This window comes from Planctomicrobium aquicomposti, assembly GCF_051466325.1.
Taxonomy (GTDB): domain Bacteria; phylum Planctomycetota; class Planctomycetia; order Planctomycetales; family Planctomycetaceae; genus Planctomicrobium.
Genome location: NZ_CP195792.1, coordinates 1,426,372 through 1,467,500 on the forward strand (window position 1 = coordinate 1,426,372; position 41,129 = coordinate 1,467,500).

The following is a 41,129-nucleotide window of genomic DNA, read 5'->3' on the forward strand; positions in this document are numbered from 1 at the left end:
GACCATCGATTGTCGCATAGGCTCCCGCGTGTCGTCCCCAGTCATCGGCAAAGACGAAAACGATGTTGGGACGCTGATCGGCAAAGGCCGAGCCAGCATGGCTGACGAAGAGTCCCGCCAGAATCAGCAGCCAGGAAATTCGACTCATGAATAAGTCCTTTTGAGCTGTGGAATCGCTGATCAGCTATCCATCGCGGTTCTGACGACTTGGCCTTTGGAATCCAGATTGAAGTCTGCCACATTCTCTTTGCCATCTTCAACGGTGAAGGTCAAGTTCGACGTCGAATTGTATTTGGCGGGGAGTCGTTCGCCGGTTCCCGGATGAACCTTGCCATCGCGGTCTTTCCACGGGTCACGTTTGGTCGTGATGATCACGCGGTGCGTGCCGGGAGTGGCCCCCTTGCGACCTGCTGTAAAGTTGAGGACGTAGTGCCCGTTTTCATCGGTTGTCGCCCCGGCGGGACGTCCATTTTCGGAGTTGAAGACGACCGCTGCATACGGAAGCGGCTTGCCATCGAGAGTGACGGTCCCCTGAACAGTTGCGATTTTCGGGCCATTCTGGCCGCAGCCGACCAGAGTCACGCTGACCAATGTCAGCAACACTGCTCCGGCGAGGTGGCGTGATGATCGAAGTTTAACGGAACGTGAAGTCATCTCGTGATCCTTTCAATCACAGTCTGTTTCAATTGGCGGACGTGAATCGGATTCCTCTGGACGAGGGCCGTTGCGGGAATACTTCCTGATGCCCGGAATCCAGGCCGCGACAGACGGCGGTCTGACCGGTCGAAGAGACCGGCGGGCTGCCGGGAGAGCATGGGAGGACTCGATCCCGGCAGCACCGTCGACACTCCAGTACGGCAATGGTGATGAGCGTCACTCTGAACTGGTTGGACCTTCGCAAGTCACGACAGATCGCGACGGCTCAGAGCAGATTAAAAAGTGTGGCTGCCTCTCACTGTCACGCGAAGGCGTGCTCCCCATCGTCTGAGGCACGACCTCCGCCGTGACAGGCAAGAGCAAGCTGCTTTAGAATTCACCCGTGGGGAGGCCATCGTTGATGGAAAACAGCCGCTGGTAGAGGCCGTAATTCGCTCCGTTGTTGGTGCGGTCGAAGGGGTCCGCCGCGTTCCACGCCCGGGAAGTGTGATGGATGTGCTCACTCACAAAGCGGACCGATCCATCGGCCAGAGCGAAGTGGGCCCCTCCTTCGTGGGCACTCCCGGCAGTCCGGTGCGGCTGGGGATTCCCCTCCTCTGCGGTCCAGTTCATGGCCCACTGGCCGTTGTCCATCAGCGCGTTGGTGGCTCCCTTGGCTCCATCTGCGGATCCGGGGGTGCCGTCGATGGCGGCGTACCAGCGGGACCGGTTTTCGCCGGTGGAATCAAAGCCGGCAAAGCGGGTTTCGTTGATCATGAAATTGTTGGATGTTCCATCGGTGATGTCGCGAATTTTGCGGGCTCCGCTGTTGGACCGTCCGAAAACTCCATTCCAACGATCCAGCAGAGGCGCGCTGCCTGGGACATCGCCCGACCAGCCATCGAACGAGGCGGAGCAGCCCTGATAGCTGCTGGTTGCACCCTGGGGAATGGCACCGTCGTCCGTGTCCGTGGTTTCCCCCAGAACCCGACCCTGAGCCGGCTTGGCGTCAGAAGGGCAGCTGATGACGGAGATGACCGTCTGGCAGAGGACCGCATTGGAAACATTCCCCCCGGCAGTCGTGGGAGCGACTTCTGCAGCTTGCTGTGAGGGGTTGAACAGGTTGAACAGTGGTGCCTGATCGATAAAGGGAAGAATCGACCAGCCCCATCCGAAGCCACTGCCGCCGCGATTGTTGGAAAGGTCTTTGTCGAATCCCCCGACAAACTGGTGGCCCATGGGGAAGAATTGGTAAGTGTCGTGATAGTTGTGCAGCGCCAGTGCCAGTTGCTTGAGATTGTTTTTGCACTGCGAACGACGGGCGGCTTCACGAGCCTGTTGAACCGCTGGCAACAGGAGGGCGATCAGCACCGCGATGATGGCGATCACCACGAGCAGCTCGATCAGTGTAAAACCGGGGCGTCGACGTCGCAGCGGCGAATCAGCTCGAACGATGGTCGGGGCTGAGGTCGATGTGGACAACAGGTGGATCAGTGGGGTCTTCAAGTTCATGTCTCGATCTCCGATAAAGCAGCCGCTGAGAAAATCCATTACGGCCAGAAGGGCAGTGAGGACCGCGAGGATGTGCAAGCAACACCTCGCGGGAATGATGTTCAGAGCTTCGAGTCAACACGCTGCCCGAGCGGAGCGAGCGTGGAAGCGTTGCAGAAACCAGTCTCTGCTGCGTTGGTCATCGGTCCGCAGCACTTGGACCGACATGTCCGCATGGACTGGGTTGTGGGCGACCGTTGGTAAAGGTCGAATTGCTGGTGGCATGTGGAAGCACCTGTGGAAACGTTGGTGCCTCTGGTTCACCAGTCAGCAAGTAATACCAATTTGATCGTGTTTTAATAGTATCGGGCGATCCAGTCAAGAGCGATGACTCAAATCTTGCCGATTTTCGGGATTGGGTTTCAAAGCCGGATGGCGAGGGATTTCCCGCAACCTTCATTGCAGAAAGCCCTTCGGGCTTGGCCGAAGGGGCGCGGTCGACGGGAGGCAGTGAATTCGACAGCGACGGTGAGAAGCATCAGCTCCCGAGGAGTAACTCAACGGCCTCGCGAAATTGCAGGGGAGAGAGCGTATCCGGCAGAACGGAAGTCGCTCCCAGTTCCCGGGCCAGCCACTCCCAGTGAGTCGCTTCCGGTTCACTTGTAAGGCAGAGGAGTCTTGTCGGTCGTCCGGTCCGCAGCAGATTACGCAGCTGCTGCAGGGCCTGGTCGTCAGGCGCGCAAACCACATAGACGATCAGCCGGGGGGATTGCTCATGGAGGTCTGTCAGCAGGTCGGCGAAGTGGGGACGCCAGCGAACGGTGTCTCCCCGGCCCGCCAGCATTTTTTCGAGCTCTGCTGTCCAACGCGAGGTCGGTTCGTAAACGAGGATGCGATTCATAGACCCCTCACCGTGGCGGCAGATCGAGTTGGCCGCTGCGTGTCTCTCCCCGCTCGTTGGCTTGCCAGTAGGTCAAGGTCTCCACGTCGAGGCAGGTCAGCCATCCCCCGCCGTAGCACCAGGTGTCGATACAGATGGCACCTGGGGCAACTTTGGGGAGTCCGGACTTCTGCGCGGTGTGACCGCAGATCACCAGCTTGCCGGAATCATGCGGCTTCTGGGTTTCAAAGCGGTCCCAGTAGAGCGATTCTTCGGACTGTTCATTCAGCGGCAGATGCGGTGCGGCCGTGGCATGGACGAAGATGAAGCGTTCTGTTTCGTGATACGGCAACAGCCGGTCGTGGAGAAAGGTCAGGTGCTCCAGCGGGATTCCATGGAGCGCACCGGGGCCGCCGCGATGCTGGTACGATGCCAGAGTGTCGCTTCCACCAAACTGCAGCCAGGGAACCATCGGCATCTGCCCCTGAAGCGCTGCCAGCATCATGGTTTCATGATTGCCTCGCAGCGACAGACAGCGGCCCGAGTTGTGTTGCTCGATCAGCCAGTCGACCACGGCCGCACTTTCGGGACCACGGTCAACGGCGTCTCCCAGAGTCATTAACTGGTCATCAGCGGAGAGACGGACGACGTCCGCCAGCAACTTCAGGGATCGGTAGCAACCGTGTATGTCCCCGATCGCCAGCGTGCGCATGACCGTTGATTCCCCGAACGAATTGAGCTGACGTGGCGTCTCGTCCCCGGCAGCTACGAATCACTCCGCCCGCACAATGGCTGCGATTTCGTCTTTCGTAAACCGCTGCTGCAACCGGGCACCGAGTTGGGCGACAATGCGTGAGGAGGCGTGGGACGCCAACCGTCCGGCCTGCTTCCAGCTCAGTCCGTTGGTGATGCCGTACAGAATCGCAGCGGCATACATATCCCCGGCGCCGGTGGTGTCGACTGCTTTGACGGGGACCCCTTCAATGGGAATCACTTCCCCTTCGCTCATCAGCAGCGAGCCTTCCGCTCCCAGGGTCAGGGCGACATTCTCGGCGTGGCGATGAATCGCGCGGGCACACTCCACCGGGTCGTGATGACCGGTCAATGCGCGGGCTTCATCGAGATTACAGAAGAGCAGATCGACGGGCCCTTCGATCAGCTTCATGAACTCGTCACGGTGATACTGAATCAGGAACGGATCCGACACCGTGAACGCCACCTTGATCCCGTTGGCCTTGGCGAGTTCGATCGCTCGCAGTGCGGCGGTGCGGGTCGGCTCGCCTGCGAACAGGTAGCCTTCCACATAAACGTACTGGGCCTGCTTGATCGATTCGACATCAACGTCGTCGGCCGTGAGTGTCGCGGAGACACCAAGGTTCGTCAGCATCGTCCGCTGGGCGTCATCGGTGATCAGAATCACGCAGGTGCCGGTCGGTCCCGTGGCGGGAGCCACTTCAATGTTCACTCCCCCCTGCCGCATGTCTTTCAGAAAGAAGTCCCCCAGTGCATCGTTGGCGACCTTGCCGCAATAGCTGGCCGTTCCGCCGAAGTCGGCGATCCCCATGATGGTGTTGGCTGCGGAGCCGCCGGCACAGCGGGAAACCTGATGATCCTTCAGGCACGACAGGACATCCTGCTGAGCGGAATCCTCGACGAGGGTCATGATTCCTTTGGCGAACTTCAGGTCGGACAGCAGGTCGTCGCTGACATGGGCCTGAATGTCGACCAGGGCATTGCCCACACCGTAGACGTTGTAGCTCACGGAAAGATCTTCCTGAAAAAGAGAGCCGCCGGACGGGGACAGGTCGGGAAGCCCGACGACCACGGGGCAGCTCGTACAAAAAAGGACTCTGCAGGCGTCGACCAGGCGCGGGTCTGACGCTTCTGCTCACAAACTTGGCTGACGGAGCCGTAATCAGGCGTGAAGTCCGAGCGGCCGCAGTCTTCCGGTCGGACTCCACGTAGGTTTCTGCTCACCGCCCGAGTGCGGCGACCCGGCAGACTACTTGCGATCTGCCTGGGGAATGTACTTCGGCAGCTTCTGGGTGGCGAACATTTCCTTGCCGGTGTTCAGCTTGGCCAGTCGCAGCCGTCCGTCGATGACCGGCACGCTGACCCAGTCATCGCCGATCAGTGGACGGGCATATTTGATGAACGCATCGGTGACGTCGGTCCCGCAGGGGGAAATCCATTCCGAGGGGAAGTGGCGGTCTTTGGCGGCCACTTCCGCGAGCGGAGCCTTGTCGTAGCGGGGCTGATAGTTGTCGGCATCGGCCCGCAGGATGGTGGCCATGTAACCGTGTTCGCCAGCGGCTGCCAGCAACGCGGCTTTCTGGCCGACGTAGTAGGACTCTTCGAGGTCGACGGTCGAGGCGTAGACCATGTCGTTCCGCTGGTGGGTTCCCGGCACGTTGCAGCGGGCAGCCCCCTTCACCGGCAGCTTCTTTTCGTTGAGGGCGTTGGTCAGCATCTGGGCCACGGTGATCTTGCTGGAGGAGAGCATCGCATGGCCGAACGAATCGCGGACGATGAACTCTTCCGGAATCTGCAAACCTTCGATTTCCAGACCTTCGCTCACGACCAGCATGCAGCGGCCATGTTCTTTCAGAGAGCGATTCACGTTTTCGTAGATCTGCTCGATGTTCACCTTGCGCTCGGCGAGGTAAATCTGCATGGGGAATTCGCGATCCGGGTCACCGAGACGGGCCGCAGCGGGGATGTAGCCGATCTTGCGTCCCATCGCCTGCATCACCAGCACCGGGTCGGCGGGGCAGCTGCCGTTATTTTCTTCGTTGGCCTGCTGCACGTAGTGCGCCCAGTAACGAGCGGTCGAGCCGTAGCCGGGGGTGTGGTCGACGAGCTTGAATTCGCTGTCGCCGACGTCGTTGTCGATCGTCTTGGGGCCCCCGATGCCGCAGACATCGACTCCCCGCTCGCGACAGAAGTTGGCCACCTTGTTGGCGGTATCCATCGAGTCGTTGCCACCGATGTAGCAGAAGTAGCCGACGTTATGGGCCTTGAAGATTTCCAGCACGCGCTCGAAGTCTTCGGTCTGCTTCTCCTTCAGCTTGTACCGGCAGGTGCCGATCGAGCCGGCGGCCGGAGTGGTTCGCAGCAGTGCGATTTCGGTGGGGCACTGGGCTGTGAGGTCGAGCAGTTCTTCCTTGAGCACCCCTTCGATGCCATGCCAGCCGGCGTAGACGGTGCCGATCTCATCCAGTTTGCGGGCCGTTTCCACAATGCCGCGGAGGGTATTGTTGATGACTGCACTGGGACCGCCCGATTGTGCGACGATCATATTTTTGGGCATGCTGCACTCGTTGATTTCACGGGGTACAAGAACTCGCGACAGGCGAAAGCCGACGCGCCACCACTGCGACAGGCCAGTCCCGGCAGTTTCAGGGTGGATGTTAATGGAGGGGGAGAATGTTGTGAATCGACCCCCGTCCCTCCCTCCCTTGACAAAATCACCAGCGATCGAAAAGCGAGGTTTTGTCACCTTTTGCAGCAACCGGTTGAGCGGAAACGCCTACAATTCAGTCACCCCCCGGGAGAATGTCGGGGCGAAAATATCGTTCTTTTCGAATGCGAGCCGGAGGAGTGAGTATCTTGATTCCGCTGTCCGTGCTGGATCTGAGCCCCATTGTCGCAGGAGGAACCGCCGCGCAGTCGTTCCGGAATTCTCTGGACTTGGCTCAGCATGCTGAGCAATGGGGATATCGCCGGTACTGGCTGGCAGAGCATCATAACATGCCCGGCATTGCTAGCGCGGCGACGTCTGTTCTGATCGGCCATGTTGCCGGAGGGACCCGTCGCATCCGGGTCGGGGCTGGCGGAATCATGCTGCCGAACCATTCTCCACTGGTGATTGCAGAGCAGTTCGGCACGCTGGAATCGTTGTATCCGGGGCGGATTGACCTCGGTTTGGGGCGGGCACCCGGTTCGGATCAGGCGACGGCCCGTGCTCTGCGTCGCCACGGGTCGCTCGACGCCGACGAATTTCCGCAGGACGTGGTGCAGCTGCTGAAATACTTTTCGAACGATCCCTCGCAGATTCTGCGAGCAGTGCCCGGTTTTGGTCTGAAGGTCCCGGTCTGGATTCTCGGATCGAGTCTGTTTGGAGCGCAGTTGGCGGCTGTGCTCGGACTCCCCTACGCCTTTGCATCCCATTTCGCTCCGACACAGATGCGGCAGGCAATCGCTCTGTACCGCGAGCAGTTCCGGCCATCGGAGCATCTGCAGGCCCCGTATGTCATGCTGGGGTACAACATCTTTGCGGCCGACACGGACGAAGAAGCCCGGTTGCTGGCGACTTCCATGCAGCAGGCGTTCGTCAACCTGCGGTTCGGACAACCGGCTGAGTTGCCGCCCCCACGTCCCAATTACCTGGCCGAACTGAGTCCGGCCGAACTGGCGCTACTGGATCAGGTTCTGTCCTGCTCGGCAATTGGATCGCCGGAAGTGGTTCGGGCGAAAGTGGAAGAGTTCATCGCCCGGACGGGAGCGGACGAGTTGATGATCACGTCACAGATCTTTGACCATCAGGCACGACTGCGGTCTTACGAGATCACGGCCGGGCTGTTTCTCTCAGCAACTGCTGGCTGAGTATTGAGGAAGCCTGTCGTTCAGGCAACGTTGGGGAATCTACTGTTCCCGCAGAAACTCTGTCGTCTGCTGTTCAGCCTCTTCGCCGGCGGGGTAGATCAGGGAGATCTCGCCGGGGAGTCGACTGGGAACGATAACAAAGCGGTTGTTGTCGCTCGCCTCCAGCGGAAAGATGTAACTCTCTCCCTGTTTGGCGCCGGCGCGGGAGAGAAAGCGGATCGCGACTTCTTTTTCGGGAGGCGTGCCGAGGAACGTCTTCTGGAGACTGACCGTCCCTTTGGACAGATCTTCGACCCGTCCCTGGATGATGAGTGTGGCACGGGACATCTGTTCACGGTTGATCGTGACCGGATTGGCCGTGGTCAATGTGACCCAGGCCAGAAATGTGAGCCAGCCCACAATCAGCCCCGATGCAATCAGCAACGAACGGGACTTGAAAGAAGATTGACCGGACGCGGCCGGAGAAATCGCAGGTCCGGGAGCAGCAGTCAGGCTTGACGTCATGTCGTCTCCGATGCGCGAACGATCAGCCGCTGATCTTGGAAGTGTCGATCTTGTATTCGCGGTCGAGGGCGTCGTCGAAGTCGTAGACGTCGAAGAAGTCTGTCAGCTGATCCCGGCTCGTTTTCCGCATCTCGCCCCGTTCGATCAGTTCGAAGACGATGCGGCCGAAATCGGCGGTGGACTTCACTCCCCAGTGGCTGAAGACATTGCGGGCGAGCAGCCCATAACGCTCCAGCGCCAGATCACGGATTCCCATCAGCAGTTCCGGACCGGTAATGTGCGCCCGCTCGTCATCGACATCGTGCGCGGGCTGTCGTTTCAGCCGTTGCTGCGTGTGATGTAATGCTTCAAACACAAAGCGATAGGCATCGCTGTGGAATTTGAAACGGGGGGCTGTGGATTGTCCGGTGGCACTCATCCGACGGGCTCCGCTTTTTCAATTCCGGCTTTTCCTGGTGCCGGAGGGAGTTGAACTGGAGCAAATCGCTGCTCCAGCTTAATCATAGTCATGTCGTCCCACATGGGGAAAGACTTCTCTTCAGGTCATTCCGCAGAGTCGTCTTCATTCGCCATTCTGGATGCGTTTTTTGCCGACCCGCCCCCTTTATTGATCACGGTAATCACGTCGGCGGCGTCGATCAGGATCCTGCGATTGTCTTCGAAGCTGATCAGCAATTTCTTTGCCAGAATCTCCTGCGCCAGGACTTTCCCCTGCCCCTGCTTGGTCACCACGAACTTCCCGACCTTGGGGAGCTCCTTGTGGTATTCCTCGTAGGTGTCATATTCGTATCGCAGGCAGCACTTCAGTCGGCCGCACCGACCTGAAATCTTGTTCGGATCCAGCGTCGCTTTCTGCAGTTTGGCCATTTTCATCGAGACTGGAGGCATTTCGGTCAGATGCGTATTGCAGCAGACCGGTTTGCCGCAGTCGCCGTAGTCGGCGAGCAATTTCGCCTCATCCCGGATGCCGATCTGACGCATCTCGATCCGCGACTGAAACTCCCGCGCCAGCGCCTTCACCAGTTCGCGAAAGTCGACCCGGTCTTCCGACAGGAAGTACACGATAATTTTCTCGCCGCCGAACAATTGTTCGATGTCGACCAGCTGAATCGCGAGATTCCTCTCCGCTGCGAGCTTTTGACAGCCGACAAAGACCTGTTGTTCCTGTTCCCAGATTTTGTCACGGGTCCGTTCATCTTCGGGAGTCGCGGTCCGCAGAATGCGTCCGACCGCATCGGCCTTTCCGAGATACTCCCGGGTTCGGTCGGTGGCTTCGCACAGCACCTCTCCCCATTCGGTCCCCCGGTGACTCCGGACGATGACCTGTTCCCCTCGCAGACATTCCTGCGGTGTCTTGGTTGTGAACTCCGCTACGTGGCGCATCGTGCCATAGCGAACGACGTAGCGTTTCATGAATGATTCCCGGGAACACGGAAGATCGGAGCAGCGTTTCTCCCGGTTTCTGTCGCACAGACGCCGAGAGAAACGTCCAGACTGCGCAGCCTAATCTCCCCTTGCCGGAATCGCCAGTCCCGGCGGCAGAGAAGCGGGGACCGCGATTTGGCCCGCCAGTGATTCTCGTGAGACGGCCGCGTCTCGCTGACTTCTCCGGGAAAAGCGGATGGAAGAGGCCTCCTCCACGGGCGGGAGCGGGATGGTCGGCCGCAGCTGTCAGGAAAATCACCGGCCAAACCTTGAACTGAAATCAACATGTCAATGTTGTTGCTGCCGCGACCGTCCGCTAGAGTCGTTGTTGCAGTCCGAAGGGGCGGTCGGTGTGCTGCTCATGGACCTGCACTCGAAGCGATTTCGGGCTTGCATGGGCCTCAGACGCGGGATGAGGCACCGGTGGGATCGGTTTTCACTCGAGTTCTTTTTGAAGTGAGAGGGTATCGATGGCGAGGCAATGTTTGGGGAAGTCTTCGATGACGGCCGCCGATTCACGAGGCAGTTTCTGGATCGGGATCCTCCTGCAGCTGCTGATCGCGTCCACCTTGCCACTGGTTTCCACAGCTGCCCCGCCTGCATCCGAACCGGGACCCACTGGGACTCTGGCGGACTGGAAGAACGGGTTCCGCATTCGCCCCTTGCTGGAGGACGATTGCCATTCCATCCACGCGTACTACCTCACTTCGCCTGAGAGTCCGGACGGCAGTTCCGTGATCTTCTACCGGTCCCGCGTACCGGATGCCCAGACGGGGGATGTTTGTCTACTCGATCGCCAAACCGGGCAGCAGGTCGTCATCGCGACCGAAGTCGGGGTGGAAGATGCTCATCGGGCGGCCTGCCAACAATGGGCGGCCGATGGGAAACGGGTCGTCTTTCACCGCTTTCTGCCGAATGGCTCGACGCGGGTTGAGGTTTTCGACCCCCAGAACGGGACCTGTACCCCGGTGGCTGACGAGTGGCTGGTCGGATTTGGGCAGCCCGATTCCGAGTTGATGCCGCTGTACGGCCCTCACTGGAATCCCGGTGAGCACCGACATCTGGAAATGCTCAACGTCCTGACTCTGGAACGGACTCCTTCCAGACTGACCTCCGAGTCGATGCTGAAGGCGTTTCCCGACTGGTGCCGGGAAACCTTTGGTGAAGTAAAGCCGTCCATCTTCTTTCCGGTGCTCAGCCCGGATCACCAGCAGGTCTTCTTTAAAGGTTCGGCTCCCCAGATTCCGGACCCCTACAGCTGGAAGGCCAGCCGTCGCGTCGGTTTATTCGTCTTTGATCTCGCGCGAGGCGAGTTCGTCTTGTTTCGGCCGTACTGGGGGCACCCGTCGTGGTCCCCGGATTCCGAATCGGTAATGGAACGGGACGGGATGCTCTACGACATCGGGACCGGCACCAACAGAGGGCTGCCGAACTTTCCCAAGCTGCACGGGCACCCGCATCCCACGCTCAGCCGAAATGGCGAGCTGTTCGTCACGGATGCTTATGCGACTTCGGAACCCGCCGCTGACGGGAAGCGGGAGTGGATTGTTCTGGTCGGTGATGCACGGACGGGGGAGACAGTGCAGATCCGCCAGTTTGACAATTCGGGAGGGGCGACATCGTGGCGTCCGGCCCATCCGCATCCGGTTTTCAGTTCCGATCTTCGACGGATTTATTTCAATGTGAACGACGGGAAGTGGACGCGAATCTACGTGGCAGAATGCATCCCGAAGGACAGCGCTGAATAACGACCGGAAACCTCCGAGATGTTGATCAAGGCTCCTTGCAGGTCACCTGACGGGAATCTGACGCGTGCAGTCTGAGCGAGAATCTTTCTGAGCAAGCGCACGACACGTCCAAGCCTGCGGGACGATCAGAACTGCGAGAGTTCAACATCGCAATCCGCAGCGCGGGTGATGGACGGGGGCTGTCGTGATCCGCTCCAGGCCGCCTGGGCAGGATTCACGTGAATCAATTGCGTCGCCCGGCAGTAGCTCAGCAGTTCATTGGCTGACCGCAGGATTCCCAGCAGGTCGGTGCCGATGGCGGTGGCATTTTCCAGTTCAATCGCCTTGGCGGCGATTTCGGTCGCTCCGGTCTTGGCGGCGGTTACGGAGAGACGGCCGGCGAGGGCTCGCAGGGAACTGAGTTCCTGCCGGTCGACTGCTTCCGCCAGTCGCTCCAGTTCCATTCCCAAAGCGAGGGCTGTTTCGCGGGCAACTTCGAGCCGAACCACCGACTCGCGGCTGCGACTGCGGAGAACTTCCAGAAACTGGGCAACAATCTCCGGGTCAAACTGTGTTCCTGCACAGCTCCTTAACTCGGCTTCCGCGTCTACTTGCGACATTCCGGGGCGGTACACCTGATCGGTGACCATGGAATCGTAAGCATCCGCCACAGCCAGAATGCGGGCTCCGAGTGGCAGGGAAAACCCGGCGCGATGTGCTTTCTGGTAATTTGTTGTGTAGTTCTCGACGATTGCCGACAGCTCGGACGCTCCGAATGAAGAACGAATGATCTGGGCGCCGATCCGGTCATGACAGTGCATGACCTGCCATTCCTCATCGGTGAGTGGTGCGGGCTTCAGGAGAATCGCGTCCGGCACGCCGATCTTGCCGATGTCGTGCAGCAGGGCGGCGATTTCGAGGATGTAACAACTGCTGAGCGACATCACCCGCTGCCCCACTGCTACGCAGAGATCGGCGACTCTTCGACTGTGGGAGGCAGTCGTGATATCGCGATAGGCAAGTGCCGAGATCAGTGCGGAAACCGCCGGGTACGGGATGACCGTGGCAGGTTCTGTCGGTCGAGTTTCGGCGGCAGTCGATTTGGGACCGCCGAATTCGCGGGAAGTCTCGTCGTACCGGCCCAGCTTATTGCGACCTAATGATTTCGCGTAGATCAAGGCCCGGTCGGTCTGGTCGAGCAGCTCCTGCGGATTGGCGGGAGATTCGCTTAGCGCGGAGACTCCCAGGCTCACGGTCACCCGGCCGCAATCCATCTGGAGCCTCTGCACAGTCAGCCGCAACTGGTCGGCGATCTGCACGGCATCTTCCAGACTGGTGCGCGGCATCAGCAGCATAAATTCTTCTGCCGCATACCGGCAGACGACATCGTGTTCCCGGGCAGTCTGCAACAGGCAATCGCCGACGTTCCGGAGCACTTTGTCTCCGGCATCGGTGCCATGCACTTCGTTGATGGTTTTGAAGTCGTCGACATCCAGAATCAGGCAGGCGAGCGGATCACGATGTCGGGTCGCCTCGAGCCAGTATTTGTCGAGAAATTCAAAAAACGATCTTCGGTTGTAACAACCGGTCAGCGAGTCGCGCGTGGAGAGTCGGTCCAGCTCCATGTTCTGCTGGCGAATCTGATTGGCGGACTGCCGCAGCGTATCGAGCATCGTCGCCAGTTCCGCTTTTTTCTGCTGCAGCTTGGAGACGTCCTGCAGGCTGATGATGACTCCCCGCCAGTGCCCTCCGCCATCGATTAATGGGGACGAGGTGACGTGAAAGGCCTGTCGCTGATCACGGTCAATCGTCAGGAGTTCCGGCTGGCGGAGCGTGCCGTCACACAGCCTGGGGAGCCAGGGCTTCGACCCGTCAGAGGATGAACTGTCAGGAGATCCCCAGGGGATGGTGGTGACCGGCTTGCGGAGGAATTCGACAGGAGACTGCCGACTCGCCCGGACGAAGGCTTCGTTCACAAAGGTGACACGCCCTTTGCGATCCAGCAGCAGCACTCCCTCGTTCAGGGCATTGAGCGCCGAGCGAATATGCAGCGGAATGTGCAGGGCGCTGTTGGTCCATGGGCACAGGTAGGCGAGCGTGGTTGGAATCGCTGGCAACACGCAGATCAGCAGAACCAATCCGGTCAGAACCGCACTGGTGATCCAGGGGGTCTGCGGCCAGAAGTTCAGGAGGAAGCCCAGCAGGAAGAAGGCAATCGCACCGGCAAAGACGCCGAGCAGGTTCCAGTGATAGTTCTTCCCGAGTTGCATGGAGATGTCAGGGCGCAGCTGGCGATGGACAGTCCCCGCTCGAGCCGGAGAGCGGTCGGCAGGTCTGTCGGTTATTGATCAATAGCTTCCGTTTGGGGGGGATGACGCCCATTCTCCTCCCGGGAATGATGCTTTCCTGAAACGCCGGTCAGAGGATTCCTCCTAGTGGAGTGAGGTCTACTGGCGACACTGGTCAAGCTCGCACAGTTAGTCGAATTATTCGCACGGAAGAGCGGCACGTCCCGCACAACCGGTCGTATTCCACCCTGTTGGATGGAGACATTTCTTTCCGATTTGAAAATTCTCTCCGGAATTCTGTACGACGGGGAAAGGTCCGGGGCACTACACAGGTGGGGAGAATGTTCGTCTCCGCTTCGGGGACGTGAAATGCTGGAGAGTTCCAATGCGACTGACGTTACGAACCTTGCTGGCCTATCTGGATGATGCTCTGGAACCGGCCGAGGCCCGTGAGATCGGAGAAAAGCTGGCAGAAAGCAAAGAGGCTGCGCAGCTGGTGACCCGGATTCGGGATGTCATTCGTCGGCGTCGCATCGGAGCACCGGAACTGGCAGGTCCGGGATCGGGGCCGGATCCGAATCTGGTGGCGGACTACATTGAGAACACGCTGCCCCCCGCGCAGGTGGTGGAGCTTGAAAAGCTGTGCCAGAAGTCGGATATGCATCTGGCGGAAGTCGCGGCGTGCCACAAGATTCTCACGATGGTGATCAGCCAGCCTTTGGACGTTCCCGACGATGTTCGTGAGCGGATGTACGCTCTGGGTGGTGCCGGAAAACGGGAAGAGGGGCAGGAAGGGGCCGCCGTCATGCCGCCGATGGCAGAGGGGATGGGACAAACTCTCGAAGGGCATACACTCAAGGATGGCCTTCCCGAATACCTGACCCGGTCCGACTATTCGAAGAAGTTCTGGGTCACGGCCGGCATGATCACTGTCGGTGCGTTGTGGCTGGCCATCGTGATTACGGACCGCTCGCTTTGGCAGCGATCGGAAGGGGTGGCCAAGACCACGCCCCAGCCCGTGGAACCGGTGAATCCGCAGCCGGCTCCGACGGAAAATCCGGCGGTGGCCAACGCTCCTGCGGTGGGGGTCAACGCACCGGCCGTGGTGGTCACTTCTCCGGCGCGGGCCTCTGCACAACCTGCGAACCCCGCTCCGGTTGCGAATGCGACAGTTCCACCCCCCCTGCCGGCGTGGCATCCAGATCATCCAGAGGCGGTTCCCGCAGGGAGCGCCAGTCCCATGCCGGCAACTCCCATCGTGAATGGAGAACCACTCCCCGCCACGGAGGCGGTCGTCCCGGCGGTCGTCCCCGCGCTGCCTGAAGTGGACATGAACTATTCCGGAGGAGATGAAATTGTTCTGCAGCGGCTGACCCCCAACGCCCCCTGGCGCATTGTCGACGCTCAAACGTCAATTCACGTAGGGGATGAGATCGCGACTCCGGTTCCGTATCGAAACGAGTATCAGCTCGATGGAATCGGGAAGTTGTCGGTGGAACCCGGAACCCGTCTGAAACGGTTGCCGCGCAGCAGCGCGGATGCGGTGGCGTTCCAGTTGAACCGTGGTCGGGTGATCGTCTCGCTCGCTGACGCCGGTGACTCGCTGCCCGCCATCCAGTTTACGGTGGCGAACCGGGCGTGGACCGTCACTCCGATGGAGCCGGGAACTCGCTATGGAATTGAATACCATCTGCCGGTGCCTGAGGGACTGCCGGGACATGCCGTCAATCTTGAAACGACGGGAGGACTGGCTGTCGCCGCCGGGCGAATTCGTGTGCAGACCGACGGGACGGAACCGGTCGAACTGTCGGCGGAAGATGGTTTGGCGGTCTGGCCGGCGCCGGGGAGCGCACTCGTGAAAGACGCGGAACTCTCGGTTCCGCAATGGCTGCATCCGGACGGCCTGTTCGTGACACCCAGTGCCAGGAATCTGGCGCGAATCTATCAGAAGGAATTCATCAGCGATCGGAGCGTCATCCAGAGCATTGGCCCGGTGGTCAAAGATCGCCGCGCGAATGTCTCCGATCTGGCAGTACAGACAATGTCACTGATCGATCAGTATCAGGAACTCGTTCCCGCTTTGGCTGCGGAACATGGCGAAACTCGAATCGCTGCGATTCAGGGCTTACGTGCCTGGCTGCTCGTCGATCCGAACAATGGCTCTCTGCTGAAGGAGGAGCTGGGGAAGTCGTTTCGTGCGGAGGCAGCCGACTCTCTGCTCCGATTGCTCTGGGGATTTGACACGCAGGACGGTCGGAATCAGGCGGTCTCAGCGCAGCTGGTCGACTGGCTGAAAAGCGATGAGATTGCGATTCGTGAGGCAGCGTTCTTCCAACTCGTCCAGCTGACCGCCCGACGGTATGACTATCTGCCCATGGCGCCGGTGATGGAACGGAAAGCGGCCATCAGCCGCTGGGAAGAACACCTGCGTCGGAACGGCGGTTCGTTGATTCCGAATTAGAGTCTGCCGATTTTTGCTCCACAGATCCCCATTCCACCGCAGTAAGCATTTCGTAGGGGGAAATGCAGGCATGCGCGCGGCGAGAACGGGGCAATCCAGGTCAGATTGGTCTAAAATGAATATCGCGGGTTGCGGCGGTCGAAGTCGCCATCGGTCAGGCCGACATTCAACTTGATCCCGTAATACATGTAGTCTTCCGCCAGCGGCTCTGGTTGGCCGGGCTGACGGGGGAACGCGTAATTCTGCAGTCGCAACGGGAGTCGTGAATTCTTCTCCAGAAACAGCATCGTTCTCGCGTAGGGGAACTGGTTGCGTGGCCGAGGATGCGTGACCTGAATCACTTCGCAGCTCGCGTTCCCCAGCTTTGCATCCGGATAGAACTGGACGTCGATCTCCCCGTACTTTGATTCTAGTTCCCATTGGGCAATCAGCAGTTCCAGGAGTCGCTTCATGCCGATGTCAGTGAGCGCATGGCGATTTTCACCGGTGATTCTGGGATCGTTCAAGGGGAGCGAAACGGTCCCGACGAGGCTGGCGAGTCCACTTCCTTCATGTGCCAGAACCTGATTCTGGTTCTGGCCGTGGACAAACAGAATCTCGCGTCCGGCGTTCGGCTGTTCGAACTTCAGGTAAAGGCTGAACGGCTCGTGTCGCAAGCGCAGCTGCATCGTCTGACTGGAATCCTGCCCGTTCACGATTTCGCGTTTGACGAGGGTCGCTTCGTAGTCTTTGACCTGCTTCAGCACATCCAGTGATTTGCGCACATGTTCAATTGCGGGAATCAGCGGATGCTGCTGGGGTTGCTGTTCGGGCTCCTGAGCCGACGCGGTCGCAGCAATTGTGCAGAGGACGAGCCAGCACAGCGGCTGCGTTCCAGGCAGCAGCTTGGCAATCATGACAGCACTCCTGTTTGCTTTCAGCCCGTCACCGCGAAAGCCTGCCGACATGGGCGGGCCCTGTTCGTCAACAGAACAGTTGCAGTGACGATGAGGGTCTCAAAGGTGTCCGCCGACATCCTGCGGCAGAGCGATCCGGGAAAAGATTCACTCCGGAATCTTACGCTGATTTTCGGGCTATCGCCAGTTTCTCAGGTGAGAAACCAGCTGGGCGTTGACATTCGGCAGACGTGTGAGCAGCCGGTCGCTCAACTGGCCGGCCAGCGCTCCGCGTTGAATGTCAAACAGGTAATCGCTGAGAATCTGGCGAACTTCTGGGGGCCCGTGCAGCAGGAAATGAGCCCAGGCCCAGCTCTCGCGGTAATGTTCTGCCCCCATCTCATTCAGACTTTGCAGTTTCTCCAGAGCAGGGAGATCCGGTTGCCATCCCAGCAGCAGCCGGCGCTTCAGCTCCCCGTGATGGGGATTTCTCGTGGAACGGTCTTCGGCCGGCACTTCAAAATATTCGGCGAGACCCTCATCCAGCCACAGCGGGAGATAGGGGAGCGAATTGTGGAGCACGGCATGCGTGCATTCGTGACGAATATCCTGTTCGTATCCCCAGCGGCGATAGACGTACACCCGGCCCATGTCGGTCCCCTGCACGTAAAGCGCGGGGCGGTTCATTCCCTCGGGGACACGCTGCTTGAGGTACGCCTGATAGCTGAAGCGGTTCCGGAACAGATTGACCTCGATCGTCTTCATGCCCGGGGGAAGCTGCAACAGACGTTCGATTTCGTCCTGTTGTCGGGCCATCGCCTGCAGCAACTGCTGCGCGTTGGCTTCACCGAGTGCGAACTCGGATCGCAGCTGAAAGATTCCAGAGGTCCGGTTATCGGCCCATTCCCCCAGCGCAGCATGCCACGCCAGAGTCAGAATCAACACCCCCAGCAGCGCGCACATGCGGACGCAAATCTGCCGGAATTGTGATTTCAAACTCGGCATGTTGACCAGTGGTGGAGAACCGGATGTCAGGGCAACGAGAACCGACGCCGCGACCCGGACCGGCAGGATCTTCTGCCAGCGGAAGCCGGGTTAGAGCGGTGGATCGGGGGCGTGTCTTAGCCCCCGCTGCAAAACAGGTCAATTGCAGTTTGTAAATTTGCGGTTGGCCAAGGAAATACTTGAGCGAAAGTGAATGCTCATTGACTCATTTTTTAAGATGGCCGTATACTCCCCCGCCCTTTCAGGCACATTCAGAAATCTCACCTTTCTCCTTCCCTCCCCGACGACAGGCTCCGAGTGCTTATCTCCCGGCGGCATTCCCTGGGATGCATGCTGGTCGTGTTGACCTTCTGGTTCAGCACGACGCGCGATCTTCGCGCGCAGACACCCGGACAGTTTCCGCCTTCGCCCGTGGCTTCGGCTCCGCTGCAGGCGGCCAGTTATCTGTCACCGCAGATCGTCTGGCGTTCGCAGATTGCAGCGAACTTTCGGGATGGCCAAGAGGAAGTGATCGTCCTCAAGGGGGCCTGTGAACTTCAACAGCACAGCCAGCGCTGGACAGCCCCTGTGATGGTCTTCTGGGATCTTTCGAATCCCGGTGAAGATGTTACACGGTTGCTGGCCTACCTGGAAAGCACTTCCGAAGAACCGGTCACGATCTATCAAGGGGGCCGGAAAGAAACCCGACCGTACCTGTTTCTGGAACTGGAATGCTCGGCGACCGCCTTGCGGCAGGCCTCCTCTCATGGGGCGGCACCTCCCGAACGGATTCTGAATCTGGGAGGACGAGTTCAATTGCTGCCGGACGAAGTGCAGAGTCCGCTTTATCAGAGAGCCCGCCAGCGGCGCCGCGAGTACCGCAGTCCCATTCAACAGACGCAATTTGCCCTCGAAGCTCCGGGGTTTGATGGATCATTCCTGCCCGCCCCCGCGCCGCGACTGCAGCGTCGCGTGATCATCGGACCACGGTTTCTGGGAGAGCCGCTGGAGATCAAGTTCGACTCACTGCCGGGGTCTATTCCTGAAGAGTTCGTCGGCACCATCACCGGGGGCGTGAATATCGTGGTGGATAACGTCCCACTCGAAGTGAATGGACAGCTGATTCTCACCCGCATCGACCTATCTGCCGATCGGGCTGTGATCTGGACGGATGCCAGCCACGCAGTCGGCAGCGGCGGCTTCGATATCGATGAGAACACGCCATTCCAGGTTTATCTGGAAGGAAATATCGTCGTCTTGCAGGGGGGAAATCAGGTCAAGGCGACGCATGCGTTCTACGACATTCAGCAGCGACGAGGCTCCGCCTGGAATGCCGAGCTGCGCACCATGCTGCCGGATGACAATGGACTGCTCCGGCTCCGCGCCAGCTATCTGCGGCAGAACTCCGCGATGAATTTTCACGCGAAAGATGCCTTCGTCACGACCAGCGAGTTCGGACTGCCTGGCTATCGGATCGAAGCCTCCGATATCTTCCTGAGCGAACGTCCCGCGGCGAATCCCAATCGGATCGATCCCTTCACTGGACAAGTCGATCCGACCGATCTGGTCGTGACCAGCTGGAACAACCGGCTCTACATTGAAGACATGCCGGTGTTCGCGGTCCCTTATCTTTCCGCCACGGCCGATAACCCGAACCTCCCCATCCGACGACTCGATGCGGGCTGGTCCGGTATCTTTGGAGGAACGGTCGAAGCCGAGTTCGACGTCCGCAGCCTGTTCGGCCTCGACATGCCGACGACGGTCGACTGGCTGATCGATGCCGATTACTTCTCCAAGCGGGGACCGGGAGTCGGGACCCACGGCGACTATAATCTGGATCACTCTCTGTTCGGCTGGCAGGTGAACAGCACCGGGTTCGGTCGGATGTACTATATCAATGACCAGGGGCACGATAACCTCGGTCTGGGTCGACGTGATCTGCCGATTCCCAGTCACAACCGGGGAGACATCATCGGGCGGAACCGGACGAAGTTTGATCCGTTCACCACCCTCGATGCCGAAATCGGCTACATCTATAACAACGACCGCAACTTCTACGAGCAATATTACGAGAACGAATTCGACAACGCCAAGGACCTTGAAAATCTGCTGTTGCTCAAGCACCAGTACGACAACCTGACCGCGTCGTTGCTGGGGCGGGTTCGTTCGAACAACTTCGAAAACGAATCGAACTGGTTCCCGAAGGGCGAATTGACCCTGCTCGGGCAACAGGTGTTTGGCAGCAATCTGTTGTGGAGCACCCAGTCTTCATTGGGCTATGCCCAGCTTCTGCAGGCGGAACCGCCTCCGGATCCGACGCTCGATCCGTTTATGCCGCTGGACTATTACGCCGACAGCTCGGGAATGGTGATGATGTCACGTCACGAGCTGGCGTTGCCATTGAATGTGGGGGCGCTCAATGTCACTCCGTACGTGCTGGGCGAGTTTGCCCACTGGCAGCAGGATCTGAACGGGGACGACCTGACCCGCTGGTACGGAAGTGCGGGGGTCCGCAGCAGCATTCAGTTTTCGAAGTATATGCCGGAAGTGCAGAACCGGATTCTGGGGCTGAACGGACTGGCCCACAAAGTCACGTATAATATGGATTACTACTTCGCGGACTCCTCGGCCGACCTGTCTCTGATTCCGCAGTACAACGACTTTGAAGAAAACTCACAGGAGCGTTTCCGCGAACGGTTTCTGCCTATTGAGTTCGGCGGCGTCCTTCCTCCGCAATTCGATCCGCGGAACTATGCAGTCCGTTCCGGAGCCGGCCGCGCCGTGACTGCGGGATACCATGAACTTGTTGATGACCAGCAGGTCTTCCGTTTGTCGATGAACCACCGCTGGCAGACGAAAGTCGGCCGCTCCGATGCGCTGCGGATCATCGACTGGATGGAACTCGATTTGGGGATGTCGGTCTTCCCGGATGCTGACCGCGACAACTTCGGGGAAACACTGGGACTGATCAACGCCCGGTATGCCTGGCACCTCAGCCCCCGCACTTCGCTGCTGGCCGACGGGGTATTTGATGTCTTCGATATCGGGCAGAAAGTCTGGGATGTCGGGATTCTGAGCCAGCGTTCCGCCCGCGGAAGCATCTACATCGGTTACCGCTCGGTCGAAGCCGACCCGATCAACAGCGATCTGATTACGACCAGCGCCTCCTACGTCCTTAGTCCGAATCTGTACGTCGCAACCTTTTCGGCTGCGTACGACATCAATGAAGGGATCGACCGGGGTGAGTCACTCACCATTACCCGCATCGGGGAATATTTCCTGTTCCACTTTGGTCTGGGCTATGACCGCAGTAAGGACAACGTCGGGGTGGCGGTCTCGCTCGAACCGAAACTCGGTGGGTTTGGAACCGGTTCCATGCGGCTGAATTCCCTGCTGGGCGTGAAGGCTGCGGGGAACAGCTCGCAGCACTGGTGACCGAGGTCTCGACTGCAGAGCTGTCGGCGGTTCACAGGTGTTCGGAGGCCGGCACCGACCGCTGCTGTTTGTTGAACACGACGACGGAATCCAGAAAGCGGATTTCACTTAACTGAGTGGTCACCAGGGGGACGTGAAATTCCTGCTTTTTAGAGGGCCCGCCGATGCGAAACTGCCGTTCGCCATCTGCTTCCAGATAGTGCTGATGCATGATGTCGACCAGATCTTTGGCAAAGTCCAGGAATGAATACGACTGGTCGCGATGACTCGGCCAATAGTTGGCATGCGTATCTTCGACCACATACCGCCCTGACTCCGCGAGCCCGTGAAGGAACAGCGTATTGAACGACGCGATCATGTGCGAACAGACATGGCTGCCGTCATCGAAGATGACATCAAAGGGGCCAAACTCGTCCACAACGCTCATCAGAAGTTCTGCATCCGATTGATCGCCGATGCGGCAATAGATTCTCTGAAGCGGATCTTCAAAACGCCGGCATTCTGGATCGATGTCAATTCCGACAATGATTGATTCCGGGTGGAGAAAACGTCGCCAGAGTGCCAGCGACGCCCCCTGATAGATCCCAATCTCCAGGAAGCGGATCGGCCGATCTCGAAAGGGGCGTAACACGTCCTCGTAAATCTCAAAGTAATGCCGCCATTTATGACCATTCGGGGTCTCTCGCCACAACTGATAGAGCTCCGACACGGGCCGGGCCGGCTGCGGTTCCGTTTTCCAGAGGTTCTTGGCTTTGAGCTCCTGGGACAGGGCAGCGAAAACCGTAGGCGAAGTTCGATGCGGTCGCGGCAGAGCACGGACCACGGGCCAGTGACGATGGATTGAAACGCCGCAGAGGCCCCCGAGTTTCCGGATCAGCGCCACGAGGTGCAGTGTCATGTTGAATTGAGCCCGTCAAAGAGAGTTCAGCCCGAGAATGTCAAATCATTCTCAGCTTCCGTGCCGGAATGCAACTGTGCATCTGTCCCTGCTCCCCGTGCCATCACAGGCCCCGTCGTGAAGTGGCGTCTGTTCTCGCTCGGTTCCCCGGAACTCTCGGCAGAATCGGATGAAGTCGCAGATTGTTGCGAGACGATAAGCAACTCTGAGAGGACTGCCTGGTTCAGGCTGCGCCTCCGGCAAATTCTGCTGCAGGTCCCGCTGGCAACCCTGTTGCGCGAGGTGGGACCCGAAAGCAGAACCGGTTGAACACATCAGGGGCGGGGGCCAACGGCATCCCGACCGGATTGACTATGGAAATCGTGGCGCGACGAATTCGACGCAGAACTGCGAGCCAGTTCGTCCTGCGCGCCCTTCGCTGCTCACTGCCGGCATTGCTTCTGTCTGCAATGATGGTCTCTTCCGCGAGTGCGGAGCCGATCTATTCGAAGTCCCGCCGATTCCGCATTCCCTTCCAGTTCGATTCCGCTGAGTTGAAACGGCTGGGGGCGAAGGAAGTGCAGCTCTCGGTGTCACGCGATTCCGGCGCCAGTTGGAACACGGCGGAAACGGTCTCGCCACAGGCCGCCCGGTTTACCTTCGAAGCTGTCGATGACGGCGAATACTGGTTCTCGGTCAAAACGATTACCAGCAGCGGACTGGAATATCCCGCCGGCCCGCACGAGCCGACTCTGCAGGTGATCATCGATACCGAAGCGCCGCGCCTGCATCTCCAGTTTTCAGAGGATGACCCCGGGCGGGTTCGACTGGCCTGGGAAACCCAGGACCCGAATCTCGATCTCGAGTCGCTCCGTCTGGAGTTCACCGAACCAGACTCTGCAGCCTGGCAACCTGTTTCGATGCGACCTCAGGAACAGGGACAAACCGTCTGGACAGCATCCCGAACCGGAAAAATGTTCGCGAAGGGATCGGTCAGCGACCGCGCCGGAAACGTTGCTGAAGCAACCGCGGAAGTTCTGATCTCCGGAAGCCCGAGTGAAGAGAACTCCACGCCGGATTACAGTCGACCGATCGCCAAAGACCAGACGAAGCCCGCTCCTTCGAGTGTGGGGGGAGCGAATGCACCGGCCAGTGTCACTCCGCACCTGACCGCATCGACCAATGCCCCACAAATCTCGAATGCGGCGGCCACGACACCGCTGACCAACCCGGCCGCCGACAAAGCTCCTGCCGCTGCCGCGACCGTTCCGCCATCGACAACAACTCCGCCCGCGGCGCCGAAGCGGACTGCCCACATCGTCAACTCCAAGTCGTTCCGGATCGCCTATGAAATTGATGGCGTGGGAGCTTCCGGGGTCGCTGCCGTGGAACTGTATATTACAGAAGATGGTGGCAAGAAGTGGTTTAATTACGGCAAAGACCCGGACCGGGTCTCTCCGTTCGATGTCGTTGTTCCAGGGGATGGCGAATACGGGTTCGCTTTCCGTGTCGCGAACGGCGTGGGAGTCGTTGCATCTCCTCCGCAGCCGGGTGACCGGCCGGAGGTCATCGTCCTTGTGGATCGCGTTCCCCCGGTGCTGCAGCTGCACCCCATTCAGCAGGGGACGGGAGCCGAGAACGGGCAGATCATTCTGACATGGTCGGCACAGGATCGGGAACTGCATGATCGTCCCATCTCGCTGTCGTTTGCAACGCGACCCAGCGGACCGTGGGAGCAGATCGGCGACTGGCTGCCGAACACTGGCAAGTACGTCTGGACTGTTCCCGCCAGCCTGACCGAGAAGTTCTACATCAGGGTGGAAGCCCGTGATCAGGCAGGGAATGTGACCCGCGTGGATTCGGAGCAGCCCTTCCTCGTCGACCGCTCACGGCCGCAGGTCCGCGTCACTGAAGTTCAACCGATCGGCAGCGAACAGCGCTGAGTTCGCGACGGCAGAGTTCTCAGAGACAACGAAGCATGGCGGACGCTTCGTGCTCTGCAATGAATGTGCTACGGGGCACTACTCCGCCAGACGATGAGTCTCGCCGCCGGCTTTCGTGATGAGCTCAGTCGCCAGATCGCGACGACGACTGGCCTCTGCATCGTCCCCTTTCACGTCGACAGCCACGAGGATCTTTCCCTCCTGCACAGCCTGGTCGTAGAAGTCGGACGCCTCACTCTCGAAGCCGCGGGTCGCCATCAGCGAAGTAAACGTTCCCGCAGCCGCCAGCCCCGCAAAGGCCCCCATAATCATGAGCGCCGTGCCGGCGGTACTTACCAGTGCAGCGACGGTCGCCATGCCGCCGAGCCCCAAAAGCCCAGCGCCCGCGAGGTCCAGCGCCTTCGTTGCATGCTCGGTCGAGGTGTCCTGCTGGACCTTCTCCGGGAATAACTTCTCTTTGGTATCGTCGGAGGTGATGACGCTCACTTCTTCCCAGCTGAATCCGGCGGTTCGCAGTGAGTTGACGAGACTCAACGCCGCATTGACATCGGCAAACACACCGGCACGCACGGGGTAGTCAGCCATCTTCAGCTCCTCATAGGAAGACAGTTCAGCGGAGTGACAGGATCATCTACAGCACCGACAGTGAGACAATGCGAGTGACGACATCGCTGCCTGGAGATGATAGATAGAATACAGCGTGATCTCCGCGCATCAGCGAATCAAGTCCCACCTTTCGATCATCTTTGAAAATCGTCGCGTTCGGGGCGATTTTCAGAACCTTGCGTTCCCCTGTTATTGCGACGCGCGTGGTCACAGTCAGCTCTTTCAGATCGACTTGCAGGATCGAGCCGTTCACCACCTGAGAAACCGGATCGCGCACTGTCGGCTGAGAGAGGACATTGGCGGACGCCCTGTCGAGTGCGAATGGCCCGAATGAGGCTGTCCCGAACACCGCGGCAAACAAAACCATGGCCGCCGCACTCATGTAGAGATTTTCCAGTGGCATGATTGGCATGATCAACTCCTTCACTCCAGTCACGCTGAAATCAACGTGAGCCCCAGCAAAAGGTGCAATCAGCGTGCCACGCTCGGAAGATGCCCCAGAATCCCAAGTTCGAAAGAAATTACGGCGTCACCTGGCTGTGCTGTCTGCCGTTCGAGCAGGGTGCGGGCTCGCCGAACAGCCCCACCATCTCTCGCAAGGCAGGAGCGCACAAAAAAAGCAGCGACCGCCGGAACGGTCGCTGCTGAGAATCACGTCGTCGATTCTTCGAATCAGACTTTACCGAACAGCGTTTTGCCGGTGGAGTGCAGGTCGTCACAGGCCTGGCCCATCCGCTTGGCGACACCTGCTTCTGCGAGCTTCAGGTAGGCGCGAGGATCGTAAGCCTTCTTGTTCCCGACTTCGTCATCGACCTTCAGCACACCGTCGTAGTTGCGGAACATGTGGTCGGCGACCGGACGGGTAAAGGCGTACTGGGTATCGGTGTCGATGTTCATCTTCACGACGCCGTAGGCCAGAGTCTCTTCCAGCTCGTGACGGGGAGTTCCCGATCCGCCGTGGAACACCAGATCGAATTCGGCGGACTTGCCGTACTTCTGGATGACGGCGTCCTGACCCTTCTTGAGGATGTCGGGGCGAAGCTTGACGGAGCCCGGCTTGTAGTGGCCGTGCACGTTGCCGAAGGTCGCGGCGAACATGTACCGGCCGATCCCCTGCAGAGCGTCGTACACGCCGAGCATGTCTTCCGGAGTCGTGTAGAGCTTGGAGTCGGGAACGTGTTCCATTTCCGCCCCGGCGGCACCATCTTCTTCACCGCCGACCACCCCGGCTTCGACTTCGAGAATGATCTCGTGTTCGGCACAGAGCTTGAGGAGTTCCTTCGACAGCTTCATGTTCTCGTCGAGGGGGAGATTGGAAGCATCCAGCATGTGGGACTGGAACAGGTTCCCCTTCCCGGCGGCGCGACGTTCAGCGGTCGCCTTGATCAGCGGCTTCAGGAACGTTTCCACTTCCTTGGGGGGGCAGTGGTCGGTATGCAGGGCGACCAGAATATCGTACTTCTCGGCAAGACGATGAGCCGCTTCAGCCAGGACGATGCAACCGAGAACGGCATCTCCGACGTTCAGGCCCGACGCAAACTTTCCACCCCCGGTCGACATCTGAATGATGCCGTCCGACTTTTTGTCGGCGAAGCCCTTCAGGGCGGCGTTGATGGTGGTGATCGACGTGATGTTCACAGCCGGATAGGCGTAGTCCCCCTTCTGGGCGGCGTCCAGCATCGCGGCATACTGTTTGGGTGTGGCAATCGGCATCTTGAAGCTCCAACGGATCTGAAAACGTGTCAAAGACAAATGGCAAAACAGCAGGGACTGCTGGACGTCAGCAATTCAACAGGCTGGCACTGGGAGGACCCGCCCGCCGGGACAAAAACTGTGCCCGGAAACCGGAGGGGTGTTGCTCCCCGGGCCCCGGCGGGGAGAGACGCGCGAGATCGTAGCAGGTCCAAAACTCGGGCAGTATGATATCGACGCGGTTTTCCGGACTCCACTGTCGAAAAAGCAAAGGTGGGCGTTGATGCAATTGGGCATGATCAATTCTGCGTGGTCGCAGGCAGGGCGGGACACAGCGTGGGGAATCGCCAAAACCCGGGAGCTCGGGTTTGATTCGATCGATATCGCGGTCGATCCGCTGGAAATCGGGGTCCGTGAGCGGCGACTCATCAAACAGGAGTGCGATCGACAGGGGCTGCCGATCGTTTCGCTCTGCTGTGTGTCGGTCGGCCTGATCGACTTCAATCCGAGCATTGTCGAATTCCACATGCACCGGACCCGGGCGCATCTGGATCTGGTCTACGAATATGAAGCGAAAAACCTGCTGCTGGTGCTGGGGGAATACATCTGGAACCGGGAAATCATCCCCCCCGAGCAGCAGTGGAAAACCGGGGTCGAGTCGTGCCGAAAACTGGCGGAATACGCGGAAACCCTGGGGATTCAGATCGCTCTGGAGCTGGAGCCGTTCCATCTGTCGCTGTTGAACAACGTCGACAACATGGTCCGGTTTGTGGATGACGTGGGGCACCCCGCCCTGCAGGCCAACATTGACATTTCTCATCTGCATCTGGCCCGCGTCCCTCCCGAAGACCTGCGCAAACTGAAGGGGAAGGCGATCCATGTGCACATCTCCGATTGCGATGGCGTAAAGCACGGGGACCTGCCGCCGGGTCGCGGGGTCGTCAACTTCGAGCCTTACCTGCGTGAAATTCGGGACCTCGACATCGACGGGGCGATCTCACTGGAACTGGAATATTCACCGGACCCGGCCCGCATCGAAGACTGGGTCCGGGAGGCGCGCGACGCCACAGCGAGCCTGATGGTCGCCACGGGTCTGCGGTCCTGAACGCAGACAGCTCTCGCTGGTTCTCGCCGGATCAAAAGCACAATCGGTGGGTGTAGGGAACAGCCAACCAAACGGGCGAATGGTTCCCAGAGAAATTTCTGAAACGTTCCCACGCCACACCACCGGCCGGCGTAGTTCCCCTGCCCCGGCTGGTTCGCCTTGAAACGGGCCAGTGCGCCGCCGGGGCGAACCGGACTCCTCTCCTGCCGTTCACCAATCGAGATCATGTTCACCGGGACCACCGCATTGCTGCTGAGAGCTGTCCGCGCGGATGCCCAGCAGCGTCAGGCACATCTGCTTCGCCTGGGGGCGGGATTGCTCCTGTTGTGGCTGCTGGTCGGTGCTCACATGCACAGCCTGGTGCAGGAGCAATCCACGGCCGTCGGACTGAACTTCTTCCGGTACCTTTCATACCTCTGGATTGCGCTGCTGACGCTCGCTGCACTCGGGCCTTATTCCTCGGCGATTACGGAAGAGCGGGAAGAGGGAACTCTGGAACTCCTGTTGATGGCGGGCATTTCGCCCGTCAGCATCCTGCTCGGAAAGTCGACCAGCCGCATTTTCTCGACGGTGTTGCTGTTCGTTGCCCAGTTGCCGTTTGCCATGCTCTCTCTGACGCTCGGAGGGATTACAGTAGTGCAGGTGCTGGCCGTGTATCTGTCATTGATGGCGTATCTCTTCCTGATTGCCAATCTGGCATTGCTGATTTCGGTCTGTTCGTCCACGGGACTTCGTGCAACGAGTGCTCTGGCGGTGGTTCTGTTTCTGTTGCTGGGACTCTACCCGTTGAACCTGGAAGCAGGCTGGATCAGTGTCTCACCGAACGACCTGGCGCTCTTGCCTGCTCCTGTTGGGGAGGTCGTCCGAATGCTGGGCTGGATTCATCAGCGAGTCAATGTGGGGCAGCAGGTGGAGTCAATTCTGGAGCCGCTCGGCGAATTCCGCCTACTGAGCGAGCAGGTGCTCTACTCGTTTCTGGGAGGGGGCGTCCTGTTTGGATTGGCGTGGTGGAAGTTTGAGCGGCTGGTGAGATGTCCTGCTGCGGGAGAGGCAGCCACCGCTCGAAAAATGCTGGCGGGACGACGTTGGCTCTGGCTTCTCACTCGACCAGGGCGCTGGCCGCTGATCTGGAAAGACTTCCACTTCGTGGCGGGTGGCTGGGGCGCTGTGGCGATGAAATGCGTTGTGCTGGCGCTGCTGTTCGGCCTCTGCCTGTGGCGGAGTGACCAGATTGAGCAGCTGACCCACCTCCCGGCACCAAGGGTTTTGCGGTTCACCCTTTATCTGCTTCTGGCGGCTGAGTGTGTGGTTATCGCAAATCTCATCATGCTGGCGGAGAAATCACAGGGGACATTGTCGAGCCTGATGATGCTCCCGCGTTCTCCACTGCTGATGGGTTATGCGAAGCTGACAGGCTGTCTGCTGGCGATGGTGCCGACGTTTCTGGCAGCGGTCCTCGCCAGTCAGCTCGATCCCGAGTTCCGGTTCGCCGCGCTGGCAAAGGAAGAGGTCCTCTTCAGCATCGGATGTCTGCTCATCATCTGTCAGCTGACGGTCCTGTGTTGCCTGTTCAGCAGTTGGGGGGCGCTGCCGCTGGCGCTGGCCATCATGTTGCTGACCGCTGCGTTCCTCGCACCACTCGCGTTCCTGCAGCGCACTCTTTTTCTGTCGATACTCGGGCATGATCCGGGGCCGGCTCCCGCGGTTTATCTGGTGGGGCTGACCTCCGTCGTCCTGCAGTGGGTGTTGCACGAACAATTGATTCGGCAAGGAGCGAAGTAGCCTCCGACTGGCGGGCAGGCTACTTGGACAACCAGCGACAACTGCCCCGCGGGCAACTTTACCGAAGTTCCAGAGCTGCCTCGCGGACCATTTCGTCACTGACTTCCCGGGCCCCTTCCACCTGTGCGGCAATGCAGGCCAGTTCGGCCAATTGTCGCAGGCGTCGTAGACGGCCGTGGCACTCTTCCCAGGCTGCATCGATACCCGCCGGGGAGATGCGGACCGGCTGTCGTCCCTGCACGAAGTCCTGAGTCAGCACGCGGGCCGCTTCATCCCGTTTCAACGGCGCGAGCTCGATCCTGAGCCACGTCCGCTCGCTCAGCAGGGTCTGCATCGCCAGCGAAATCTGAGGACGAGTTCCGAACAGCCAGGTGCTGCTGCTGCCGAACAGGCTCATCAGACGTTCCAGTACGATCACCACGGATTCGGCGGCCCGGTCGAGATGATCGAGCAGAAACACCAGTCGACGATGCACCTGACCGGCCGACTGGGCATAATCCTGCAGCCAGGCCCAGACCTCGACAGCGGGAGCCAGCGGAGAGAGACCGCTTCCCAGAACGGCGCAGATCCTCGCGGGAAGTTCGCTTCCTTCGAGTCCTGTCAGATCAATCTGGGCACACGCAAACCCATTGAGCCGCAGCTGTCGGGCCAACTGGCTCAGCAGCCAGCTCTTGCCTAAACCTGATTCACCGACCAGGACCCCACTCGAGCGGGTTTCAGCCAGATACTGCAGCCGTTCCAGTGCTTCGGTTCGCTGGTCAGTTTCCACCACGGGGCCCATTGCCGGCGTAATTGTGCCGAGAGTATCCATACATGCTCCAGGATCACGCTGCGTGAGTCCGTAGTTCGTGTCAGTGCATCGCCGCCCGCGGAGTCCGGGGAGACACAGCTCTCACGCAGTGGAACGGGGCAGGTGACAGGTCGGTGCGCTCTCTGCTTATCGACCTGCCGGGAGTCGTGGATTCAGCACTTTTTGCGGTTGTAGGTAGATCGCCGCAGAAGTTGGGGGCGAGCGTCGGAAAGTTCCGGGATTTCCTCAAGTCGGTCCGCGAGACAACGAGAAGCAGCAGGGCAGGCGGTCGGGTAGCCGCGATGAACGGAACCGGTCAGAAATTGCTGCCGTACTTTTCGCGCATCGCCCGGTCGATGGCAGCTCGCTCCTCGTTGATCATCTGCCAGATTTCATCCCGTTGCTGGGCTCCCGCGGTGATCGCAGCCGCCTGCTTTTCCCGGACCTGCTGCACGTTGCTGGTGACATTGTACGAGGGCTGGCGATATCCAAATCCGCCCCAGACATTCAAGGACGCCCAGCCGGGATCGTAGCTCATGTCGTAGGTGATGGTCCCCTCATGGGTGTTGATGATCAGCGCCTGTCCCCGCAGCGAGCGGGCCAGCGCCCGGAGGCGGGTCGCAACATGGCTGCCGTATTCAAGCAGTTGTGGATCGACATCCTGCGACGGCAATTCGTCGATCTTACGGGCGAAATTTTCGTGCCAGAATGCCGTCTGTTCGTAGTTCTTCGCGCGGCGAAGGGCTTTGGTCAGATCGTCGATGACACGATTCACCGAAGTCAAGTATTTTCGGGAAGGGCTGACAGTACTGGTCGGCCGAGGACTGCGCGTGGCGGAAGGGGCCTTGCCGCCCGGGGCGGGGAGAGTCGGGCTTGCCGCGGTTGCTGCTGCCAGGGGTGCGGGCGGTTCGGGAGTCGACGAGGGGGTGCTGGTGATCAGCGACAGGATCCGTCGGAGGCTTTCGTCACTGAGCGGAGCCGACAGCAGGGCGGAATTTCCTGCGGCGGTCACCGTCGCGTTTTCGAATTCATCGATGGCGGCACCGGTCTGGTGCAGCACCTCGACAAAGAAGTTTTTCACGGGTTCCGCCAGATCGCCGATCGGTTGGGCGAAGTCAATGTGGACGTGAGAATCGTTGCTGTCCCCGATTTGCACTGTCAGCGTCACCCCTCGGAGGCCTTCGATCAGGGAGACGAGGCTCGCAATCTTCTCCGGTTGATTGGCCAGCCGACGATCCGCTTCGAGATGCATTTTCACGATCGCCGGATCCAGAGCATGATCGAGGTCAATCGACATGACCAGATGCTGGGACAACGCCGCAGCTTTCTGTAGATATTCGGAACTGATCCCGGTCCGCTTGTGGCGCAGGGCGCTGGCCCACTGGGCCGCTTCCTGACGGACAGAGGGCCAGCGGATTCCCAGGAGCGTGGGATTGACCTGCAGCAGATAGGTTTCTCCCCGTCCCCGCGTGGCCGGCAGCGTGTCGAGCAGTTCGACGGCGGTCTGATTTCGCCGGGCGATGGCGTCGATCGATTCCGCTTCCGGAACGACAGCGAGTGCTGAGGACCAGACCTCTTTGGGCCCACTGGAGCGAATGAGATAGCCGACGACGAGCGTGCTGACCCACGAGGGGATCCCATCAGGACCGTCCATGAACTGTTCATCGGCCAGACGGGCCCAGTCTTCCCTCCGGGCCCGTTCTGTCTGCAGAATTTCGCTCATCCGCACAATCGAGAGTGCGTTGGCATCATCCGGCAGGAGCGTGATCAGCTGCACTGGTTCTTCAGCCCGTGCAGCGGGCTGAACACCCAGGAGCATTCCAATTGCCAACAGGCAGAACGGCCCCAACGGCAACTTTGCTTTCATCACGAGTCTGCTCCTGCCGCATCAACAATCAGGGTTCCCGGGAAATCCGTGAAGGTCGATGCTACAACACGCGGGCGGTGTTGTCATGCGGAGCAAGTGACGCAGCAGTGGTGGGAATCAGTGTCCAGAGGGAGTTGCTGTTATAAAGCGCGCCACTGGACCGGACAGGCGGAGCACGGGGCGACGGGTTCAGTTGTCTGTCACGTCGGCCAGGACTCTCAGAAAGACATTCGGCCCGACGAATGTCGCACGGTTTCCATCCGCGAATTCGACTTCGACATCGAACTCGTAGCGGCCCGCGGGATAAAGCCGGGTCTGTATGGAAGTCGGTTCAAACCTCAACACCTTGGCCCCGGTGGCGACAGCAATGCTCCCCTCCAGTGTGAACGTCACGGCTGGGGTGTCGACTGAACTGGCGGTGAGCGTGACCTGCTCGTCACCGGACAGATCCGGAAAGTCGCTACGCGAGAACTCGATGGCTCGACCATGTTCAGCGAGATAGGAGTCCCCCTGAATGAGGGGTGCGGAGAGACTTTGCCCCGCCAGCGTGGGGACGGCAATGGTAATATTCCGCCGGGCAGCCAGCTGGGTCAGCGCGGACGATTCGAACGCCGAGACTGTCATCGGCGGAACCGGTGCGGCATCGATGACCGCCATCCCCACCTCGGTGGTGAGATAAACCAGCCCGGCGTAGATCGGCTGCGCATTGAGCCTCACGCGGACGTGGTAGTTTCCGTGGAGCGTCTCTTCCACCTCTGCCTGATAAAATCCCGGGCTGGCAGTGGGGTCCGGTTCTGTCAGCGCAGCGCCGCCGACCCCATTAGCAATGCCTCCACCGGTGACCGGATAAAGTTCGAGCGTCAGTTCCTCGCCTGTACGGAAATGCCAGAAGCCAATGGAGTGACTCATCAGGGGGATCCAGTTGATGAAGAGACGGCGTTGTCGGGAGGAACCGCTTTTTGTCGCTGCGGCGACCGGAGGTGGTCGCCGGTAAGGAGAGGAACTTCCGGAGTGTCTGGAGCTCGTGCTGTGTGTTTATGCTGATCCTTTGATCAAACCTTTTTCCACCAAGGCTGCCCGGATTTCATTGAGCAGTGTGACAATGGCATCCGCCTGCGACTGGGAAGCAAACCCCCACGGTGTTGACTGTGTGGCTGCAGTGGTCGCGACGGCTGCCTGTGCAGAACCCGCCCGCTGCACGGTCGGCGTGGCGTTGTGGAAGCCGAGCTTCTGGCTGACGGATGTTCCGATCTTGGTTCCGGTCGATGTCCCCAGAACCAGCTGCATCCCGTCAGACAGGGTGACACCGGCAGCTGCAATCGACACCAGCGTGGTGATGCTGCCGTTGTTATAGGCATAGCCGATATTGAGAACCGACGTCGGGGACACACCTGAGGTCGGAGCGTTGTGGATGTAGAAATCGGTCTGCCGGTCGGCGACTGCGGTGGTATCCCAGACTCGGGCAGTGAGTCGCAGAGCCGGGGAATTCTGCACTGGAACTCCAGCCGTTGCGGCAGTGATTGCCTGCGCCCGCAGTGCACCGATGACACTGGTCGTTGTGCTGGCCCATTGGGCCACAATACCGCCGGTGGAAGCGATCGACGCCGTGACGGTCAGTGAGCCCGGAATGTCAACGACGCCGGTATCACTGATGGTCAGACGCGCCACGCCACCCGTCGCCAGACCGATGCCATCGCTGCCTGAAAAATAGATTCCGGTGTTGGTGTCCGTGACGCAGCTCAGGCGGATGGATGATGCTGAACCTGCCGGGACGCGGATCACCCCTGCGGAATTGATCGGCTGCAGGAGCGTCCCTGTGAACTGCCACGCGCGGTTTCCCGCCGAGAGCATTTCGATCGTACCGGTTGCTGTGCGAGAGAAGCCGGTGCCTGTCTCGTTGGCAAAACCGATCCCGGTGGCGGAGGTCGACCCGTCTGGAAACAGCACCTGACCGGTGAACGTCACTCCCGCTAACGAGCTATGTGTGTGACCTGCCGTCGCTGCCCCCACGTCGGCCGCCGCCAGCACGACGGTCCCCGCCTGGCCGTTTACACTCAGCACCGGAGCGGCGGGATAATCAATCGGGGCCCACGATTCGAGCTCGCTGGGATCGTCGCCGATGATGACGAATGCTTTGTGGACATCCGACCGGTTACACCAGTCTCCCGATTGCCCGTCCAGTGCCAGCATCCCTTCTTCGCTGGCGACGGTCCCCAGAAACTCGGTGATCGCCACAGCAGGAATCTGTGACGTTGGAATGAGGCCATCGACGAGGTCGGCCTTGTTCTCGATCGCCGCCGACAGACTCTCCGCATCGACAAACGACGCGAACCCCAACTCGCCGGCACCGTTGGTGACGAGGGCCTGCTGGTCGGTTCCGTCGCTGGCCGGGCCGACGAGTGTGATTCCACCGTTCAAAATTGCGGGGAGATAGCCTCCCATGGAGATCCTCCATCATCTCGGAGTGCCTGGCTCGACGAGTCCGAGCGAGCATGAAGCCGGACTGTGTGAGAAGTCGGTGGTCAGTGCAGGAAGCTGCGTTGACCCCGTTTACCCGAGCCATCGGGGTTGCGCCGAAGAGAGCGGCCGCAAGATCCGACAGGCGGCCGCAGACACCTGTGCGAACGAAAGAAAAAGGGTGAGTAACGGGACTTGAACCCGCGACCCCCAGATCCACAATCTGGTGCTCTAACCAACTGAGCTATACCCACCACATAACGGACTCAGACCGCTTTCAGCGTCCGCAATACCAGCAACCTCTTCCGTTCACAACTGAATGGGGCAGATCAGGTTACTGAATCTCTTGATCGGCTGAATGCGACTTCGTCACTCACAGTTTCTCCAAACATTTCAAACGACCCAGTCGGGGGCTCGAAGGTTCGGAAACCGGCCGCAATCCGGCGAACCGGATCTCTGCGGAAACGAGAGTATTTGAGAATTGGCACAGATTTGCAAGTCGGAACGGACCGGTCCGTCGAGGGAATGAGCCCGGCGGGGCGTTGAATGTCGGTTGCTGACGCCCCTCCGCGCTCTCTCGTGAGAAAGTGATGGGGTTGGCCACTGCCCGGTGAGGAACGGGGGCACTGGTGGCAATTTTCTGCTGAATCGCCAGAATCGGGCGGTTGCGACCGTCATCCCGCCTGATCAATGGACATTCGATGAAGAAGAATTCAGTCAAATCGGCTCTGCGTGCTGGGGAAGCTCAAGTGGGAACCTGGCTGAGCATGGGAGATCTTACCGCGACCCGCATGCTGGCCCGGGCCGGGTTTCCGTGGCTGACCATCGATCTCGAACATGCGGCAATCGACTGGTCCCAGATGGCAGCCCTGATCGGTGCAATTGCCGATGCCGGCTGTGTGCCGCTCGTGCGGGTTCCTGAGGGACGTCACGACCACATCAAGCGGGCGCTCGACGCCGGGGCTTACGGGATCATCGTGCCGATGGTCGATACCGTCGAGCACGCGAAACTCTGCATCGCGGCCGCCAAGTATCCGCCGGTCGGGAACCGTTCGGTGGGGGGATCGCTGCACGCCGTGAACTTCGAGGCAGGCGCGGGGGATTATTACAAGCACGCCAACGATGAGGTGCTGGTCATCTTGCAGACGGAATCCCCTCTCGGAGTGAAGAACGCCGATGAGATCTACAGCCTTCCCGGCGTCGACGCCATTTTTGTCGGCCCCAACGATTTGACCGCCCAGATGCGGACGCCGGACGGCAAAGATCCGTCAAAGGAGGAATTCGAGGCGATGCTGCAGCGGATTCTCGAAGCGGGTCAGAGAGCGGGAACGCCGGTCGGCCTGCACGTGCAGTCGGTGGAAGAAGTCGAGCGGCGGATCGAGCAGGGCTGGCGGTTCATTGCTCTGGGAAGTGATCTGCGGATGATGGTCTCGCAGGCACAGAAATTTGTTTCCGAGTTGAAGCTGACCTCGGGGGCGAAAGACCTCGCCCGCTACTGAGTGAGGGGATGGCCTCAGTGCTGAACAAAACGCCGGTGCAGGCCGGCGTAAATTCCTTCCTGTGACAGCAGTTCCTCGTGTCGCCCCCGTTCACGGATGTGGCCGTGGTCGAGCACCAGCACCAGGTCCGCGTGCCGGATGGTACTTAGTCGATGCGCCACCACAAAGCTGGTCCGCCCTGCCCGTAGCGCGTCGAGGGCCTGCTGCAGGCGATCTTCCGTGGCGCTGTCGATGCTGCTGGTCGCTTCGTCCAGGATCAGGATGCGCGGTTCGGCGATCAACGCCCGGGCAAAGCAGACCAGTTGCCGCTGTCCCGATGAAAGAATATTTCCCCGCTCTCCGACCTGCGTATTGAGGCCATCGGGCAGATCGTCAATCAGGTCAGGGCAGCCAAGCCGCTGCAAGGTGCTGAGGATCTCCGCGTCGGTGGCGTCCGGTTTGCCGAAGCGGATGTTATCGGCCACGGTGCCATAAAACAGAAAGTTCTGTTGCAGCACGATTCCCAAATGCTGGTGGAGGGAGTTGCTGTCGATCGAATTGAGATCGAAGCCGTCGACAAGAATCTGTCCCTGTTGCGGGAGATAGAACTTGGCAACGAGATTGATGATGGACGTCTTGCCACTGCCGGTATGCCCGACGAGCGCAACAGTCTGACCAGGTTCGACCGTAAAGCTGATGCCGTGCAGCACAGGCTGGTTCGGATCATAGCCGAACGTGACATCGCGGAACTCGACATGTCCGACGAGTTCTGCGAGGCGGATCGCATTGGGAGGATCCTGCCATTCGGGAGCCTGATCCAGCAGTCCGAAGAGCCGTTCGGCACCGGCCATCGCGGTGAGGGCCTGATTGTACTGATTCCCCAGCACCAGAATCGGGGCGAAGAACAGGTTCGCCATAAAGAAGAAACCGACCAGATCGCCGATCTGCATGGAGGACTCGGGGCTGAGAACGCGAAGTCCTCCGATCAGCAGCAGAACGACGATGAAGACCTGACTGTTCAGATCGAGCAGCGGAAGAAACAGTCCCTGCGTCCGCAGAATGCCGGTGTTGTAACGGGAGTGGTCGGCGGCGAGCGTGTCAAAAATTCGTGAGTTCTCCGTCTGTCGCACGAACGCCTGGGTCACGCGGATGCCCACGACCGATTCCGCCAGTGTCGCTGTCACGCGGCTGAACGATTCGCGGACATTCCGCAGTGCGACGCTCATGCGGCGATGGAAATAGTAATTGATGATCCAGAGCGCCGGAGCCAGCAGCAGGACGATCAGGAACAGCGTCCAGTCGTACCAGATCATCGCCAGCGCGGCGACAATCATCTGTCCGAGCTGCACGAGGCTCACAAACAAAACTTCCTGCACGCCGATGCGAACATCTTCGATGTCGGAAGTCATCCGGCTGATAACCCGGCCGACTTTCGTCTGGTGAAACCAACGCATTCGTAATGACTGCAGATGCGTGAACAACGCGGTCCGGAGGTCGTTCACAACCGCTTCTCCCAGCTCCAGCGCCAGCAGTTGGCGATAATGCATGGTGAACTGGGTGAACAGCGCGAGTAGGGCGAAGGCGACCGTTCCCCAGAGCACTCCCCAGGCATCGTGCCGGGCAATGGGGCCGTTAATGACCACCGTGATGATCCAAGTCAGCGCCGGCAACTGAAATGCCCGCAGCAGCACCGTGAGCAGCAGCCAGTTCCGCTTCGAGGCGTATGCCTGCGTAAATTTCATCAACCGGACGATCAGCTTGAAGTCCAGCGGCCGCTGCCGCTCGTCCTGCCGTTCGAGGTGCCGGGTGAGAGTCCGGTTGAGTGTGGTGACCTGATTCATGTGTGAGTCGCGTGGTTGTCTGCGCGGATTGGCTGCATTTCCGCAGACTCGTCGCGGTGAGTCGGATTGGTGGCGGTTTCTGCAAACTGCAGCTGGGCGAGAAACCGGTAGTATTCAGAATCACGGAGTAACTCGACATGCGTCCCCGCGGCGGTGATCCGGCCCCCTTCGAGCACCAGAATCCGGTCAGCGCGCCGCAGCGTCGCGATGCGGTTGGAGATGACCAACGTGGTCCGCCCCTGCATGGCCTGCTGCACCGCCTGCTCGATTTCATGTTCAGTTTCCGGGTCGAGAGAGGCGGTGGCATCATCCAGCAGCAGAATCGGTGGATCGAGAAGAAGAGCCCGGGCAATGGCCAGTCGCTGCCGTTGGCCGCCGGAGAGATTCGCTCCATGTTCGCCCACCAGTGTTTCGTAGCCTTCCGACATTTCAGAAATGAAGCCGTGGGCTGCAGCGATGCTGGCGGCCCGCTGAATGTCGTCCGCGGTGGCGTCCGGACGCCCAAAAGCGATGTTGGCACCGATGGTGTGGCTGAACAGAAAGCTTTCCTGAAAGACCAGCCCGATATTGCGTCGGAGTTCCTCGAGATTGAGGCTGCGGACGTCATGTCCGTCGATATTCACGCTCCCGGCGTCGACGTCATAGAACCGCATGACCAGATTCAGCAGCGTAGTCTTGCCGCTCCCGGTTTCGCCCGTGATCCCGATCCGCTGACCGGGGGTGACGTGAAAGGAGAGGTCCTCCAGCACCGGTTGATCGGAATCGTACCCGAACCGGACATTCCGGAACTCGATCTCGCCGCGGGCCCGTGGGAGGGGGAGAGCGTGGGGTGGCGATTCGATTTCGATCGGGAAATCGATGACCTCGAAGACCCGTTCCGCACTTACGAGACTGGATTGAATTGTATTGGCGATGTTGACGATCTGGCCCACCTGCGACGCAAATTCCTGCAGCAGATTGGCGAACACAAACAGACCCGCTCCCAGTGCCAGTCGCCCCTGCACCACCAGTGTCCCCCCCACACCGAGGAGGATCAGCATATTGACCTGGGTGATCAGTCCCATGATCGGCTGAAAGACACTGACCCGGTGGAAGATCGATTCCTTCTGTCGGCGGATGCGATCGGCCTGGGCAGCGAACTTGGCAATCTCCTGCGGTTCGCGGGCGAAGCCCTTGACGACGTAGGCTCCCTGAACATTCTCCACGAGGGATCGGATCAGTTCATCCCCCAGCTCCCCGGCCTTGCGATAGGCCGGTTGGACCTTGCGGGAAAACAGGACGGCAAACACCCAGAGCAGCGGCGTCGTGGCCAGACAGATCAGCGTCAGCCAGACGTGCATCTTCAACATATAGACCAGATAGACGGTCAGCGTCAGCACGGTCGTCAGCACCCGGATCATGACGCCGTCGACAAAATTGCGGACCGCATTGGCATCGCCGGCAGCCCGGTTGATGATCGAACTGCTTTCGCCCGCATCGTAAAAGCGGAAACTGAGTCGCTGCAGCTTCTGATAGACCGACGTCCGCATATAAACGAGCACGCGCTCGCTCATGGCAGCCGAGGCGATGGAGGCTCCGTACTTCAACAGACCGCCGACAATGGCAAACAGCAGAATTGTCCCGGCAATTCCGAGGATGACGTGAAACGGGGAGGCTTCGGGGGCGGGGGCAATTCCGAAAGGCCAAGTCGGTGGCGGGCTGTTCGGGTCGACCTCGTGTCTCAGGAAGTCGATCGCCACGCCGGTCAGCCCCAGGCTCGCCAGCGAAAGTGCCACCAGCGTCAGGTCCATAACGACTTTGGCCGCGCAGGCGTAGCGAAACTGCAGCCCGATGCCGATCAGGCGATTCAGGAGTTGGTAATTGGACCGCGGAGTCCGGGGAGGGGGACGACGAGCTGCGTCAGTCACGGAGGTGCCAGACAAATGGAGGTCGAGTGTTCCCAGTCCGTCAAAATAGGGTGGGGTTGGTGGCCCGAGTCGGCATCATAACTTTCGGCTCTCGCTTGCCGAGGGGAGAGTGCGGCGTCTCCGGCAAGGATTCCCCAAATTTTCCAGACGGAATCCTGATTCTGAAAACGGAATTACCGGACGCGACAATCAGCTGTGAACCATCTTTCAGCATCTGTTCCTGTTTATTAAGCTTCGCCCGTACGGCTGTGGCCAGTTCCTGGTCAACTGCCTGAAAATTTCACCGGGCCGAAAACGCTGCCGAGCCTTGGCAATTTGCTCGCAGATCAGCCCCCAGCACCACCTTGCGTGTCATTTGGCCCGGTGCGGCAATTGGTCCCCTGGTCTCAAACCGGGGTGTGGCATTGGAATTGCATTAATCCCCGATTAGCTGCAAATCCGCCGAATGAGCGTGGATTGCTCCCCCTCGGCTCAGGAACTGTTCGCTCAGTGGTCACCCCGGACTCTGATCGACCAAGGATGATATTGAATGCATGCAACGAATCCGCTCCCCAAGACACTGACGCTTCGGGACGATGTGGTGAAAGAGGTTTCGAAGACCCTCAGTCTTTCCCCCATTCCCGCTCTGAAAGATGTCGCGGTTCTGGAAGAGGGTGGCAAACTCGTGCTGACGGGGCGGCTCCCCTCCTATTACCTGAAGCAGGTGGTTCAAACGCTGGCAGCCTCTGTGGAAGGGGTTCGGACCGTCGAAAATCGGGTGAGCGTGATCCGTCAGGAACTGCGCGGCACTCGCGCCAGCGAATAGCGGAGCGTGGTGCCCCTTCTTGAAATTGCCGGAAAATTACTAGGGCGGTGTCTGGAGCGTCGCCGCTTTTCCGCAATGCGCTCATCCAGATGAATCCGCGGAGACTCCCCGGGAACTTTTGTCTTGGGGGGCTCGTCACCTGGAAGGAGACCAGCGCACGGAAAATGAGGAGCGGCACGCTCGCTCAGTCCCGGCTCGCTGATGCACCTGACTTCCCGCCGAAACTTTCCGCGAATATCGCCGAGGAGCATCTCGCTGAGTGTCAGCGATGCCTGGAGAGTATTTGGGCTTCTGATTTTTCCCATCCGCGCTGCCACGGGGCAGAGCAACCAGCTCTAAGACTGCAGGCTCTTCTGCAGCTGGCGGAGTTCCCGCGGCAGTGGAAACGTCACGTGTTCTTCACGGGTGGTGACCGGTGTCACGGTCGCTCCGAAATGATTTTCCAGATAAGTCAGGCACTCCTGCACCACAACTTCGGGAGCGCTGGCGCCCGCAGTAACGAGGACTGTGCTGACGTCTCGGAACCAGGCTTCCTGCAGTTCGTGTCGGCCATCGATCAGATAGGACGGCTTCCCCTCTTCGATGCCGATTTCCATCAGGCGACGGCTGTTGGAACTGTTCTGGCTTCCCAGAACGAGGAGCAGATCGGCACGCGTCACGAGTTGGCG

The 41,129-nt window shown here is 59.7% G+C and carries 33 protein-coding genes and 1 tRNA gene (2 of these 34 only partly in view); 9 read left to right on the forward strand and 25 right to left on the reverse strand.

Features of this window, described 5'->3' with window-relative positions; translation table 11 throughout:
- The 7 genes from SH664x_RS05405 to SH664x_RS05435 form a co-directional block, all read right to left on the reverse strand.
- Positions 1-148: the start of a sulfatase family protein gene (locus SH664x_RS05405; protein ID WP_437205702.1), read on the reverse strand. Its footprint begins 1,466 nt before the window's first position; the window shows 148 of its 1,614 coding nt (coding positions 1-148); its start codon is at positions 146-148; its stop codon lies off the left edge, out of view.
- A gap of 32 nt (positions 149-180) precedes the next feature.
- Positions 181-654 (reverse strand): carboxypeptidase-like regulatory domain-containing protein, encoded by a 474-nt coding sequence (locus tag SH664x_RS05410; protein ID WP_437205704.1) that lies wholly within the window; start codon positions 652-654, stop codon positions 181-183.
- A 372-nt stretch (positions 655-1,026) separates the two neighbouring features.
- Positions 1,027-2,148 (reverse strand): DUF1559 family PulG-like putative transporter, encoded by a 1,122-nt coding sequence (locus SH664x_RS05415; RefSeq protein ID WP_437205706.1) that lies wholly within the window; start codon positions 2,146-2,148, stop codon positions 1,027-1,029.
- Positions 2,149-2,665: 517 nt separating this feature from the next.
- Positions 2,666-3,028: a hypothetical protein gene (locus SH664x_RS05420; protein WP_437205707.1), complete on the reverse strand. Its 363-nt coding sequence runs from the start codon at positions 3,026-3,028 to the stop codon at positions 2,666-2,668.
- A 7-nt stretch (positions 3,029-3,035) separates the two neighbouring features.
- Complete coding sequence (locus SH664x_RS05425) at positions 3,036-3,719, reverse strand: metallophosphoesterase family protein (protein WP_437205709.1); 684 nt, start codon at positions 3,717-3,719, stop codon at positions 3,036-3,038.
- Between the two features lie 60 nt (positions 3,720-3,779).
- Entirely contained in the window at positions 3,780-4,769 is a 990-nt protein-coding gene (locus tag SH664x_RS05430; protein ID WP_437205710.1) for an adenosine kinase, read from the reverse strand.
- Positions 4,770-5,009: 240 nt separating this feature from the next.
- Positions 5,010-6,317, reverse strand: a complete 1,308-nt coding sequence (locus SH664x_RS05435) for a diphosphate--fructose-6-phosphate 1-phosphotransferase (RefSeq protein WP_437205711.1) — start codon at positions 6,315-6,317, stop codon at positions 5,010-5,012.
- 299 nt (positions 6,318-6,616) lie between these two features.
- Between SH664x_RS05435 and SH664x_RS05440 the strand changes: the two genes are divergently transcribed.
- Positions 6,617-7,612 carry an LLM class flavin-dependent oxidoreductase gene (locus SH664x_RS05440; RefSeq protein ID WP_437205712.1) on the forward strand — a complete coding sequence of 332 codons (996 nt, stop codon included), beginning with the start codon at positions 6,617-6,619 and terminating at the stop codon, positions 7,610-7,612.
- A 39-nt stretch (positions 7,613-7,651) separates the two neighbouring features.
- Here SH664x_RS05440 and SH664x_RS05445 read toward each other — a convergent pair whose 3' ends face one another.
- The 3 genes from SH664x_RS05445 to SH664x_RS05455 form a co-directional block, all read right to left on the reverse strand.
- The gene (locus SH664x_RS05445; protein ID WP_437205714.1) at positions 7,652-8,116 is read right to left on the reverse strand and encodes a hypothetical protein; all 465 of its coding nucleotides are present in this window, start codon (positions 8,114-8,116) and stop codon (positions 7,652-7,654) included.
- A 22-nt stretch (positions 8,117-8,138) separates the two neighbouring features.
- The gene (locus SH664x_RS05450) at positions 8,139-8,534 is read right to left on the reverse strand and encodes a Minf_1886 family protein (protein ID WP_437205715.1); all 396 of its coding nucleotides are present in this window, start codon (positions 8,532-8,534) and stop codon (positions 8,139-8,141) included.
- Between the two features lie 125 nt (positions 8,535-8,659).
- Positions 8,660-9,529, reverse strand: coding sequence for a PSP1 domain-containing protein (locus tag SH664x_RS05455; RefSeq protein ID WP_437205717.1), 870 nt, complete (start codon positions 9,527-9,529; stop codon positions 8,660-8,662).
- A 512-nt stretch (positions 9,530-10,041) separates the two neighbouring features.
- Between SH664x_RS05455 and SH664x_RS05460 the strand changes: the two genes are divergently transcribed.
- Positions 10,042-11,289 carry a TolB family protein gene (locus SH664x_RS05460; protein ID WP_437205718.1) on the forward strand — a complete coding sequence of 416 codons (1,248 nt, stop codon included), beginning with the start codon at positions 10,042-10,044 and terminating at the stop codon, positions 11,287-11,289.
- Positions 11,290-11,414: 125 nt separating this feature from the next.
- On the opposite strand, the gene SH664x_RS05465 is transcribed toward SH664x_RS05460, so the two are convergent.
- Entirely contained in the window at positions 11,415-13,538 is a 2,124-nt protein-coding gene (locus tag SH664x_RS05465) for a diguanylate cyclase (protein WP_437205719.1), read from the reverse strand.
- A gap of 403 nt (positions 13,539-13,941) precedes the next feature.
- Between SH664x_RS05465 and SH664x_RS05470 the strand changes: the two genes are divergently transcribed.
- Positions 13,942-16,017 (forward strand): hypothetical protein, encoded by a 2,076-nt coding sequence (locus tag SH664x_RS05470; RefSeq protein ID WP_437205720.1) that lies wholly within the window; start codon positions 13,942-13,944, stop codon positions 16,015-16,017.
- 110 nt (positions 16,018-16,127) lie between these two features.
- Here SH664x_RS05470 and SH664x_RS05475 read toward each other — a convergent pair whose 3' ends face one another.
- The gene (locus tag SH664x_RS05475; RefSeq protein WP_437205721.1) at positions 16,128-16,913 is read right to left on the reverse strand and encodes a DUF1571 domain-containing protein; all 786 of its coding nucleotides are present in this window, start codon (positions 16,911-16,913) and stop codon (positions 16,128-16,130) included.
- Between the two features lie 177 nt (positions 16,914-17,090).
- Entirely contained in the window at positions 17,091-17,897 is an 807-nt protein-coding gene (locus SH664x_RS05480) for a hypothetical protein (protein WP_437205723.1), read from the reverse strand.
- Positions 17,898-18,227: 330 nt separating this feature from the next.
- On the opposite strand from SH664x_RS05480, the gene SH664x_RS05485 reads away from it, so the two are divergent.
- Complete coding sequence (locus tag SH664x_RS05485; RefSeq protein ID WP_437205724.1) at positions 18,228-21,311, forward strand: hypothetical protein; 3,084 nt, start codon at positions 18,228-18,230, stop codon at positions 21,309-21,311.
- Between the two features lie 31 nt (positions 21,312-21,342).
- On the opposite strand, the gene SH664x_RS05490 is transcribed toward SH664x_RS05485, so the two are convergent.
- Positions 21,343-22,209, reverse strand: coding sequence for a class I SAM-dependent methyltransferase (locus SH664x_RS05490; protein WP_437205726.1), 867 nt, complete (start codon positions 22,207-22,209; stop codon positions 21,343-21,345).
- Between the two features lie 305 nt (positions 22,210-22,514).
- On the opposite strand from SH664x_RS05490, the gene SH664x_RS05495 reads away from it, so the two are divergent.
- A complete protein-coding gene (locus SH664x_RS05495) occupies positions 22,515-24,131 on the forward strand; it encodes an Ig-like domain repeat protein (protein ID WP_437205727.1) in 1,617 nt (538 codons plus the stop codon).
- 78 nt (positions 24,132-24,209) lie between these two features.
- On the opposite strand, the gene SH664x_RS05500 is transcribed toward SH664x_RS05495, so the two are convergent.
- The 3 genes from SH664x_RS05500 to fbaA form a co-directional block, all read right to left on the reverse strand.
- Positions 24,210-24,716: a hypothetical protein gene (locus SH664x_RS05500; RefSeq protein ID WP_437205728.1), complete on the reverse strand. Its 507-nt coding sequence runs from the start codon at positions 24,714-24,716 to the stop codon at positions 24,210-24,212.
- 46 nt (positions 24,717-24,762) lie between these two features.
- A complete protein-coding gene (locus SH664x_RS05505; protein ID WP_437205729.1) occupies positions 24,763-25,173 on the reverse strand; it encodes a hypothetical protein in 411 nt (136 codons plus the stop codon).
- A 236-nt stretch (positions 25,174-25,409) separates the two neighbouring features.
- Positions 25,410-26,450 carry a class II fructose-bisphosphate aldolase gene (gene fbaA, locus SH664x_RS05510; protein ID WP_437205731.1) on the reverse strand — a complete coding sequence of 347 codons (1,041 nt, stop codon included), beginning with the start codon at positions 26,448-26,450 and terminating at the stop codon, positions 25,410-25,412.
- 262 nt (positions 26,451-26,712) lie between these two features.
- Between fbaA and SH664x_RS05515 the strand changes: the two genes are divergently transcribed.
- Together SH664x_RS05515 and SH664x_RS05520 are read left to right on the forward strand one after the other, a co-directional pair.
- Complete coding sequence (locus tag SH664x_RS05515) at positions 26,713-27,534, forward strand: sugar phosphate isomerase/epimerase family protein (RefSeq protein WP_437205733.1); 822 nt, start codon at positions 26,713-26,715, stop codon at positions 27,532-27,534.
- A gap of 225 nt (positions 27,535-27,759) precedes the next feature.
- Positions 27,760-29,316 (forward strand): ABC transporter permease, encoded by a 1,557-nt coding sequence (locus tag SH664x_RS05520; protein WP_437205735.1) that lies wholly within the window; start codon positions 27,760-27,762, stop codon positions 29,314-29,316.
- 58 nt (positions 29,317-29,374) lie between these two features.
- Here the strand turns inward: SH664x_RS05520 and SH664x_RS05525 are convergent, their stop codons facing one another.
- The 5 genes from SH664x_RS05525 to SH664x_RS05545 form a co-directional block, all read right to left on the reverse strand.
- Positions 29,375-30,127, reverse strand: coding sequence for an AAA family ATPase (locus SH664x_RS05525; RefSeq protein ID WP_437205736.1), 753 nt, complete (start codon positions 30,125-30,127; stop codon positions 29,375-29,377).
- A gap of 295 nt (positions 30,128-30,422) precedes the next feature.
- Positions 30,423-31,973 carry a hypothetical protein gene (locus tag SH664x_RS05530; protein WP_437205737.1) on the reverse strand — a complete coding sequence of 517 codons (1,551 nt, stop codon included), beginning with the start codon at positions 31,971-31,973 and terminating at the stop codon, positions 30,423-30,425.
- Between the two features lie 189 nt (positions 31,974-32,162).
- Positions 32,163-32,882 carry a hypothetical protein gene (locus tag SH664x_RS05535; RefSeq protein ID WP_437205738.1) on the reverse strand — a complete coding sequence of 240 codons (720 nt, stop codon included), beginning with the start codon at positions 32,880-32,882 and terminating at the stop codon, positions 32,163-32,165.
- A gap of 126 nt (positions 32,883-33,008) precedes the next feature.
- Positions 33,009-34,415, reverse strand: coding sequence for a hypothetical protein (locus SH664x_RS05540; protein ID WP_437205740.1), 1,407 nt, complete (start codon positions 34,413-34,415; stop codon positions 33,009-33,011).
- 195 nt (positions 34,416-34,610) lie between these two features.
- Positions 34,611-34,684, reverse strand: a tRNA-His gene (locus tag SH664x_RS05545).
- 447 nt (positions 34,685-35,131) lie between these two features.
- Here SH664x_RS05545 and SH664x_RS05550 point away from each other — a divergent pair.
- Positions 35,132-35,929 carry an HpcH/HpaI aldolase family protein gene (locus tag SH664x_RS05550; RefSeq protein WP_437205742.1) on the forward strand — a complete coding sequence of 266 codons (798 nt, stop codon included), beginning with the start codon at positions 35,132-35,134 and terminating at the stop codon, positions 35,927-35,929.
- A gap of 14 nt (positions 35,930-35,943) precedes the next feature.
- Here the strand turns inward: SH664x_RS05550 and SH664x_RS05555 are convergent, their stop codons facing one another.
- Positions 35,944-37,749 carry an ABC transporter ATP-binding protein gene (locus SH664x_RS05555; protein ID WP_437205743.1) on the reverse strand — a complete coding sequence of 602 codons (1,806 nt, stop codon included), beginning with the start codon at positions 37,747-37,749 and terminating at the stop codon, positions 35,944-35,946.
- On the reverse strand, positions 37,746-39,656 hold the full coding sequence (locus SH664x_RS05560; protein WP_437205745.1) for an ABC transporter ATP-binding protein: 1,911 nt from the start codon (positions 39,654-39,656) through the stop codon (positions 37,746-37,748). The genes SH664x_RS05555 and SH664x_RS05560 overlap by 4 nt, the downstream gene beginning before the upstream one ends.
- Positions 39,657-40,185: 529 nt before the next feature.
- Between SH664x_RS05560 and SH664x_RS05565 the strand changes: the two genes are divergently transcribed.
- Positions 40,186-40,461: a BON domain-containing protein gene (locus SH664x_RS05565; protein WP_437205746.1), complete on the forward strand. Its 276-nt coding sequence runs from the start codon at positions 40,186-40,188 to the stop codon at positions 40,459-40,461.
- A gap of 335 nt (positions 40,462-40,796) precedes the next feature.
- On the opposite strand, the gene ispH is transcribed toward SH664x_RS05565, so the two are convergent.
- Positions 40,797-41,129: the 3' portion of a 4-hydroxy-3-methylbut-2-enyl diphosphate reductase gene (gene ispH, locus SH664x_RS05570; protein ID WP_437205748.1), read on the reverse strand. It continues 612 nt past the right edge of the window; only the last 333 of its 945 coding nucleotides appear in the window; its start codon lies beyond the right edge, outside the window; its stop codon occupies positions 40,797-40,799.

Excerpts from the sequence above, each read along its gene's own strand:
- SH664x_RS05540 (WP_437205740.1), bottom strand. The coding sequence starts at position 34,415 with ATGGGAGGCTATCTCCCCGCAATTTTGAACGGTGGAATCACACTCGTC.
- SH664x_RS05485 (WP_437205724.1), top strand. The coding sequence starts at position 18,228 with ATGCTGGTCGTGTTGACCTTCTGGTTCAGCACGACGCGCGATCTTCGC.
- SH664x_RS05515 (WP_437205733.1), top strand. The coding sequence starts at position 26,713 with ATGCAATTGGGCATGATCAATTCTGCGTGGTCGCAGGCAGGGCGGGAC.
- SH664x_RS05445 (WP_437205714.1), bottom strand. The coding sequence starts at position 8,116 with ATGACGTCAAGCCTGACTGCTGCTCCCGGACCTGCGATTTCTCCGGCC.
- SH664x_RS05535 (WP_437205738.1), bottom strand. The coding sequence starts at position 32,882 with ATGAGTCACTCCATTGGCTTCTGGCATTTCCGTACAGGCGAGGAACTG.
- SH664x_RS05420 (WP_437205707.1), bottom strand. The coding sequence starts at position 3,028 with ATGAATCGCATCCTCGTTTACGAACCGACCTCGCGTTGGACAGCAGAG.
- SH664x_RS05465 (WP_437205719.1), bottom strand. The coding sequence starts at position 13,538 with ATGCAACTCGGGAAGAACTATCACTGGAACCTGCTCGGCGTCTTTGCC.
- SH664x_RS05455 (WP_437205717.1), bottom strand. The coding sequence starts at position 9,529 with ATGAAACGCTACGTCGTTCGCTATGGCACGATGCGCCACGTAGCGGAG.
- SH664x_RS05550 (WP_437205742.1), top strand. The coding sequence starts at position 35,132 with ATGAAGAAGAATTCAGTCAAATCGGCTCTGCGTGCTGGGGAAGCTCAA.
- SH664x_RS05500 (WP_437205728.1), bottom strand. The coding sequence starts at position 24,716 with ATGGCTGACTACCCCGTGCGTGCCGGTGTGTTTGCCGATGTCAATGCG.
- SH664x_RS05555 (WP_437205743.1), bottom strand. The coding sequence starts at position 37,749 with ATGAATCAGGTCACCACACTCAACCGGACTCTCACCCGGCACCTCGAA.
- SH664x_RS05425 (WP_437205709.1), bottom strand. The coding sequence starts at position 3,719 with ATGCGCACGCTGGCGATCGGGGACATACACGGTTGCTACCGATCCCTG.
- SH664x_RS05460 (WP_437205718.1), top strand. The coding sequence starts at position 10,042 with ATGACGGCCGCCGATTCACGAGGCAGTTTCTGGATCGGGATCCTCCTG.
- SH664x_RS05410 (WP_437205704.1), bottom strand. The coding sequence starts at position 654 with ATGACTTCACGTTCCGTTAAACTTCGATCATCACGCCACCTCGCCGGA.
- SH664x_RS05475 (WP_437205721.1), bottom strand. The coding sequence starts at position 16,913 with ATGATTGCCAAGCTGCTGCCTGGAACGCAGCCGCTGTGCTGGCTCGTC.
- fbaA (WP_437205731.1), bottom strand. The coding sequence starts at position 26,450 with ATGCCGATTGCCACACCCAAACAGTATGCCGCGATGCTGGACGCCGCC.
- SH664x_RS05435 (WP_437205711.1), bottom strand. The coding sequence starts at position 6,317 with ATGCCCAAAAATATGATCGTCGCACAATCGGGCGGTCCCAGTGCAGTC.
- SH664x_RS05520 (WP_437205735.1), top strand. The coding sequence starts at position 27,760 with ATGTTCACCGGGACCACCGCATTGCTGCTGAGAGCTGTCCGCGCGGAT.
- SH664x_RS05415 (WP_437205706.1), bottom strand. The coding sequence starts at position 2,148 with ATGAACTTGAAGACCCCACTGATCCACCTGTTGTCCACATCGACCTCA.
- SH664x_RS05565 (WP_437205746.1), top strand. The coding sequence starts at position 40,186 with ATGCATGCAACGAATCCGCTCCCCAAGACACTGACGCTTCGGGACGAT.
- SH664x_RS05530 (WP_437205737.1), bottom strand. The coding sequence starts at position 31,973 with ATGAAAGCAAAGTTGCCGTTGGGGCCGTTCTGCCTGTTGGCAATTGGA.
- SH664x_RS05450 (WP_437205715.1), bottom strand. The coding sequence starts at position 8,534 with ATGAGTGCCACCGGACAATCCACAGCCCCCCGTTTCAAATTCCACAGC.
- SH664x_RS05525 (WP_437205736.1), bottom strand. The coding sequence starts at position 30,127 with ATGGATACTCTCGGCACAATTACGCCGGCAATGGGCCCCGTGGTGGAA.
- SH664x_RS05490 (WP_437205726.1), bottom strand. The coding sequence starts at position 22,209 with ATGACACTGCACCTCGTGGCGCTGATCCGGAAACTCGGGGGCCTCTGC.
- SH664x_RS05470 (WP_437205720.1), top strand. The coding sequence starts at position 13,942 with ATGCGACTGACGTTACGAACCTTGCTGGCCTATCTGGATGATGCTCTG.
- SH664x_RS05480 (WP_437205723.1), bottom strand. The coding sequence starts at position 17,897 with ATGCCGAGTTTGAAATCACAATTCCGGCAGATTTGCGTCCGCATGTGC.